Annotated in this window: 61 protein-coding genes, 1 tRNA gene and 1 riboswitch (2 of these 63 running past the window's edge); of the genes, 37 read left to right on the forward strand and 25 right to left on the reverse strand. The window is 53.2% G+C overall.

Annotation, left to right across the window (positions count from 1 at the left end; genetic code table 11):
• From phsA to E4Z61_RS02760, 7 genes are all read left to right on the forward strand, one after another.
• Nucleotides 1-1,589, forward strand: the 3' portion of a protein-coding gene (phsA, locus tag E4Z61_RS02730; RefSeq protein ID WP_135321427.1) for a thiosulfate reductase PhsA. It extends 685 nt beyond the left edge of the window; 1,589 of the gene's 2,274 nt are visible here — the last part of the coding sequence; its start codon lies beyond the left edge, outside the window; it ends in the stop codon at nt 1,587-1,589.
• Between the two features lie 14 nt (nt 1,590-1,603).
• On the forward strand, nt 1,604-2,182 hold the full coding sequence (gene phsB / locus E4Z61_RS02735) for a thiosulfate reductase electron transport protein PhsB (protein WP_135321428.1): 579 nt from the start codon (nt 1,604-1,606) through the stop codon (nt 2,180-2,182).
• Nucleotides 2,179-2,946: a thiosulfate reductase cytochrome B subunit gene (gene phsC, locus E4Z61_RS02740; RefSeq protein ID WP_135321429.1), complete on the forward strand. Its 768-nt coding sequence runs from the start codon at nt 2,179-2,181 to the stop codon at nt 2,944-2,946. The genes phsB and phsC overlap by 4 nt, the downstream gene beginning before the upstream one ends.
• Nucleotides 2,947-3,096: 150 nt before the next feature.
• On the forward strand, nt 3,097-4,269 hold the full coding sequence (gene dacD / locus E4Z61_RS02745; protein ID WP_135324858.1) for a serine-type D-Ala-D-Ala carboxypeptidase DacD: 1,173 nt from the start codon (nt 3,097-3,099) through the stop codon (nt 4,267-4,269).
• 124 nt (nt 4,270-4,393) lie between these two features.
• Complete coding sequence (gene sbmC, locus E4Z61_RS02750; protein ID WP_135321430.1) at nt 4,394-4,861, forward strand: DNA gyrase inhibitor SbmC; 468 nt, start codon at nt 4,394-4,396, stop codon at nt 4,859-4,861.
• A 107-nt stretch (nt 4,862-4,968) separates the two neighbouring features.
• A complete protein-coding gene (locus E4Z61_RS02755) occupies nt 4,969-6,027 on the forward strand; it encodes an FUSC family protein (RefSeq protein WP_135321431.1) in 1,059 nt (352 codons plus the stop codon).
• A gap of 238 nt (nt 6,028-6,265) precedes the next feature.
• Nucleotides 6,266-6,601, forward strand: coding sequence for a DUF496 family protein (locus E4Z61_RS02760; protein WP_003834176.1), 336 nt, complete (start codon nt 6,266-6,268; stop codon nt 6,599-6,601).
• Nucleotides 6,602-6,643: 42 nt separating this feature from the next.
• On the opposite strand, the gene E4Z61_RS02765 is transcribed toward E4Z61_RS02760, so the two are convergent.
• The 21 genes from E4Z61_RS02765 to pduA form a co-directional block, all read right to left on the reverse strand.
• Nucleotides 6,644-7,510: an L-threonine kinase gene (locus E4Z61_RS02765; RefSeq protein ID WP_135321432.1), complete on the reverse strand. Its 867-nt coding sequence runs from the start codon at nt 7,508-7,510 to the stop codon at nt 6,644-6,646.
• Nucleotides 7,511-7,602: 92 nt separating this feature from the next.
• A complete protein-coding gene (locus tag E4Z61_RS02770; RefSeq protein WP_135321433.1) occupies nt 7,603-8,817 on the reverse strand; it encodes an acetate/propionate family kinase in 1,215 nt (404 codons plus the stop codon).
• A complete protein-coding gene (gene pduV / locus E4Z61_RS02775) occupies nt 8,802-9,254 on the reverse strand; it encodes a propanediol utilization protein PduV (protein ID WP_135321434.1) in 453 nt (150 codons plus the stop codon). The genes E4Z61_RS02770 and pduV overlap by 16 nt, the downstream gene beginning before the upstream one ends.
• A 4-nt stretch (nt 9,255-9,258) precedes the next feature.
• Nucleotides 9,259-9,609, reverse strand: coding sequence for a propanediol utilization microcompartment protein PduU (gene pduU, locus E4Z61_RS02780; RefSeq protein ID WP_096756638.1), 351 nt, complete (start codon nt 9,607-9,609; stop codon nt 9,259-9,261).
• Complete coding sequence (pduT, locus tag E4Z61_RS02785; protein ID WP_003030201.1) at nt 9,609-10,163, reverse strand: propanediol utilization microcompartment protein PduT; 555 nt, start codon at nt 10,161-10,163, stop codon at nt 9,609-9,611. The genes pduU and pduT overlap by 1 nt, the downstream gene beginning before the upstream one ends.
• Nucleotides 10,164-10,165: 2 nt before the next feature.
• Nucleotides 10,166-11,521 carry a cobalamin reductase PduS gene (pduS, locus tag E4Z61_RS02790; protein ID WP_135321435.1) on the reverse strand — a complete coding sequence of 452 codons (1,356 nt, stop codon included), beginning with the start codon at nt 11,519-11,521 and terminating at the stop codon, nt 10,166-10,168.
• Nucleotides 11,518-12,630 (reverse strand): 1-propanol dehydrogenase PduQ, encoded by a 1,113-nt coding sequence (locus tag E4Z61_RS02795; protein ID WP_135321436.1) that lies wholly within the window; start codon nt 12,628-12,630, stop codon nt 11,518-11,520. The genes pduS and E4Z61_RS02795 overlap by 4 nt, the downstream gene beginning before the upstream one ends.
• A 10-nt stretch (nt 12,631-12,640) precedes the next feature.
• Nucleotides 12,641-14,026: a CoA-acylating propionaldehyde dehydrogenase PduP gene (gene pduP / locus E4Z61_RS02800; RefSeq protein ID WP_135321437.1), complete on the reverse strand. Its 1,386-nt coding sequence runs from the start codon at nt 14,024-14,026 to the stop codon at nt 12,641-12,643.
• Nucleotides 14,023-15,030 (reverse strand): two-domain cob(I)yrinic acid a,c-diamide adenosyltransferase PduO, encoded by a 1,008-nt coding sequence (gene pduO, locus E4Z61_RS02805; protein WP_135321438.1) that lies wholly within the window; start codon nt 15,028-15,030, stop codon nt 14,023-14,025. Before pduO ends, pduP begins: the two co-directional genes overlap by 4 nt.
• Before the next feature lie 8 nt (nt 15,031-15,038).
• Nucleotides 15,039-15,314, reverse strand: a complete 276-nt coding sequence (locus E4Z61_RS02810; protein WP_135321439.1) for a EutN/CcmL family microcompartment protein — start codon at nt 15,312-15,314, stop codon at nt 15,039-15,041.
• 3 nt (nt 15,315-15,317) lie between these two features.
• Nucleotides 15,318-15,809 carry a microcompartment protein PduM gene (gene pduM, locus E4Z61_RS02815; RefSeq protein WP_135321440.1) on the reverse strand — a complete coding sequence of 164 codons (492 nt, stop codon included), beginning with the start codon at nt 15,807-15,809 and terminating at the stop codon, nt 15,318-15,320.
• Entirely contained in the window at nt 15,806-16,438 is a 633-nt protein-coding gene (locus tag E4Z61_RS02820; protein ID WP_135321441.1) for a phosphate propanoyltransferase, read from the reverse strand. Before E4Z61_RS02820 ends, pduM begins: the two co-directional genes overlap by 4 nt.
• Nucleotides 16,438-16,902, reverse strand: coding sequence for a BMC domain-containing protein (locus E4Z61_RS02825; protein ID WP_135321442.1), 465 nt, complete (start codon nt 16,900-16,902; stop codon nt 16,438-16,440). The genes E4Z61_RS02820 and E4Z61_RS02825 overlap by 1 nt, the downstream gene beginning before the upstream one ends.
• 23 nt (nt 16,903-16,925) lie before the next feature.
• Nucleotides 16,926-17,201, reverse strand: coding sequence for a propanediol utilization microcompartment protein PduJ (pduJ, locus tag E4Z61_RS02830; RefSeq protein ID WP_089567887.1), 276 nt, complete (start codon nt 17,199-17,201; stop codon nt 16,926-16,928).
• A 19-nt stretch (nt 17,202-17,220) separates the two neighbouring features.
• Nucleotides 17,221-17,571, reverse strand: a complete 351-nt coding sequence (locus E4Z61_RS02835) for a glycerol dehydratase reactivase beta/small subunit family protein (RefSeq protein WP_135321443.1) — start codon at nt 17,569-17,571, stop codon at nt 17,221-17,223.
• Nucleotides 17,561-19,393 carry a diol dehydratase reactivase subunit alpha gene (locus E4Z61_RS02840; RefSeq protein ID WP_135321444.1) on the reverse strand — a complete coding sequence of 611 codons (1,833 nt, stop codon included), beginning with the start codon at nt 19,391-19,393 and terminating at the stop codon, nt 17,561-17,563. The genes E4Z61_RS02835 and E4Z61_RS02840 overlap by 11 nt, the downstream gene beginning before the upstream one ends.
• Nucleotides 19,394-19,408: 15 nt before the next feature.
• Complete coding sequence (gene pduE, locus E4Z61_RS02845) at nt 19,409-19,927, reverse strand: propanediol dehydratase small subunit PduE (RefSeq protein ID WP_135321445.1); 519 nt, start codon at nt 19,925-19,927, stop codon at nt 19,409-19,411.
• A 14-nt stretch (nt 19,928-19,941) separates the two neighbouring features.
• Nucleotides 19,942-20,616 carry a propanediol dehydratase medium subunit PduD gene (gene pduD / locus E4Z61_RS02850; protein WP_135321446.1) on the reverse strand — a complete coding sequence of 225 codons (675 nt, stop codon included), beginning with the start codon at nt 20,614-20,616 and terminating at the stop codon, nt 19,942-19,944.
• A 10-nt stretch (nt 20,617-20,626) separates the two neighbouring features.
• Complete coding sequence (gene pduC / locus E4Z61_RS02855; RefSeq protein WP_096756650.1) at nt 20,627-22,291, reverse strand: propanediol dehydratase large subunit PduC; 1,665 nt, start codon at nt 22,289-22,291, stop codon at nt 20,627-20,629.
• 18 nt (nt 22,292-22,309) lie between these two features.
• Nucleotides 22,310-23,122: a propanediol utilization microcompartment protein PduB gene (gene pduB / locus E4Z61_RS02860; protein ID WP_135321447.1), complete on the reverse strand. Its 813-nt coding sequence runs from the start codon at nt 23,120-23,122 to the stop codon at nt 22,310-22,312.
• Entirely contained in the window at nt 23,122-23,403 is a 282-nt protein-coding gene (gene pduA / locus E4Z61_RS02865; RefSeq protein WP_135321448.1) for a propanediol utilization microcompartment protein PduA, read from the reverse strand. The genes pduB and pduA overlap by 1 nt, the downstream gene beginning before the upstream one ends.
• Nucleotides 23,404-23,928: 525 nt before the next feature.
• Here pduA and pduF point away from each other — a divergent pair.
• From pduF to ldtA, 23 genes are all read left to right on the forward strand, one after another.
• Nucleotides 23,929-24,738, forward strand: coding sequence for a propanediol diffusion facilitator PduF (pduF, locus tag E4Z61_RS02870; RefSeq protein ID WP_135321449.1), 810 nt, complete (start codon nt 23,929-23,931; stop codon nt 24,736-24,738).
• 202 nt (nt 24,739-24,940) lie between these two features.
• On the forward strand, nt 24,941-25,852 hold the full coding sequence (pocR, locus tag E4Z61_RS02875; protein WP_135321450.1) for a transcriptional regulator PocR: 912 nt from the start codon (nt 24,941-24,943) through the stop codon (nt 25,850-25,852).
• A gap of 328 nt (nt 25,853-26,180) precedes the next feature.
• Nucleotides 26,181-26,355, forward strand: a riboswitch (cobalamin riboswitch).
• An 89-nt stretch (nt 26,356-26,444) separates the two neighbouring features.
• A complete protein-coding gene (locus E4Z61_RS02880; RefSeq protein ID WP_135321451.1) occupies nt 26,445-27,824 on the forward strand; it encodes a cobyrinic acid a,c-diamide synthase CobB in 1,380 nt (459 codons plus the stop codon).
• Nucleotides 27,821-28,780, forward strand: coding sequence for an adenosylcobinamide-phosphate synthase CbiB (gene cbiB / locus E4Z61_RS02885; RefSeq protein ID WP_135321452.1), 960 nt, complete (start codon nt 27,821-27,823; stop codon nt 28,778-28,780). Before E4Z61_RS02880 ends, cbiB begins: the two co-directional genes overlap by 4 nt.
• 10 nt (nt 28,781-28,790) lie before the next feature.
• Nucleotides 28,791-29,423, forward strand: coding sequence for a cobalt-precorrin-8 methylmutase (locus E4Z61_RS02890; protein WP_135321453.1), 633 nt, complete (start codon nt 28,791-28,793; stop codon nt 29,421-29,423).
• Nucleotides 29,420-30,568 carry a cobalt-precorrin-5B (C(1))-methyltransferase CbiD gene (gene cbiD / locus E4Z61_RS02895; protein ID WP_135321454.1) on the forward strand — a complete coding sequence of 383 codons (1,149 nt, stop codon included), beginning with the start codon at nt 29,420-29,422 and terminating at the stop codon, nt 30,566-30,568. Before E4Z61_RS02890 ends, cbiD begins: the two co-directional genes overlap by 4 nt.
• A complete protein-coding gene (locus E4Z61_RS02900; protein ID WP_135321455.1) occupies nt 30,553-31,158 on the forward strand; it encodes a cobalt-precorrin-7 (C(5))-methyltransferase in 606 nt (201 codons plus the stop codon). Before cbiD ends, E4Z61_RS02900 begins: the two co-directional genes overlap by 16 nt.
• Nucleotides 31,148-31,717, forward strand: a complete 570-nt coding sequence (locus E4Z61_RS02905; protein WP_135321456.1) for a decarboxylating cobalt-precorrin-6B (C(15))-methyltransferase — start codon at nt 31,148-31,150, stop codon at nt 31,715-31,717. Before E4Z61_RS02900 ends, E4Z61_RS02905 begins: the two co-directional genes overlap by 11 nt.
• A complete protein-coding gene (locus E4Z61_RS02910; protein WP_096756660.1) occupies nt 31,710-32,483 on the forward strand; it encodes a cobalt-precorrin-4 methyltransferase in 774 nt (257 codons plus the stop codon). The genes E4Z61_RS02905 and E4Z61_RS02910 overlap by 8 nt, the downstream gene beginning before the upstream one ends.
• Nucleotides 32,464-33,519 (forward strand): cobalt-precorrin 5A hydrolase, encoded by a 1,056-nt coding sequence (cbiG, locus tag E4Z61_RS02915; RefSeq protein ID WP_135321457.1) that lies wholly within the window; start codon nt 32,464-32,466, stop codon nt 33,517-33,519. Before E4Z61_RS02910 ends, cbiG begins: the two co-directional genes overlap by 20 nt.
• Complete coding sequence (locus E4Z61_RS02920; protein ID WP_135321458.1) at nt 33,519-34,244, forward strand: precorrin-3B C(17)-methyltransferase; 726 nt, start codon at nt 33,519-33,521, stop codon at nt 34,242-34,244. The genes cbiG and E4Z61_RS02920 overlap by 1 nt, the downstream gene beginning before the upstream one ends.
• On the forward strand, nt 34,241-35,026 hold the full coding sequence (locus E4Z61_RS02925; RefSeq protein ID WP_135321459.1) for a cobalt-precorrin-6A reductase: 786 nt from the start codon (nt 34,241-34,243) through the stop codon (nt 35,024-35,026). Before E4Z61_RS02920 ends, E4Z61_RS02925 begins: the two co-directional genes overlap by 4 nt.
• A gap of 10 nt (nt 35,027-35,036) precedes the next feature.
• Nucleotides 35,037-35,831 (forward strand): sirohydrochlorin cobaltochelatase, encoded by a 795-nt coding sequence (cbiK, locus tag E4Z61_RS02930; RefSeq protein ID WP_135321460.1) that lies wholly within the window; start codon nt 35,037-35,039, stop codon nt 35,829-35,831.
• Nucleotides 35,828-36,541, forward strand: a complete 714-nt coding sequence (locus E4Z61_RS02935; RefSeq protein WP_135321461.1) for a cobalt-factor II C(20)-methyltransferase — start codon at nt 35,828-35,830, stop codon at nt 36,539-36,541. Before cbiK ends, E4Z61_RS02935 begins: the two co-directional genes overlap by 4 nt.
• Complete coding sequence (cbiM, locus tag E4Z61_RS02940; RefSeq protein ID WP_135321462.1) at nt 36,538-37,275, forward strand: cobalt ECF transporter S component CbiM; 738 nt, start codon at nt 36,538-36,540, stop codon at nt 37,273-37,275. Before E4Z61_RS02935 ends, cbiM begins: the two co-directional genes overlap by 4 nt.
• A gap of 2 nt (nt 37,276-37,277) precedes the next feature.
• Nucleotides 37,278-37,559, forward strand: a complete 282-nt coding sequence (locus tag E4Z61_RS02945; RefSeq protein WP_135321463.1) for an energy-coupling factor ABC transporter substrate-binding protein — start codon at nt 37,278-37,280, stop codon at nt 37,557-37,559.
• A complete protein-coding gene (locus E4Z61_RS02950) occupies nt 37,546-38,223 on the forward strand; it encodes an energy-coupling factor ABC transporter transmembrane protein (RefSeq protein ID WP_135324859.1) in 678 nt (225 codons plus the stop codon). The genes E4Z61_RS02945 and E4Z61_RS02950 overlap by 14 nt, the downstream gene beginning before the upstream one ends.
• Before the next feature lie 8 nt (nt 38,224-38,231).
• Entirely contained in the window at nt 38,232-39,047 is an 816-nt protein-coding gene (locus tag E4Z61_RS02955) for an energy-coupling factor ABC transporter ATP-binding protein (RefSeq protein ID WP_135321464.1), read from the forward strand.
• Complete coding sequence (locus E4Z61_RS02960; protein WP_135321465.1) at nt 39,044-40,564, forward strand: cobyric acid synthase; 1,521 nt, start codon at nt 39,044-39,046, stop codon at nt 40,562-40,564. The genes E4Z61_RS02955 and E4Z61_RS02960 overlap by 4 nt, the downstream gene beginning before the upstream one ends.
• Nucleotides 40,561-41,106: a bifunctional adenosylcobinamide kinase/adenosylcobinamide-phosphate guanylyltransferase gene (gene cobU / locus E4Z61_RS02965; RefSeq protein ID WP_135321466.1), complete on the forward strand. Its 546-nt coding sequence runs from the start codon at nt 40,561-40,563 to the stop codon at nt 41,104-41,106. The genes E4Z61_RS02960 and cobU overlap by 4 nt, the downstream gene beginning before the upstream one ends.
• Nucleotides 41,103-41,846, forward strand: a complete 744-nt coding sequence (gene cobS, locus E4Z61_RS02970) for an adenosylcobinamide-GDP ribazoletransferase (RefSeq protein WP_135321467.1) — start codon at nt 41,103-41,105, stop codon at nt 41,844-41,846. Before cobU ends, cobS begins: the two co-directional genes overlap by 4 nt.
• 25 nt (nt 41,847-41,871) lie before the next feature.
• Nucleotides 41,872-42,936: a nicotinate-nucleotide--dimethylbenzimidazole phosphoribosyltransferase gene (cobT, locus tag E4Z61_RS02975; RefSeq protein WP_135321468.1), complete on the forward strand. Its 1,065-nt coding sequence runs from the start codon at nt 41,872-41,874 to the stop codon at nt 42,934-42,936.
• Between the two features lie 114 nt (nt 42,937-43,050).
• Nucleotides 43,051-43,980, forward strand: coding sequence for a L,D-transpeptidase (gene ldtA / locus E4Z61_RS02980; protein WP_205746878.1), 930 nt, complete (start codon nt 43,051-43,053; stop codon nt 43,978-43,980).
• 36 nt (nt 43,981-44,016) lie between these two features.
• On the opposite strand, the gene E4Z61_RS02985 is transcribed toward ldtA, so the two are convergent.
• From E4Z61_RS02985 to E4Z61_RS02995, 3 genes are read right to left on the reverse strand one after another with little or no spacing between them, the layout of a single operon-like run.
• On the reverse strand, nt 44,017-44,691 hold the full coding sequence (locus E4Z61_RS02985; RefSeq protein ID WP_135321469.1) for an ABC transporter ATP-binding protein: 675 nt from the start codon (nt 44,689-44,691) through the stop codon (nt 44,017-44,019).
• A 10-nt stretch (nt 44,692-44,701) separates the two neighbouring features.
• Nucleotides 44,702-46,390, reverse strand: a complete 1,689-nt coding sequence (locus E4Z61_RS02990; RefSeq protein ID WP_135321470.1) for an ABC transporter permease — start codon at nt 46,388-46,390, stop codon at nt 44,702-44,704.
• Nucleotides 46,374-47,411 (reverse strand): extracellular solute-binding protein, encoded by a 1,038-nt coding sequence (locus E4Z61_RS02995; protein ID WP_135321471.1) that lies wholly within the window; start codon nt 47,409-47,411, stop codon nt 46,374-46,376. Before E4Z61_RS02995 ends, E4Z61_RS02990 begins: the two co-directional genes overlap by 17 nt.
• Nucleotides 47,412-47,995: 584 nt before the next feature.
• Here E4Z61_RS02995 and E4Z61_RS03000 point away from each other — a divergent pair.
• From E4Z61_RS03000 to E4Z61_RS03020, 5 genes are all read left to right on the forward strand, one after another.
• On the forward strand, nt 47,996-49,117 hold the full coding sequence (locus E4Z61_RS03000; RefSeq protein ID WP_135321472.1) for a branched-chain amino acid ABC transporter substrate-binding protein: 1,122 nt from the start codon (nt 47,996-47,998) through the stop codon (nt 49,115-49,117).
• 65 nt (nt 49,118-49,182) lie between these two features.
• Nucleotides 49,183-50,097: an ABC transporter permease subunit gene (locus E4Z61_RS03005; protein ID WP_135324861.1), complete on the forward strand. Its 915-nt coding sequence runs from the start codon at nt 49,183-49,185 to the stop codon at nt 50,095-50,097.
• 9 nt (nt 50,098-50,106) lie between these two features.
• The gene (gene livM, locus E4Z61_RS03010) at nt 50,107-51,396 is read left to right on the forward strand and encodes a high-affinity branched-chain amino acid ABC transporter permease LivM (RefSeq protein ID WP_135321473.1); all 1,290 of its coding nucleotides are present in this window, start codon (nt 50,107-50,109) and stop codon (nt 51,394-51,396) included.
• The gene (locus tag E4Z61_RS03015; RefSeq protein WP_135321474.1) at nt 51,393-52,271 is read left to right on the forward strand and encodes an ATP-binding cassette domain-containing protein; all 879 of its coding nucleotides are present in this window, start codon (nt 51,393-51,395) and stop codon (nt 52,269-52,271) included. Before livM ends, E4Z61_RS03015 begins: the two co-directional genes overlap by 4 nt.
• A complete protein-coding gene (locus E4Z61_RS03020) occupies nt 52,268-52,984 on the forward strand; it encodes an ABC transporter ATP-binding protein (protein ID WP_135321475.1) in 717 nt (238 codons plus the stop codon). The genes E4Z61_RS03015 and E4Z61_RS03020 overlap by 4 nt, the downstream gene beginning before the upstream one ends.
• 173 nt (nt 52,985-53,157) lie before the next feature.
• Here E4Z61_RS03020 and E4Z61_RS03025 read toward each other — a convergent pair.
• A tRNA-Asn gene (locus E4Z61_RS03025) sits at nt 53,158-53,233 on the reverse strand.
• Nucleotides 53,234-53,558: 325 nt separating this feature from the next.
• On the opposite strand from E4Z61_RS03025, the gene nac reads away from it, so the two are divergent.
• Both nac and cbl read left to right on the forward strand, forming a co-directional pair.
• A complete protein-coding gene (gene nac, locus E4Z61_RS03030) occupies nt 53,559-54,476 on the forward strand; it encodes a nitrogen assimilation transcriptional regulator NAC (RefSeq protein WP_135321476.1) in 918 nt (305 codons plus the stop codon).
• A 101-nt stretch (nt 54,477-54,577) separates the two neighbouring features.
• Nucleotides 54,578-55,492: the 5' portion of an HTH-type transcriptional regulator Cbl gene (gene cbl, locus E4Z61_RS03035; RefSeq protein ID WP_135321477.1), read on the forward strand. The gene runs 39 nt beyond the window's last position; 915 of the gene's 954 nt are visible here — the first part of the coding sequence; its start codon is at nt 54,578-54,580; its stop codon lies beyond the right edge, outside the window.

Consider the following 55,492-nt stretch of genomic DNA (forward strand, 5'->3'; position numbering starts at 1 on the left):
TGGTTAGCTTCGACCCTCGCTTGTCCGTATTTTCCAGCAAAGCGGATGAATGGCATGCAATAAGGCCTGGCGGTGACTTGCCGGTACTGATGGCGATGTGTCACGTCATGATTAAAGAAAACCTGTATGACGCGCAGTTCGTTGAACGTTACACCACGGGATTTGAACAGCTGGCAGAGGCTGTGCAAGAGACAACACCTGAATGGGCGGAAAAGCTGGCTGACGTTCCTGCTGATGTTATTACCCGGGTAACCCGGGAAATGGCGGCCAGTGCACCTCGTGCCATCGTCAGTCCAGGTCACCGCGCGACGTTTTCTCAGGAAGAGATCGACATGCGGCGTATGATTTTTACCCTTAATGTGCTGCTGGGCAATATTGAACGTGAAGGCGGCATGTACCAGAAAAAAGCGGCGGCAACCTACAACAAACTGGCGGGAGAAAAGGTCGCTCCAGTGCTGGCAAAACCGGATGTAAAATTGCCGAAGCCAACCGCGCAGCGTATTGACCTGGTTGCACCGCAGTTTAAATACATCGCTGCGGGCGGCGGGGTCGTGCAGAGCATCATTGATGCCGTGTTAAAGCAGACACCTTACCCGGTAAAGGGCTGGATAATGTCCCGGCATAATCCTTTCCAGACTGTGACCTGCCGACCTGATTTGGTCAAAACCGTTGAACAACTGGATCTGGTGGTCAGCTGCGACGTCTATTTAAGCGAAAGCGCGGCCTATGCCGACTATCTGTTACCGGAATGCACCTACCTTGAGCGTGATGAAGAAGTTTCTGATATGTCAGGGCTAAATCCGGCTTATGCCTTGCGCCAACAGGTGGTGGAGCCGATTGGTGATGCGCGTCCGAGCTGGCAAATCTGGAAAGAGCTGGGAGAACAGTTGGGCCTCGGGCAATTTTACCCGTGGCAAGATATGCAGACGCGCCAGCTGTATCAGCTTAATGGCGATCATGCCTTATCCGCAGAACTGCGGCAGAAGGGGTATCGGGAGTGGGGCGTGCCGCTGTTATTGCGTGAACCTGAGGCCGTGCGCCAGTTTGTTGAGCGCTACCCTGGCGCGGTGGTGGCGGATAGCGACGGTACTTACGGCGAGCAACTGCGATTCAAATCCCCGTCAGGCAAAATTGAACTTTATTCCGCAGAGTTGGAATCCTTACTCCCCGGTTACGGTATTCCACGCGCCCGCAATTTTGCCCTGAAGGGTGACAATGAACTCTATTTCATCCAGGGCAAAGTGGCGGTTCACACCAACGGTGCGACGCAATATGTACCTTTACTCAGTGAACTGATGTGGGACAACGCGGTGTGGATCCACCCGACAACAGCGCGTGAAAAAGGGATAAAAAGCGGAGACGACATCTGGCTGGAAAACGCCACCGGTAAAGAAAAAGGCAAAGCGCTGGTCACGGCCGGTATCCGACCCGATACGCTGTTTGTCTATATGGGATTTGGCGCCAAGGCTGGAGCCAAAACGGCCGCGACAACGCACGGTATTCACTGCGGCAATTTACTCCCGCATGTGACCAGTCCGGTTTCCGGCACGGTGGTCCACACCGCTGGCGTTACGCTGAGTCGGGCATGAACAAGGAGAACATCATGAATCAATCCACAAACCCCTATGTCATGCTGCATGACGAAAAACGTTGTATTGGCTGTCAGGCGTGTACGGTTGCCTGCAAGGTACTGAACGATGTGCCTGAAGGATATAGCCGCCTGCAGGTGCAGATCCGCACACCGGACAGTGCATCTGACGCCTTGTCTCACTTTCAGTTTGTGCGTGTCTCCTGTCAACACTGTGAAGATGCGCCCTGTGTGAGCGTTTGCCCGACCGGTGCCTCCTTCCGTGACGAAAATGGCATTGTGCAGGTGGACAAATCGCGCTGTATTGGCTGTGACTATTGCGTTGCAGCCTGTCCTTTCCATGTCCGTTATCTGAATCCGCAAACGAGTATTGCTGACAAATGCAATTTTTGCGCGGATACCCGCCTCGATGTCGGTCAGTCACCCGCCTGTGTATCCGTATGTCCAACTGATGCGCTGAAGTTTGGTCGTCGTGATGACCCGGAAATTCAGCACTGGATAAGTCAAAAAGAGGTTTATCGCCAGCAGGATACGCGTAGCGGTGCGGTGAGTCTTTATCGGCGTAAAGAGATCCATCAGGAGGGGAAAGTATGAATTCTATCTGGGGAGCAGAGCTTAACTATGCGCCGGATTACTGGCCGCTGTGGCTCATTTACGCAGGAGTGGTCATCCTGCTGATGATTGTTGGTCTGGTGGCCCACGCGCTACTGCGCCGGATGCTGGCACCTAAAACGGCAACCGGTGAAGAACATCGTGACTATCTCTACTCGTTGGCGGTTCGTCGCTGGCACTGGGGAAATGCGCTGCTGTTTTTTCTACTGTTGTTGAGCGGCTTGTTTGGTCACTTTTCGATTGGACCGGTAGCGCTCATGGTGCAGGTACACACCTGGTGTGGTTTTGCATTGCTGGCCTTCTGGATTGGCTTTGTGCTGATAAACGCCACCAGTGGCAACGGCTGTCACTATCGGGTGAAATTTAGCGGGCTGATTTCGCGCTGCCTTCAACAGACACGCTTTTACCTGTATGGGATCATGAAAGGCGAAGCGCATCCTTTTGCCGCGACGGTGGAGAGTAAATTTAACCCTCTGCAACAGTTGGCCTATCTGGCCATCATGTACGCGCTGGTTCCACTGTTAATCATCACCGGATTATTATGTCTTTACCCGCAGGTAGTGGGGGCCGGGCCGGTAATACTGGTGCTGCATATGGCGTTGGCGATTGTCGGCATCCTGTTTATCTGTGCCCATATTTACCTGTGCACGCTGGGCGATACGCCGGGGCAAATCTTTCGCAGCATGATTGACGGCTATCACCGACATCGTAGCCATCACGCAGACGTATCGTCACGTAAAGGGTAATGTAGTGCGGATTTCTCACTACCCGTTTATCTGATACTTGCATTCCATTGCAAGAAAATGGTCCTTAAGTCACATTTTCTTGCAATTTATCCCTGTTTGTTCGTCAGAATTTCCGTAAAAAGAACGGCCATTTCTTCAATTTCTAAGGATATTCTGTTGAAACGCCGTTTGTTTATTGCCGCTTCATTATTCGCGATGAGCTTTTCGCCCGCCAGGGCGATTGATATCTCCAGCTTGGCTCCTCAGCCTCCCGCCATTAATGCTGGCGCATGGGTACTTATGGATTACACAACGGGCCAAATACTGACCGCCGGTAATGAACACCAGCAACGCAACCCGGCCAGCCTGACCAAGCTGATGACCGGCTATGTTGTGGATCGCGCAATCGACAGCCAGCGTATTAGCCCGACAGACATTGTCACCGTTGGTCGTGATGCGTGGGCGAAAGATAATCCGGTATTCGTCGGCTCATCGTTGATGTTCCTGAAAGAAGGCGATCGCGTTTCGGTGCGTGATTTAAGCCGTGGTTTAATTGTTGATTCCGGTAACGATGCCTGCGTTGCACTGGCTGATTACATCGCTGGCGGACAACCGCAGTTTGTTGCCATGATGAACAGCTACGTGCAAAAACTGCAGTTGCAGGACACTCATTTCGAAACGGTGCACGGGCTGGATGCCCCTGGCCAACACAGCTCGGCTTACGATCTGGCTGTGTTGTCCCGGGCTATCATTCACGGCGAACCTGATTTCTACCATATGTACAGCGAGAAAAGCCTTACATGGAACGGGATCACCCAGCAAAACCGTAACGGCTTGTTGTGGGATAAGACCCTGAACGTAGATGGATTGAAGACGGGCCACACTTCTGGTGCCGGATTTAACTTGATTGCGTCTGCCGTTGATGGGCATCGTCGATTAATTGCCGTTGTTATGGGGGCCGAGAGTGCGAAGGGGCGTGAAGATCAGGCGCGTATACTGCTGCAATGGGGGCAGAAAAACTTCGACACGGTACAGGTTCTGCGCAGCGGTAAGCAGGTCGGTGTGGAGCGGATTTGGTATGGCGATAAAGAAAAAATCAGTCTCGGTACTGAGCAAGATTTTTGGATGGCGCTGCCTAAAGCCGAAGTGCCGAACATCAAAGCAAAGTATGTGCTTGATAAGAAGGAACTGGTGGCACCTATTGCCGCGCATCAGCGCGTGGGTGAAATTGAACTCTATGACAGAGATAAGCTGGTGGCGCATTGGCCGCTGATGACGCTGGAGTCAGTCGGTGAAGGTGGTATGTTTTCGCGTCTGAGCGATTATTTTCACCATAAGGTGTAGATTTCTGTTTGTGCACCGGACTGGCAAGAGTGCGAATCTGCTCACATAATAATCACTGTTTCCTTGTGACCAAAATACGAAAAAATTACACTGTATATAAATACAGTGTAGTGACGGAGGTTATATGGAGTACGAAATAAAGCAGGTAGAAAAACGCAGGATTGCCGGTTTTCACATGGTTGGACCGTGGGAACACACGGTTAAGCAAGGGTTTGAGCAACTGGTGATGTGGGTCGATGGTAAACAGATTGTGCCGCTGGAATGGATAGCTGTCTATTATGACAATCCAGATGTGGTCCCAGCAGATAAATTACGCTGTGATACCGTCGTTTCCGTTCCGCAGAATTTTGTCATCCCGGAGAACAGTGAAGGGGTGATCCTGACTGAACTGGCGGGCGGCGAATATGCTGTGGCCGTTGCTCGCGTTGAAAATCATGATTTTGCGACGCCCTGGTATCAGTTTTTTAACCGCCTTTTGCAGGACTCGTCCTGGCAGCTATCTGCCAAACCTTGCTTTGAAATTTACAGGAACAATGGCATGGAGGATGGATACTGGGACATTGAAATGTACGTACCAGTGCAGGCGAAGTAACTATTTTTAGTGTCAATCAGGATAAAAGTCCCGTTGATAACAGTGATATTTTCACTGAAAAAGCAGGTACAATTCTGTTCTTTGCTATTCCCTGACGGAGTGCATGAGTGCGTGCAGATAAGTCACTGAGTCCTTTTGAAATTCGTTTATATCGTCATTATCGTGTGGTGCATGGTATTCGCATCGCGCTGGCGTTTCTTCTCACTTTTCTGCTGGTCCGCCTGCTGAACATCCCTGAAGGTACCTGGCCTCTGATCACGCTGGTGGTGATCATGGGGCCGATTTCTTTTTGGGGTAATGTAGTCCCCCGGGCTTTTGAGCGTATTGGCGGAACGATCCTGGGTTCGGTCCTTGGGCTGGTGGCGCTACGGCTTGAGCTCTTTTCACTGCCGCTGATGCTGATATGGTGTGCGGTGGCAATGTTTCTGTGTGGCTGGCTGGCATTAGGTAAAAAGCCGTATCAGGCACTGTTGATCGGTATCACACTTGCTGTCGTGGTCGGGGCACCCGCCGGCGATATGAACACAGCACTCTGGCGCGGCGGGGACGTTATTCTCGGCTCGTTACTGGCGATGCTGTTTACCTGGGTCTGGCCGCAACGTGCATTTATACACTGGCGTATACAGCTGGCGCACTGCATTACCGGCTATAACCGGGTGTATCAGGCTGCGCTATCACCCAACCTACTCGAACAACCACGGCTGGATAAGCACTTACAACAATTGCTGAGTGATGTCGTTAAAATGCGCGGATTAATTATTCCTGCCAGCAAAGAAACCCGCATTCAAAAGTCAGTTTTTGAGGCCATTCAAACGATTAATCGTAATCTGGTGTGCATGCTTGAACTGCAAATCAATGCGCTGTGGGCAACACGTACCAGCCATTTTGTTATGCTGAATGCGCATACGTTGCGTGAAACTCAGCTCAGAATGCAGCAGGCATTGCTGACGATAACGCATGCCCTGTATGAAGGTAACCCTCAGCCGGTGCTTGCCAACACCGAAAAACTCAATGACACGGTGACCGAACTTCGTCAACTAATTGATGAACATCAGGGCGAGCATATAGCTGAAACGCCCATCCATGGCTATGTTTGGCTGAATATGGAGATGGCGCGACAGTTGGAGCTACTCTCGCATTTAATCTGTCGTGCTTTGCGCAAATAAAGCGCAGATGAGGGGATTGGTTCTACTGCTGCTTCGATTCAGCAAAGATTAAGGGTATGATACTGAAAAAGGCTAAAACCATTGGTAACTGCAATGGCTTTACCCTCGATAACTCAGGTTTCAACCGTGCATTGTCGATGCAGATGCAACTTGAAGTATGGCGGGCATGAAAGTAATGTTGACCCACTTTAGCCGTTGTTTAAACGAATCCGAATCTCACATTATCAGGGGTGTAAAAATGGAAACTACCAAGCCTTCTTTCCAGGACGTGCTGGAATTTGTTCGTCTGTTCCGTCGTAAGAACAAACTGCAACGTGAAATCCAGGACGTTGAGAAAAAGATCCGTGACAACCAGAAACGTGTCCTGCTGCTGGACAACCTGAGCGACTACATCAAGCCTGGTATGAGCGTTGAAGCGATCCAGGGCATTATTGCCAGCATGAAAAGCGACTACGAAGATCGTGTTGATGATTACATCATCAAAAATGCCGAGATCTCTAAAGAGCGTCGCGACATTTCTAAAAAGCTCAAAGCCATGGGCGAAGTGAAAAACGGCGAAGCGAAAGCAGAGTAATGCTGCATAACGGTAAGGGTCGCGATTTGGCCCTTACCTCTCTTATTGTAATTCAACCCCACCCGAGACCATCCGTAGCAAATGCTGCTCCGGCCAGTGTTTAGTCAGCTGTTTCTGCGCCAACATCCATTTGATGTAGTCAACATCGTGACGTGTTCTGTCCAGCATCAGGCCAACCACGCTGCCGCTGTGTGCAACATTCACACCGTATAAATCACACTCTTCAACCAGCGACAATAACGAATCAAAATCCGGTTTTGGCAACAACATCTGGCTGGCAATGGCGCTTAGCGTGGCGGCTTCGCCCATCCGATAAGGGTTTTGACTAATACAGGCTTCCTGTACTTTTTCCCATGCTCGTTTGAGTGCAGGCGCTCCTGCCTGTAATCCGGCGTGGCGGGGAATACGGTGATAGTCTGCCGTGCGTAATGTTTCCGGGCTTTCGAGAACCAGTAGGTCGAGTTGAGGCTGTGCGACACAGGCAATCTGGGTGGATGCGTCGTTATGATCAAAAAGCGTTAGCTGGCGAAAAACGGTGCTGTCGGTAGGTTCGAGCGAAACGCAAAGCTGCGCTAGCGTGGCTTCATCTAACTGATGGCCCAGATGGTGTGCAGTCGCGATGGCAGTGGCGGCAATATCTGCGGTGCTGCTTGCCATCCCTTTGGCGATGGGGATTGTGGAGTGGATATCGATGCGAATATCCTGGCTGAAATGCGCCGGGTATTGCCAGTGCTGCAACAACATGTCAACCATCGCCCGAGAAAGAGGACGCTCATATTCCTGCGGTGAGCCGGAACTGACTTCAACGGTGCTGTACCATTCAACCGGGCAGGAGACCAATTTCTCGCTGCCCAGAATCCAGCCCTGGATAAGTTCTCCGCATGATGCGGGGCATTGCGCAACAGCCACGTCTTCACCTTTGTGATTAGCAATCCTCGGCGCATAGTGTCATGGCGATCGCGCTATTACCATGATTTGCCGCAATTTGCGGTGCGGCAATACTACGCGGAAATGTCCAATGTCACAGTTTCTGCTATCGCTATACGCATTACATCCTGTGCGATCATAAGTTCTTCATTGGTATTAATCACGGCCACCTTGACCATCGCATTTTCTGTCTGAATGAAGGTCGCATTACGCAGGTTTTTGTCCTCATCCACGGCCAGCCCTAAGAAATCCAGGTTGTGACAAATCGCCGCCCGGGCACGGGCCGAGTTTTCGCCGATGCCTCCGGTAAATACCAGTGCATCCAGACCGCCCATTTGCATAATATAACTGCCGATGGTGGCGCGAATACGTTCGGCAAATAGCGTCAGCGCCAGTGCCGCCTGATGATTTCCGCTATCTGCCGCCTGTTCCACGTCACGGTAGTCAGAAGAGATGCCAGAAACGCCAAGCAACCCCGACTCGTTGTTGAGTAACTGATTCAACTGCTGTGGGGTTTTACCTTCACGCTGGGCAATCCACGGCAAAATAGACGGATCGATGTCACCACTACGGGTGCCCATCATCACGCCAGACTGTGGGGTAAATCCCATTGAGGTGTTAACTGATTGTCCGCCCTTAATGGCGCAGATACTGCTGCCGTTACCCAGATGGCAACACACAACCCGCAGTGCACTGAGCGGAACCCCCAGTTTTTCAGCCAGCGCGTGGCTGACATATTTGTGGCTGGTACCATGGAAACCGTAGCGACGAATACCCAGCTCCGAATAATAACGCCAGGGCAGGGGATAGATAAAAGAGGGCTTGTCGAGCGTTTGATGAAAAGCCGTATCAAAAACCGCCACAGCAGGCGTTGCGGGTAACAGTTGGCGAAAAACAGCAATGCCCAGCGCATTTACCGGATTATGCAATGGCGCGAGTTCTGCCAGGCGTTCTATTTCTGCCAGCGATTCGTTGGTGACTAAGGCGGAATCTTTAAACGATTCGCCACCGTGTGCGACGCGATGCCCGACGCCATCGATATCTTGTAGGCTATTGATGATTTTGTGGCTGAGCAGTTTTTCCAGTAGCAGCGTTACCGCTTCGCGGTGGTCGGCAACCGGTACGGTTTCCTGCCATTTTTTCGCAAGGGTTTTTATCGTCACCTGCGCGTTGGGCATCCCGATACGCTCGATCAGCCCCTGACAGAGCATCTCACCTTGCGGCATTGCCAGTAACTGAAACTTCAGTGAAGAGCTGCCTGCGTTAATGGCCATTATTTTGTGAGACATGACGGTTCCTTTACGTGCAGAAAATTGAACATCTCATCAACGCCGGTATTGTTTACCGCGCTGGTAATGAAGACCTTTTGCGCCCCCGCCTGCACTAACCAGCTTTCGACGAGGCCAATGTGCTGCGCGTTAGCTAAATCGGACTTAGTCACCAGGCCGATAACAGGCCGATTCATGGGACCAGTAAATCCGGGCGAAAAAGGTGACCAGGGGGCGTCAGCATTAAGCACCAGCGCGATAACGTCTGCTTCACAGGCACTGACCAGCAGCGCACTGTACAGACAGCGATTCTCAAGATATTCACCGGGTGTGTCTATTGTCGCGGGAGACCAGACAATGGCTTGGGTTTTCTGATAATGAAGCGCTTCGCCGCGCATACATTGGGTGAGCGATGTTTTCCCGCACTGGCTGGGACCAATGAGCATTAGGCGTTTCATTACGTCACGTCCGCGTAATTGGGCAGGCGGTAAAACGCATCATTTCACCCAGCGTGCGGGTAACCTGTTTTAGCGCATACTCAACGGCTGAAACATCACCGGTTAATACGACGGCACCGGTAAAGCGGTCAAGAAAGCCAATCTCCACCGCGCCCGATTTAGTGGCGATATCACAGGCGATGATCGAGGCTTCGCTAGGCGTAATGGTTAGAATGCCAATCGCCGAGACTGAATCCTGCAAGCCCAGTTTCTTGAATAAATCTTTACCTGGATTCGCGATAAGATGGGCCAGAGTGACCTGCTTGCCGGGCACATATTCCTGAATCATACGGTCCGTCGTCGGTTGCATTTCCATTACCCCTCCACCATTTGTCGCCACATGCTTTCATGCGGGCGTGGGATCACCGAGCGATAGACCAGCAGACCTTTTTCACCCGCACTTTCGCTGGCGACCGTCACGGCGTTATTCACATCGGAAACATCGCCCGCGACAACCATGTAGCATTTACCACCAATACCAAATGCCATATGCACCCGTACCAGCGTGACATTAGAGGCTTTAACCGCGCGATCGGCGGCACAAATGCAGGCTGCTACGCTCCAGGTTTCGACAATCCCAACCGCCTGACGTTTATCTACGCTGTTAAGACCACTGATCGCCGGCAAAACGCTGGCATGAATGTTGGGCAATACCAGGCTGTCGACGAGCATATCCCCCGCAAGGGAAGTTCCTGTAGCAATCGCCTGCTGTACTGCGCCAACGTCGCCACCGAGCATGAGCAAAAATTTTCCTGGGCAGATGGTTTTACTGACCAGCAAATTCACATTGGCGCTTTTCAGCATCGCATCGCCAGCCTCCATCCCTTTGGCAATGCTGGTGAGTTCTAAAATCCCTATAGCCTGAGACATGGTTAACCTCTTATTACCGTGATGGACTGTTCCGTGATCTCGCTGACAATACCGTCAATACTGGCGTGAACCGGAGCACCTAATGCACCTGGCGGTACATCGGCAACACATTGACCGCGCACAACGCGTTCGTCTTTTTGTACACATGGGATAGCGCTGACACCGATATGCTGGCGCAACAACAGCGTTGTTTTTTCAGTGGGATAATCTGTCAGGTCTAACGGCGCATCGTGATACCAGTCACTGAGACCCAGTTTGGTTATTAATCGTTTAACTGGGATCAGTCGGTATTTCGCCATTTCATCTTCAGGGTTTAGCGGCCCTTCGTAGCGATGGTTGAGCGCACGCAGTTCGCGTTTAAGCATGCGGTTAATACGCATCGGAGAAATTCCCACCGGGCAGGCCACGCTTTCACAGACATTGCATTCAGAGCAGGTTAGGGCAGTAAGCAGCAATTGCGGTGTGGCGGCTTGCTGATAGTTAACTGCGCGAACCAGCAGATGTGGCGATAGCTCATGACCAATCAGATGCCTTGGACACAGATCCGTGCACAAGCGGCACTGCTCGCAGACTGTTTTTGCCACCGAAAGTACGGTACGTTCATCCTGCATCCGTCGCTGGATCAACGCATGAGATTTTGGTAGCACCAACAGGCCCCCGGTCGTTTTACTGACCGGCGTATCCAGCGAGGTAATCAGACCGCCCATCATCGGTCCGCCGTTAATAAATCCAGGATCGTCGACGGTAGCGCCGCCAGCCAGCGCCAGAACTTCGCGTAACGACATACCGACAGGTACGGTCAGGGTGACTGGCCGGGCAACTGCCCCGTTGACGGTCAACGTACGACGCGTAACGGGATACTGCTGTTCAACGGCTCGGGCAATGTTAAGCACGGTCTGAACATTATTGACCACCACACCTACGCTAACCGGGAGCGCGGCAGGGGGAACACGCCGTCCGGTTGCCATCCAGATGGTCAGCACCTCGTCGCCAGCCGGATAGACATCAGGCAAAATGTGTAACCTGATGTCGGCGGGCAGGAGAGGTGTTAATGCATTGATCGCGTTCTGATACTTTTCTTTAAGGGCAATAATGCCTGCGCTGGCCCCGGTGGCCTTCATGGCATACTGTACGCCTCGTATCAGACGGGCCGTCTGCGAGGCCATTAATTGCTGATCAACCTTCAGCATTGGTTCGCATTCTGCTGCATTGACCAGAAACGTATCGACCTGTGCCTGCAGTTTTACGTGTGCAGGAAAGCCAGCTCCACCGGCTCCCACCACACCTGCAACCCGCACGCGTTCGCGTATCGTTTGCGCATCATAAATAGATATTTCCGCCGTCATGGCTGTATTCATAGTAATTCCTCGAGCAGTTCCTGGATGGCACCGGCATCAGCAACGCGTGGGTTCGTTTGCAGCGTGGCATCTGCCAGCGCAGCCTGAACCATCGATGGGATACGCTGTGACCAGGTTTGCTTTCCGTTTTTGAGCGCGTCAGCGAAAGAGGGCAACGCACACTGTTTTTTGAGTTGCTCAATATGATGAATTAGCGCGTTGAGTGCCGCCGTATCGTTTGCGTTATCAGGGCATAAGTGGCAGGCCTTCGCGAAGCGGGTATACCGTTTTGCGGCCCTGGAATCGCGGGCATTAAAGTGGATGACAGACGTCAGGAGTAGCGCGTTGGCAAGACCGTGCGGCAGATGAAACTGACCGCCAAGTTGATGGGCTATTGCATGGTTAATCCCAAGGCCTGCCTGGCTAAATGCCATTCCCGCGAGCGTCGAGGCGTTGTGCATTTTTCCCCGGGTGACCAGACAATCGCCTTTGCTGACAGCGACGGGCAGATACTGGAAGACGATTTGTGCGGCTTTTTCAGCCAGTGCGTCAGTGAAGTCGCTGGCCTTTGTGGAAACGTATGCCTCCAAAGCATGTGTCAGCACGTCCATTCCGGTATTGGCGGTGATGGCGGGTGGTACGCTGACGACCAGCATTGGGTCAAGGATCGCCATATCCGGGTAGAGCGCGTTATTAAATAACGGATATTTAATGCCTTTATCCGGATCGCTGATTACGCAGGCGCTGGTCACTTCAGAACCTGTGCCGCTGGTGGTAGGGATTGCCACACAGGTTTCGATTTCGATGCCAAACTGACGGCTGAACCAGACAATAGCTTTCGCTGCATCTAGCGCCGATCCCCCACCAAAACCAATCACGACGTCCGGTTGTAGGGACTGCATTTGCGCAATCCCTTGTACTACTGTTTTGATGGTGGGATCGGGGGTGATATCACTGAATACGCTAATGCGATTATCCGCAGGCAGCGCGGCGCGCAGCGTTTCAATCAGCGGCGAACGTGCAAGAAAACCATCGCAAATAATCCAGATATGTTTATTTGTGAAGCGTTTGAGCACACTCAGGCTACCCTGGCCGCTGTACAATCGAGTTTGCAGTGAAAAGCTATTCATTACGGCCTCATTAGCGGATAGAAAAACCGTTGGTCAGCACGCAACGACGGGAACGTGCAAATGTTCGCGCAGACGTTGTCCCTTCGCCGGTTGGCGTGGCGATGGTAAAGGTGGTGAAACCTTCACCGCCGACGCCAATACCAGCGTAAGAGGGGCCATTTTTCACAAAAATCGACGTCTGAAGCGTGCGAGCGGCAAGATTCAAACGTGACACATTCTGCGAATGCATGATGGCTGTGTGGTGCAGTCCCTCTTCAACCTTCAGCGCTAACGTTAGCGCGCTGTCAAAATCGTTTACGGTCACAACGGGCAGCATAGGCATCAACTGTTCGCTGGTGACCCATGGATCGTCCGCGTTGACGATGCCAATCAACAGGCGAGGTGCTTTTGCCGGAACCGGTATCCCTGCGGCTTCTAATAGCGTTGCGGGGCTTTTCCCAACTAGCTTTTTATTGGCCGCGCCCTCAGGCAAACAGGCCGCGCGCAGTTTATCTACCTCTTCGCTATTGAGAAGCATCGCGCCAAAAGACTGCATTTGTTGAACCAGACGTTCGGCAACGGCATTGACAACAATTAAGCTCTTCTCAGCAATGCAGGGTAGGTTGTAATCAAATGATGCGCCGTTGATGATGTCTTCTGCGGCTTTAACCAGATCGGCAGTTTCATCAACAATACAGGGTGGGTTGCCTGCACCTGCGCCAATAACTTTTTTCCCGCTTTTCATACCCATAGCCACAATACCGGGGCCACCGGTAATTGCCAGAACTGCGATTTTAGGATGCGCCATCATCTGCTGGGTAGCTTCAAAAGTGGGTTCTGTGACCGTGACGACAAGATTCCGGATCCCGCAGCAGCGAAAGGCAATATCTTCAATCATGGCAATCAGCTTGAGTGAAACTGCTTTAGCACCCGGGTGCGGACTGAAGTAAACGCTATTTCCAGCGGCCAACATACTGATACTATTATTAATGATGGTTTCTGTTGGGTTGGTGCTAGGGGCAACGGAACCTATTACGCCAAACGGAGAATACTCGAATAACACCATGCCACCGTCACCGGTCAGCGCAGTTGTGGTCAGATCTTCGATACCGGGGGTGTTATCCAGAGCGGCTTTATTTTTGAGGAACTTATCCTCTTTGTTGCCCATACCCGTTTCGGCTGCGCTTTCTGCAGCCAATGAGGAAAGATGAGGCGTTAGTTCTTCCCGCATGGCGCTAATGATGGCACTACGCGTTTTCAGTGGACATTGCTGATAACGTAAAAAGGCCTGATGCGCCGCATCTACTGCCTCACCGACGGACGGAAAAATACCGTTACCTTTTATCTCTGCTTTTGCCGGTGCGAGTTGTTCAGTCAAAATGGTACGGATAAGGGTTTCAAGTTCTGACGTATTCATTGATGTGTTCTCACGTTAATCGCCGCAATGGCGGTTTCTGCAATGTCCATATCCTGCTCAACGCTTCCTCCGCTGATGCCAAGACCCCCAAGGAGTAAACCCTCTCGCCACAGTGCGTACCCGCCACCAAACGTGACGACTTTTCCCTGCATATGGCTTTCCAGACCGTAAAGTGCGGCGCCTGGTTGCACCGCAGAGCTCAGTTCATGCGTGGCGGTTTTCATCGCTACGGCGGTCCATGCTTTTTTCGGTGCAAGTTCGCTACTGACGAGCAAGGCGTCAGGCATGCGCCAGGTCACCGTTTCTGTACCGTTAGCATCCACGATGCAGATGACGACAGGGATCTGGAGTGCTTCCGCGCGCGCCACCGCAGTACGAGTGAGCTGATGGAGTTCCTGAAAAGACAATGACATAGCAGACTCCTGAATGGCTGATGTCCGGGTCGCTGCCACGTAACGTTCAGCCACTTTTTGGATGATAGTGCTTTGGTGGGCGTCATAATCTTCAGCGCGCGCCAGTGCATACAAGCAGTCGGACAAGCGGTTGATATAACGCATCAGTACATGTCGGATGGAGACATCTGCTGAGAGTTCGACAAGCCGTCTTTCGGCGCGGCGAGCAAGCGTACGGGCGAAGTGCAGACGGCTGGCGGCTTCACAGCGCCCGGGTAAAATAAAGCTGCGTAGGGGAGGAATTCGCCCCATAGCGGTATCGATGGCGGCCTCAAGTGCCGAAATTTCTTCCGAGCTGATGTAGCGCTGATCGGGCGTTGGCTGCTCGCTTTCACTGGCAAGTTCAGCACTGAACCAAAACAACTGTAACTGGATCTCTTCAATTAACATGCGGTGCTGCGGTTTTTTTACCGCACACACGCACAGGCTCAGTGCTGCGTTAAGTTCATCCAGCGTGCCGTAAGCCTCAACGCGTGGGTGCGTTTTACTGACACGCTGTCCGGTAAAGAGCGCTGTTGTACCGGCATCGCCCGTGCGGGTATAAATCGCCATAGGTCCTCCTAGCGAGAAAGCGTGTCGACAATGCCGACGATGGCCAGATCGATAGCCTCATTTGGGCCGGTAAAAACGTGCCTGGCGCTGGAGCCGCTGCTGAGTAAAACCAGTTCACCGGTACCGGCACCCACAGAGTCAACCGCGACTTCGTCACCCGTAATTGGCGGTTCTGGAAGTTCACCGTCGGCGCTTACTCGACGAACCAGTAACAGTTTTTTTCCAACCAGTGACGGTGATTTTTGCGTGGATACCACGACGCCTGTAACGCGTGCCAGATGCATGGTTTACTCCTGCTTAATTAATTGGATATTTCGCATACTGACGGCTTCTTTTGCCAGCGCGGTAACGACACATCGACGGCGTAGCACCAGAAATCCACCCTGTAACCGGGCTACATCGGCATAACTCAAAAGCGTTTCGGGATGCAGTACGATGATTTGCCCCCGTTCATCGCTGAACTCCAGCGGCAAGCGTGCGAGTTTACGTACGGGGATCGACGGCAGTAATTGATGCTGCAGCGATATCCTTACGTGAACGCCGCAGGCCAGGGCTTCGTGGATCGTGACCACTGACACATCGGATGTATCGTATTGTGCAATGTGCTCCAACAACGGCAGATTGGCCTGCAGGATGCATAGAGAGGAGTACTGACAAACGAGTGCCTGGGGATCGGCTTCCCGTAACTGCGCGACGCTCAGGGAGAGCGTACTTTCCGCGCGTTTTTTTAATCGGGATACGACCTCCCCGATGATGCGTTGCAGCAGTTCGTTGTTCATCGTGATGTCACCAGCGTGGCGAATGCCTGCGGATTATCTGCTCCCGCAGCATTGGCTTCATCAGTATCAATATGCATTTCAAGACGCATATCCGGTGAGACGCGCACAGCGACATTATCGAAAATCAACCGACGTTCATCGCCATTGATCGCGACGGAGACTTTATCGCCATGCGACACGCGCAGGATCAGCGCATCAAGCGGTGACATATGAATATGTCGCTGGGCGACAATCACTCCGGAAGTGATATCCAGTTCAGCAAAAGGGCTAACAAGGCGAATGCCTGGCGTACCCTGAATATTGCCCGACATACGTAGCGGTGCGTTAATACCCAACGTGCGGGCATCGGTGCGGGAAATTTCCACCTGACTGGTGTTACGCAGTGGGCCAAGTAAACGCACATTCTTTAACTGGCCTTTCGGCCCGACCAGCGTGACGGTCTGCTCTGCTGCATATTGTCCTGGCTGCAGCAGGCCTTTTTTCTCGCTGATGGGCTGATTTGGAAACAAACGGGCGTAATCTTTAGCACAAAGATGGATATGGCGATTAGAGATCCCTAGCGGAATAGGGCGTTCGCGCATTTCATCCAGTACTTTACTGACCGTTGTCTCCAGTTGTTGTTTATCCATTACGCGTCACCTCGTTTGCCAGAATGCAGGCAGAGTGAGCGAGGCTCTCCCTTCTGGCGCGTACAGGCAGGATCGAGACATAAATTGCAGCTAATCAAGTCCGCATCTTGTAGAGTTTCGGGTAATTCACTTTCCACAATCATCTCTTCTTCCACCAGGACAGGTGTCGGTTCAGGGATGGGTTCAGGTGTTGAAACAACGCTGTGCGAAAGGATGCCTTCCCCGGGCCTGGAAATGACTTTGTGTGCAACCAGACCATCCCGCTGATCTGCAAAGCTGGAACCGGTGGAAATGGCCGCCTGAACGGAGGCCACATCACCGATAATTTTGATCACCGTCCAGCCAGAGCCGTTGGTTTTTTCGAGGCCCACCAGCGTGATGGAGGCGGCTTTCGCCATGACATCCGCGCAACTGATGGCTAATGCCAGACCACTAACTTCGAGTAATCCCAGTGATTGCTTCACGCTGTGCTCCTTGTTGCGACGGTTTAAGCGGATTTAGGTAAAATTGCTTCGACGTCGCTGTGTGGACGCGGGATAACGTGGCAGGATTTCACCTCACCAACGGCGCTGGCGGCGGCGCTCCCTGCATCTACAGCGGCTTTAACCGCACCGACATCACCACGAACCATGACGGTGATAAGGCCCGAGCCAATTTTTTCGTAGCCAATTAACTGCACGTTAGCGGATTTCACCATGGCATCAGCGGCTTCAATAGCGCCGACAAGCCCTTTTGTTTCAACCAGTCCCAGTGCGTTATTCATACTGCTTTTCTCCTGTGGATTATGAGTGGCATTCCTTGAAGGGGATGCCTTTAACCAGCCGCGCAGCGTTATTACCAATGCTCCGACGAGCGTGGCTATCTTGTTGATACGTCAGCGTAAAAAGCGGCGCTGAAGTCGGTAAGTTTTTATAGTGCACAACCAGTTGTTCCTGGTTGCATCCGATGCCGACGAGCAGCGGTGACTGACATGCCGCCAGCCATGCGCTGTGGATAGTGTCGGTAGAGTGGCTTTCCCTGATCACAAAAGGGATCCCTTCTTCTTCAATACCCAGCAGGACGTCATTCCAGAGTGAAGTGCAGTCTCCCTGGGTGAAGATCACGATAGCCGGTGCGCTGAGGTTACTTTCCATGAGCGAACGCCTTGTACCAGGAGAGGATTAACCCGGTTGCGACAGCATTTCGTGGGCCTTCAGTGCCGCGAATATTGCCGCGGCCCGCAACCAGTCGGTAGTGTGCCAGCGCATCCGTGACCAGTTGCGGAACTTCGAAGTCCAGGGAAGAGCCGCCAACCAAAACCACAAACGGGATGTCGCGAATATTTCCGGTTGGACTAACCTGACGAAGTGCTCTCAGTGCGTTGGTGACAAAAACGCGTTCTTTGGCGCTGCGGCGAATGGCGCGAACTTTCTCCAGCGCCAGGTCTCCGGGTAATGGCACTAGTTCATCGGGTTTCACCACACAGACTCGGGCAAACACCGTTGGCGGCAGAGGGGAGGGGAAGAACTGAACGCTGCCATCTTCGTGGCGAAGGTGGAACAAGCTTTCAACTTTCGCCAGCGGGTATTTTTTGATTTCCTCGGCGAGATAGCGGTCGTCCAGCCCTAGTTCACGGGCAATGATCATCGTGACCATATCGCCAGCGCCCGCCAGGTGTGTGGCAATAATTTCGCCTTTCGGGTTTATGATGGAGGCGTCAGTGGAACCCGCGCCGAGATCCAAAATGGCCAGCGGACGCGTTGTGCCTGGTGTGGTTAGAGCGCCCAGAATTGCGGCTTCAGCTTCAGCGCCGCCTACCTGTACATCGATATTGAGTTTTTGCGTGATTTCTTGGGCAATCATCGCCATTTGCAGGCGATCTGATTTCACCATTGAGGCAATACCCACCGCCTGTTCCAGCGAGAATTCACCGGCAAGTCCCCCCGTCACGCTGACGGGAACCGAGGTATCAACCGCCAGTAAATCCTGAATGAAGATTTCATGGCTTGGCTTGTTGGTTAATTCCGCCATGGTCTGGCGTACGTGCTCCAGCATGCCGCCAATATTGGTTCCCGCTTCGCCAGTGACATTATCTAGCCGTGGGCAGTCACCTACCGCTTTCATAATGGCTTCTGCGCCCGCTGCAACGTCGACACGAACGGTACGCCCCTGCGACTGAAGCTCGAGGTTTCCAGCGGGAATGGCTCGCGCCTTCACATCACCCGACGGTGTTTTCACGACGACAGCAGATCGGTTGCCAATCAGGGCGCGCGCCATGGGGACAATATTTTTTGTCTCTTCCGCATTCAGGTTAAAAACGGTCGCAATTCCGTAAGGATTAGAGAGCGTTTCAATCACTTTTCCGGGGACAGCGACCTCAATGGCCGCCAGCATTCCTAACGGGATACGGTCGATATAGAGCACTTCATCGACGATGGGCAACGGCGTAGTAAGACGGTTGCTGACCAGTACGCCATCGTCCTGTTGTAAAATCACGCCCTTTAGCTGATATCCGGCGCGAACGGAAGCATTAATCATGGTGGCGACATCGGCAAAATCGAATGCTGATGACACCACCAGGATGTAAGGAATATCCGCCGGACGAGTTAACAATTCCTCCGGGGTGATCGTGACGCCAACACCTAACCCGACCCCACCCGGCGTTTTAGGGTTGTGACCGATCATGGTTGATTCGGTGATAATGGTTTCGGTGATCGTCTCCATCGCCACATCACCAATGACCGGGGTGGCTTCGTTAATTCGGATGAGCGAAATATCGCTGACATTGATGCCCGCATTTTTTGCAGCAAGCGTAAGCGCCTCCTGAATACCAAACACATTACGTAATGTGCCCTTAATTCCGGTGGTTTCTGCCAGTGCGCTGGCTTTAATGCTCAGCGTGCCAGCGTCATCCAGGGTCGCCAGTGCGACTTCTGTTGATGAGTTGCCTATGTCAATGCCAGCTATATATCGCATCATTTTTCCCTAAAATTAATCGTCACCTTTGAGTTTTTTACGCTCTACGTACAGCACTGCCGCTTCACGAACGAAAGCTGCGCAAATCTTTGCCTGATAACGATTTTCGAGATCGTCGGCGATGGCCATAAGCTCGTCTTTGGTTGAGCGATACGGGCGCAGCGCGTTATAGATTTCAAGGATGCGATCGTCAGGTACTGCGGTCAGTTCTGCGGCACGTTCAAAGTTCATCGCCAGCCTGTCACGTCCGGCATCTTTGGCGATTTCAGCCTGGAGGCGCAGCGTTTCAGGGGTGATGCGCATATCCTGCGCGGTGACCTTGTTGCTCAGCACATTTTCGAGCGTGAAGTCATCCAGCGTTTTGTTAGTAGCGGTTTTTACCCACTCAGGATGTTTATTTGCGAGCGGGTAATCCGTCACTTTTGCGGTATGTGTTGATGAAACAGTCGCGGATGGAGTGACGGTCTCTCCCTGCAGGCTGTTCATACGGCTCAACACATCCCGAACCATCGATTCAATTGCATCGGTATTCATGGAGTTATCCTCTATCAAAGCGCCACGCGCAGTTCCTGCGGGTTTTTGCCCGTCACGACGTATTTGGTTTCTTTAATGTGCAGAATGGCCGATTTCGCCTGGTACTTCGGACGCGCCATCTGATCATTCAACGTAGGAACTGGCTGCGGAGATTCACGCTTGGCGTAACGCGCGGCGTTCTTACCGATCTGACGGTAGGTTTCAAGCGTCAGAAGGGGAGCCTGAGGGAACAGCTCCAGATTAGAAAGCGGCGGTAACCCCTGCTGGTGGATAACCGTGGTGCCTTTGGACTGGATGCCGATTGAAATACCGGAACCACTCAGACGGTTACCTTCTACGGCAACAAACGCCACGTCGGAGGATTTAAAGCAGCGGATGACGCGCGCTTTAACACCTTCTTCTTCAATACCGGCGATCACTTCGCGCAAGATACTCTTGTGCGGAATACCGACGATATTGACTGTTTGTGACAGTCCAAACGCCGGACCTACTGCAATAATGACTTCGTCCTGCTGCTGGCCTTGTTTGGCTTCGCCAATCTCGGTCAGAAAGCTGTCGCCCTGTGCCGCTGCAGCCTGTGGTGCGCTTGCCGCTGTAGATGAGCGGAATGAGACGGGTTTGTCGCTGGTCTGCATTTCAGACAGTACGTCTTCAATTATCTGGCGCAGCAGCTTTTCATTGATTTCCATTTTTCACCCCTTAACCAAGCTCGTTGGGATCAAGTGCGCCAGGGATGTTTTTGATCTCTTCCCAGCGTTCGCCTTGCAGGCGATAACCTGTTGCCGGACCGGCATAATCGTTGACGTCATTGACTGCGGATAGAACCTGTCCGTCGCCAACGATAATGGCGGAGGTATGCAGATAATCCCCGGTTAACTTGGCTTTCTGGATGTTGAGCATGTCCTGAGCGACATCGGTAAACCCGCCCTGAGCAAGGGCTTTCACCACTTCCAGACCGTTACGGTTTTTGCTGATGATCTCTTGTGCAAACTTGATGTCTTCAACGATGTTACGCTCCGGCATATCTTTCGAACCGTGGGCGTAAGTCGCAGCTTCCACTTCTTCATCAGTGATTGGCGGTAACCCCATTCCGGCAAATACGGCCTGCAGTGCACGCGCAGCTTTGTTACGAATGGCGATGACGTCTTCTTCACGAACCGGGCGAAGACCACCGTCTACCTTCAGGTCACGCTGGAGAACGTTGTAGTCATCAAAGTCTTCGGCATCTTCGTTAGAACCCGCAAACATGTTGTCGTAGTTCGGTACGGCGGAATAACCAGAAGAGATGAAGTCAGTACCCGGCAGGAACTGCATCAGCAAACGCGCAGTACGACGCATATCAGAGTGGGTAAAGGTTTGGTCGTTACTGGAGGCGCATTCCAGATCCAGAGAAGAACAGATCAGGTTTTCAGCCAGCACCGCACGAATGCCAGACGGAACAGCGGAAGGTACGCCGATACAGCTTACTGAACCGTTTTGCAAACCCTGTACGCCAGCGGCTTTGGTGATGTAAATGCAGCGGGCTTCCAGATACAGCATGGATTTGCCTTCGGCGTATCCCATCTGAACCTCTGAGCCGGAGCCGGAGGTAAAGCGCATTTTCAGCCCGCGCGAGGCGTAAGAAGAGGCCAGGAAGCCTTTTGACCATGGAGTGTCGTCGCCATCGGTAAAGACTGGCTCAGTACCGTACACGGAGATAGTTTCCGCATAGCAGGTGTGGCCTAACATGCCGAGTTTCAGTTCGGTGGCTTCTTCCAGCGAACACTGGGTTAATACGCCAGGACGTCCAACCTGTGAACCGACCAGTAGAGCAATGGCGTTAAACGGAGCATAGCGTGCGACGGCAACGGTTGTTTCCTGCTCGTCAAATCCGCGCCATGCGCCTTCTGCCGCATCGGCTGCAATCTGCACCGGGTTATCTTTAACGTTGGTGACGTGCGCTTGTTGAGAAGGGGTTCGACGGGCACGCATTTTTTGCATCGACATCATCATCTCGACGACGTTCATATGCGAAACCACTTCGACAATTTTTGCCGGTGTCATCGCGGTGGTCAGCGGAACGATGTCTTTGCGCTTCACATTCGGATCGCAAAGCATATTGGCGAGTTTGACTGAGTCCATCGCCATTACTTCTTCTGCGCGCGCCAGATTAATACCGTAGCGGGCAATAAAATGGTCAATCAAATCAAATTCACTGGCGGCTTTGCCATCCAGTTCAGTGACCATACCGTTAACGATTTTTATGGACGGTTTTGGGTCGTTCGGGCTTTCCATCGCAATGAAGCCTTCTTCGATCCACTCCTTAACGAAGCCGTCCTGATTCACAGGGCGTTTCGCCAGTGCTTCAAATCTTTTCGATCTCATGAATCAGCCTCACGGGTATCAGATGTAGGACGGACGATCGTTTTTCGGTTCTGAGCCGAGGGTCGCGAGTACGGTTTTACCGATTTCGCGCGCGGAGATGACGGCCTGGCGTACGGCGCCAGAGTCACCGGAAATAACCAGAATGGCTTCGTTACTGAAGCTGGTGCCATGGGCCGGGGAGCTATAAGCCACAACTTCTACGTTGGCCGATTTCAGTGCGGTATCGGCCATCAGTACACCAACGGATGCCGGTGCACCGACGATCACGCCACAGGCACGGCCAATGGGTGCGCCAAAGGCTTTTTCCAGCGCATAGCTGGCACGTGCGGTGTATTGCATTTCGATGTGACCGGCTTCATTGGCGTAGACATCGCCGAATGTGCGATCCAGTTCTTTCAGTGCGACTTCAATCCCGCGTTTTACGTCGGAAACATCGTTGCCGCCCAGGATAATCAGCGAACCATGGCCCGCGCCGCCTTTGGTATCACGGGGAAGCTCAATACTCACCACTTCAGTATTGGTGGCTTTTACCGCTTCATCGGCGGCCATGATATGTGGGCCTGCGCCGGTACGGGCGCCAAGGATGCCAATGGAGCGATAGCGTTTTTCAAGTTTCATCGCGTCCAGTAAGGCGCTGTCGACGTTTGCGATTACCAGGCCGACGGTGTCGCCAATCGCGGTGCCGACAAATTCCGTTAAACTGCAGCTCTTCTCTGCCATAGCCGTCTCTCGTATTGGATGATTGTTTTCAGGGATAGCCTTGTGTTCCGGCGTTGCCACACGAGCAATCACCTGCGCCATGATCTGTTCAACCAGCTCATTGCTGCTCATCAGCTAATTCCCTTCGGTAAGATTTTCTCGACATCGGTATGAGGGCGTGGGATCACGTGTACGGCTTTCACTTCACCCACGTTACGTGCGGCAGCGGCACCTGCATCTGTTGCAGCCTTTACCGCGCCAACATCACCACGAACAATCACGGTGATCAGTCCTGAACCTATTTTTTCGTAGCCGACCAGCATCACATTGGCTGACTTCACCATTGCATCTGCGGCCTCTATGGCTGCAGTTAAGCCTTTGGTTTCTACCATTCCTAACGCTTCTTGTTGCATAAAGACCTCGCCTGGGTTGTCCCGATTTTCATGACTATAAAAAGAAGCGAGGAAAAAGAATGGCTGACTTGAAGATGAGAGTGAAAAAATAGTGAGTGAGTAGTGTTATAAAATTGCTGGAAAATTATCTATGATTTTGTTTTTTAATGTGTTTTTTGATTTTTTTAATGTGAATATTTAGCTATGTCAATACCAGATTTACATTTTTTGTAGTGACAAAATAAATATCATTTGCTATGTGGGAAAAATGAATTTGTGATGTTTGTTTGAAAACGAGAATCTGCTATTAGCAATATTTTATTATTTTTATAATGCGTTTTAAATAGGGTTAATGCCCGTTTTTGTTGACTGTTTTAATAAGGTTGATAGCAAAAATTTGCTATCACTACACGATTTTAAAAAGGCTGTGATACTCAGGTTGCCAACAATTTGCCGATTGCTCTTTTTATAGTAAGCCTTGAAGTACTCTACTGCCAGCAGGGAGTCCGCTGGTACAGACACGAACTCTGCTTAGAAGGTGTCACAATGAATGATTCACTAAAAGCACAATGCATTGCCGAGTTTTTAGGTACCGGGCTGTTTCTGTTTTTTGGCATTGGATGTCTGAGCGCCCTTAAGGTGGCCGGTGCGAGTTTAGGGCTTTGGGAGATATGCATCATTTGGGGGCTCGGGATCTCGCTGGCGGTCTACCTGACTGCCGGAATATCTGGAGCACACCTCAATCCAGCCATTACCATTGCACTATGGCTGTTTGCCTGTTTCCCTGGGCGCAAAGTTTTACCTTATACGGTCGCGCAAGTGGCGGGTGCCTTTGGCGGTGCGTTGCTGGCCTATCTGCTGTATGGCAGTTTATTTATTGAGTATGAGACGGCTAATCATATGGTACGGGGTAGCCTGGAGAGCCTGCAGCTTGCCAGTATTTTTAGTACCTATCCGGCGACAGCACTTAGCGTATGGCAAGCGGCGCTGGTAGAGGTAGTGATCACGTCCATTCTGATGGGCATGATTATGGCATTGACGGATGATGGCAATGGTGTTCCTAAAGGACCGCTCGCCCCATTGCTGATTGGTATCCTGGTTGCCGTCATCGGTGCATCTACGGGTCCGCTCACTGGATTTGCCATGAATCCGGCGCGTGATTTTGGTCCTAAGTTGTTCGCCTGGTTTGCCGGATGGGGAGATGTTGCGATGACAGGAGGACGAGATATTCCATACTTCATCGTCCCAATTGTTGCCCCCATCATTGGTGCTTGTGCAGGAGCAGCAATTTATCGTTATTTTATTGGCAAAAATTTACCGTGTAATACTTGTAAGCTGGAGGAAAACGAGAACTAGCTTCATGGAAAATGTGTATTTTTGAAATGTAAAAACTGATTTCGTGATCCGGTTTCCTGAACTACTTAAAAAGTCTCCCCACAATGGGAGACTTTTGTTATGGTCCATTACGCCTTTTATCATTGCTTTGGATTGCGAGATGAAAAGCGAATGTAAATAATATGTTTTGTTTATAACAATAAATTAACTGAGAGGTTTTATCATGATTTCTGCGAGTGCCCTGAACTCAGAACTCATTAATAAAATCGCACAGGATTTTGCGCAAGCCACCAGTTTGGCTGTTGTGGTGGTCAATATTCACGGTGATGAGATTTCTGAGCTCTTTAATTTTACCCCTTTTTGCCAGTTGATGCGCCAACACCCACAGCACAGTACTCGATGCCGTATGAGCGATCGTTGTGGAGGACTTGAGGCATCAAAATCAGACCAGCCATGCATTTATCGCTGTCATGCAGGCCTTACCGATTTTTCTATCCCTTTGGTGATTGCGGGGCATCTGGTTGGGTTTGTGTTATGTGGTCAGGTGCGCTTAAGCAATGATGTGGGTCTGGTTGATATTTTGAATGTTGATGACCGTTGGCAGGCCGATCCCGAACTGGTTAATGAATTTCGTAATGTTCCAGAGATGGACTACTCTCGGGTCATCGCCTCTGCAGATTTATTGAAGCTTATTGTGGAAAATTGTCTTAAAAAACAATTGAATTTTTTTGTTATTAAAGACAGTCCACAACAGTCGGAGTCGGTGCGTCCTGCCCGTAATCCGACCCCCCATGACAGTAAAATGAAAAAAGCGCTGCGCTACATTGACGCACATTTATCGGATGAGCTTCGCCTTGAAGATGTCGCTTCGCATGTTTATCTCAGCCCGTATTATTTCAGCAAACTGTTCAAAAAATATCAGGGGATTGGTTTTAATGCCTGGGTAAACCAACAGCGAATGGCAAGTGCTAAAGAATTGCTCTGTCACAGTGACTGGAGCATCGCCAGCATTGCGCGAAATTTAGGCTTTTCGCAAACCAGTTATTTTTGCAAAGTTTTCCGTCAGACGTATCAGGTGACGCCGCAGGCTTTTCGCCAACAAATTAATGTTGTTTCGTCCGAAGAATCAGCATAAATAGCAATAATTTGCTATTGCCGATTTTTGATATCGTTCTGTATGTCCGTCATTATAAAATGAAAAATAAGGATAGCAGACAATAAATTGTCATAGCGCAACAAAGTAATAGTATCGGAAGGATAAACTGCACCAGTTTTTATTTTTGTGATGAGATACAGTGTCTGTATGAATGACTTTCTTTATTATAAATTGAAACTTTCATTCGGAATGCAGACATGAGAATAAGCTTAATGACGCCATAACATTGGCTGAATGAGCGCATGAAAATATTAAAAATGAATTTTTATCATGAGGTGTGATAATTCATCTCATGACTGGAGCTAAATAGGCTCCTGAGCTGACAGGTTTGCCACGTTTGTGGCAGGGAAGGGGGTGAGAATCCCCCGCAGCCCCCGCTGCTGTGATGCTGACGACCCCGTATAGACCACTGATCGCAAGATTGGGAAGGACGGGCGAGAATGACGCTAAGCCAGAAGACCTGCCTGTCAGTGACTACCAACAACTTCGGTGGGAAGTGGGTTGCTCAGATGCACACAGTCGAAAAGACTGGGTATCTCTACACCCCTACCACCCTGAACAGGATCAGGGTATGGCGGCTAATTTTCGCGCGTTTGTTCTTGCAGGTACCGGAAGCGGCTGTGGCAAAACCACCGTGACGCTGGGCTTGTTGAGTGTGTTGAAAAAACGCGGGTTGCGCGTCCAGCCTTGCAAAGTAGGTCCTGATTATCTAGATACCGGCTGGCATACCGCAGTATGCGGCACGGCTTCCCGCAATCTTGATAGCTTCATGATTCCCGCCCCCACGTTGAACGCCATATTTTGTGAGCAGATGCAACAGGCGGATATCGCCGTCATTGAAGGCGTCATGGGGCTCTATGACGGCTATGGTACGGATCCCAACTATTGCAGTTCCGCCGCGATGGCTAAACAGCTGGGCTGTCCGGTCATTTTGCTGGTGGACGGTAAAGCGGTCTCAACGTCAATTGCTGCAACGGTAATGGGGTTCCAGCATTTTGATCCAACGCTCAACATTGCCGGTGTGATTGTTAACCGGGTAAACAGCGAAACGCATTACCAGTTACTCAAGGTCGCGATTGAACGTTACTGTTCGGTACCGGTATTGGGCTATGTTCCCCGTGTGGATGGCGTCACGCTGCCCGAACGTCATCTGGGATTAGTCACCGCGCGTGAGTCGATAGTAAACCAGCTGCCGTGGCAGGAATTTGCCGCGACGCTCGAGCAAACGCTGGATATCGACGCGCTGCTTGCGTTAAGCCAGTTAGACACCCTCCCCGTGGGCGAATGGCCCGCACTTCCCGCTGCTGATGCCGGAGTAGGGCTGACGCTTGCCATTGCCGATGACGAAGCATTCAACTTCTATTATCCGGATAACATTACGCTACTGGAACGCGCGGGTATCAACATTGTCCGTTTTAGCCCATTGCACGACAGCCGTTTACCGGACTGTCAGATGATCTGGCTAGGAGGTGGATACCCTGAGCTTCACGCCGCAAAACTTGCCCTAAATTCCGCCATGCTGGCGCAGTTGCGCGCGGCGCATCAGCGTGGCGTGGCTATTTATGCGGAGTGCGGTGGTCTGATGTACCTCGGTAGCTCTCTGGAAGATAGCGACGGCAATACCTGGCCGATGGCGGATATCATTCCCGGCCACAGCAAAATGGGCAAGCGCCTGACCCGATTTGGCTACTGTGAAGCGCAGGCCGAACAGCAAACCTTGCTGGCCGCACCCGGTGAAGTGCTGCGCGGGCATGAATTTCACTATTCCGATTTTACCGCTCAAACCCAGGCCGTGATGAATTGTCGTAAAGTTCGCGATGGCAAAACGTTACAGGCATGGTCCGGCGGCTGGCAGGTCGGTAATACATTCGCCAGCTATCTGCATGTTCATTTTGCTCAGCGCCCTGAGATGCTCAATCACTGGTTGGCTGCCGCGAGGAGCGTGCTATGACACTGCTCGCGTGGTGTGTCGCCTGGCTGCTTGATTTTATCATTGGCGATCCGCAGAACTGGCCGCATCCGGTACGCTGGATTGGCAATCTTATTTCCGCCGTGCAGCGCCTGGTACGCCGCTATTGTCATAGCGACAGTATGCTGCGTGTCGGTGGCGCAGTGATGTGGGTGGTGGTGGTCGGACTGACCTGGGCTGTGTCCTGGGGAGTACTTGCACTGGCGCAATCCATTCATCCCTGGCTTGGTTGGGGTGTCGAGGTGTGGATGATTTTTACCGTGCTGGCGGGACGCTGTCTGGCCAACGCTGCCTATGATGTCGAACGTCCGCTGCGCGCCAATGATCTCGCGGAAAGCCGGGAAAAACTCTCCTGGATTGTGGGACGAGATACCTCCCAATTACAGCCAAAACAGATCAATCGCGCCGTGGTGGAAACCGTCGCTGAAAACACCGTTGACGGCATCATTGCCCCGCTGTTCTTTTTGTTCCTTGGCGGCGCGCCTTTGGCAATGGCTTATAAGGCCGTGAACACGCTGGATTCCATGGTGGGCTACAAACATGAAAAGTACCGCGCTATCGGTATGGTTAGTGCTCGTCTGGACGATGTTGCGAACTTTATTCCTGCCCGGTTGAGCTGGCTGCTGCTGGGTGTGGCTGCATTTTTGTGCCGTAAAGACGGCTCGCGCGCTTTACAGATTGGCTGGCGCGATCGCTACAACCACAGCAGCCCTAACTGTGCGTGGTCGGAGGCATCTGTTGCCGGGGCATTAGGCATTCGACTGGGTGGTCCTAACGACTACTTTGGCGAGCGCGTTGAGAAGCCGTGGATAGGTGACGCACAACGTGACATTTCAGTAGACGACATTTCCCAAACGATACGATTGATGTGGGTAGCATCGACCTTGGCCCTGGCGCTGTTTATCGCGCTGCGGTGGCTGTTGGTCGGTGTCGCCTGAGGACAAAACGATGCAATACATTCAGCAACCCCAGGCGATTGAAGCCAAAAGTTTCGACATCATTGGCGAGATTATTTGTGAAACCCGCCCGGACTACCAGTTTGCCAGTCCGCTGCATGAGGCCATCATCAAGCGGGTTATTCACACCACCGCTGACTTCGACTGGCTGGACATTTTGTGGTTTTCCAGTGATGTGCTGGAGCAGTTTTGTGCAGCGTTAAGCCGCCCAAGCGTGATTTACACCGATACCACGATGGCCCTTTCTGGGATCAATAAAACGTTGTTGGCAAAATTTGGCGGTGAATGCCGCTGCTACATCAGCGACCCGCGTGTCGTGCGTTCGGCAAAAGAACAGGGGATCACCCGTTCGATGGCGGCAGTCGACATAGCCGTAACGGAAGAGGGCGAAAAGCTGTTTGTTTTCGGCAATGCGCCGACGGCGCTATTTCGTCTGCTGGAACATGATGTTGCCGTGAGCGGCGTGGTAGGTGTACCGGTAGGGTTTGTCGGCGCTGAGGAATCAAAGGATGCGCTGACTCAAAGCAATCTACCGGCCATTGCTGCGTTAGGGCGCAAAGGGGGAAGCAACGTCGCTGCCGCCATCGTCAACGCCATGCTCTATCACATGCAGGGGGCGCGATGAGCGACCAGCCCTTTGACGCACCGGTATGGCACAACGGTAAAGCGCTGCGCAAAGGGTACACCACCGGATCGTGTGCGACGGCGGCCGCCAAAGTGGCTGCACTGATGGTGTTGCGTCAGCATTTGATCCATCAGGTTTCTATTGTTACACCGTCCGGGGTCACGCTATGCCTGAACGTTGAGTCGCCGCACATTGAAGGACAGCAGGCGATTGCTGCCATTCGCAAAGACGGTGGCGATGATGTAGACGCCACCCATGGGATGCTTATTTTTGCCCGCGTGACGTTAGACGATAGCGGAGAGATCAGCTTACAGGGTGGTGAAGGCGTCGGCACGGTCACTCGCAAAGGAATTGGTCTGCCGGTGGGCAGTTCGGCGATTAATCGCACGCCGCGTCAGACCATAGAGTCAGCGGTTCGCGAGGCGATCGGCCCCAATCGCGGGGCTCAGATTGAAATTTTTGCGCCAGAAGGTGAAGTACGGGCGCAAAAAACCTACAACTCGCGGTTGGGTATTCTGGGCGGTATTTCCATTATTGGTACCACCGGTATCGTTACGCCAATGTCAGAGGAGAGTTGGAAGCGCTCACTGTCGTTGGAGTTAGAAATCAAACGCGCGGCGGGACTGGAGCGCGTGGTGTTGGTGCCGGGTAACCACGGCGAACGTTTCGTCCGCGAACAGATGGGGATCGATACACAGGTTGTGGTCACCATGAGCAACTTTGTCGGCTACATGATTGAAGAGGCGGTACGCCTTGGATTCAAACAAATCGTTCTCGTCGGGCATCCGGGTAAGCTCATCAAAATAGCAGCAGGTATTTTCCATACCCACAGCCATATTGCCGATGCGCGTATGGAAACCCTGGTTGCCCATCTGGCGCTGCTCGGTGCACCGCTGGAGTTACTAACGCTGGTGAGCGACTGCGATACCACCGAAGCGGCCATGGAACATATCGACGCCTACGGTTTTCAGCATATTTATGACCATCTGGCCAAACGTATTTGCATGCGCGTCCTGCAGACCTTGCGTTTCACGAAAAACCCACCGACCTGCGACGCCATTATGTTCTCTTTTGATAACCAGATCCTCGGCAGCAACCGCCCAGTCGCAGAGATTGCAAAGGAGATGACATGCTCACCGTTGTAGGGATGGGGCCCGCGGGTTTGCATTTGATGACCCCCGCAGCGCGCGACGCAATTGCCACAGCGGATGTGCTGGTCGGAGGTAAACGGCATCTGCAACAGTTCCCGGATTATACCGGTGAACGGTTTGCCCTCGGCGCCAATATCCCGGAGTTATTAGCCTGGATTAGTGAACATCAGGAGAAGCATGTGGTGGTACTGGCATCTGGCGATCCGTTGTTCTACGGCATTGGAACCCGGATGGTGGCCCACTTTGGCATTGAACATGTGCACATTATTCCTGGCATTAGTGCGGTGCAATATCTGTGCGCACAGTCCGGTATTGATATGAATGACATGTGGCTCACCAGCAGTCACGGTCGTAGCGTCTGTTTCGATGAACTGGCACGACATAACAAGGTGGCGATGGTCACGGACGCCCAGTGCGGCCCGCGTGAAATTGCACTTCAGCTTATTGCCCGGGGTAAGGGACACCGCTGGATGGTGATTGGTGAAAACCTGGCAATGGAAAACGAACGTATCCGCTGCCTGCCGCTCAGTGAAGTTAATGCCGACTATGACATGAATGCAGTGGTGATCCTCGATGAAAGATGAGCTTTTTCTGCGTGGAGAGAAGGTGCCGATGACCAAAGAAGCGGTACGCGCACTTGCCCTCTCAAAACTTGAATTACACCGTGCCACTCACCTGATTGATATTGGGGCAGGGACCGGCAGCGTATCGATAGAAGCGGCGTTGCAATATCCGTCGCTGCGCGTTACGGCGATTGAGCGTAACCCGGCGGCGCTAAGGCTGCTGGACGAAAATCGCCAGCATTTTGCTTGCGCCAACATCGATATTTATCCCGGTATTGCGCCGATGACCATCACGGAAAAAGCCGATGCCATCTTTATGGGCGGCAGCGGCGGTCACCTGACCGACCTGATTGACTGGTCGATGCGACAACTGCATCCCACCGGACGGCTGGTGATGACGTTCATTCTTCAGGAAAACCTGAATACCGCGCTGGCTCATCTGGAACACCTGGGCATTCAGGGTGTGGATTGCCTGCAAATGCAGGTTTCATCTCTGACCACGCTCGGCAGTGGTCACTATTTCAAACCGAATAATCCCGTTTTTGTTATCGCCTGTCAGAAGGAAGGAAACCATGTCTGAGATATTTGATCCCCGTAGTGTGTGGTTTGTTGGCGCTGGTCCTGGCGATCGCGAGCTGATTACCCTCAAAGGTTACCGGTTGTTGCAGCAGGCACAGGTGGTTATCTATGCCGGATCGCTGATTAACACCGAGCTGCTGGAGTATTGCCCGCCTGACGCTGAGTGTCACGACAGCGCCGAACTGCATCTGGAACAGATCCTCGACCTGATGGAGGCCGGCGTGAAAGCAGGTAAAACGGTCGTGCGTCTGCAAACCGGCGATGTGTCGTTGTACGGTTCGGTCCGCGAACAAGGTGAAGAGTTGACCAAGCGCGGTATTGAATGGCAGGTGGTGCCTGGCGTCAGCGCGTTTCTTGGCGCTGCGGCAGAACTCGGCGTTGAATATACCGTGCCTGAAGTTTCGCAGAGTCTGATCATTACCCGTCTGGAAGGTCGTACGCCAGTGCCGGAGCGCGAGCAGTTGGAGGCATTTGCCAGCCACCAGACGTCAATGGCGATTTATCTTTCTGTCCAGCGTATCCATCGGGTCGCAGAGCGTTTGATTGAGGGCGGCTATCCGGCGACCACGCCAGTGGCGGTTATCTATAAAGCGACCTGGCCTGAAAGCCAGACCGTGCGTGGCACCCTTGAGGATATTGGCGACAAAGTGCGCGATGCGGGGATCCGCAAAACGGCGCTTATTCTGGTCGGTAACTTCCTGGGCACGGAGTACCACTACTCCAAACTCTATGCGGCGGACTTTAGCCATGAATACCGTAAAGCCTGAATCTATCGCGTTGTTTTGCCTGACGCCCGGCGGTGTCGTGCTGGCTAAGCGTCTGGCGGCAATGCTACCGGTTACCTGTTTCACCAGCGAAAAATTGCTGGAGGAGGGGTTTATTCCCTTCGAAAACGGGTTTGCCAATACTGCCCGCGATGCGTTTGCGAACTATTCGGCGCTGATTTTTATCGGTGCGACCGGTATTGCGGTACGCGTACTGGCCCCGCTGGTTAACGACAAATTTTGTGACCCGGCGGTGGTGGTAATTGACGAGCGTGCGCAGCATGTCATCAGTCTGCTCTCCGGCCACGCGGGTGGCGCTAACACGTTGGCGCGTTATCTGGCGGGTATGTTGGGTGCCGATCCGGTCATCACCACGGCGACGGATGTGAATGATATGGCGGCACTCGATACGCTGGCGTTTCAGTTGAATGCGCGAATGACCGATTTCCGTGCGGTGGTAAAAATCGTCAATCAGATGCTGGTCAGTAACAAGCGGGTTGGCCTGTGGTGGGACGATGAACTGATGCAGGACGTCAGTCATTGCGACCGTCGTGGGTTCATCACGGTGACAGACTTGCACCAACTCCCTGAGCTGGATGCGCTGATTTGCATCACCTTGCGTACTGATTTGCCCGAACTGCCCCTTCCGCACTGGAAGCTGGTGCCACAACGGGTTGTCGCCGGGATTGGCTGTCGTCGCGATACGCCGTTTCCACTGTTAGCTGAACTGCTTTCCCGCCAGCTCGAAGCCCAACGGCTTGATCCGCTGGCGTTAAAAGCAATTGGTAGCATCACGCTGAAAAAAGATGAACAGGGGCTTATTCAGTTGGCCTCCTGCTGTCGCGTGCCTTTCGAAACTTTTACTGCTGACGCGCTGCGTGAGCATGAACACCGTTTTCCTGCTTCATCGTTTGTTCGTAAAACGGTCGGTACGGGAAGCGTCTCCGGTCCTGCAGCCTGGCTGCTGAGCCATGGTCAACTGTTAGGCGAGACCCTGCGTGAACAGGGCGTCACTATTACTTTGGGAGTTTCACACTGATGTTAACCGTAATTGGAATTGGCCCTGGCTCGCAGGCAATGATGACCATGGAAGCCGTTGAAGCATTGAAGGCGGCAGAGATTATCGTGGGTTACAAGACGTATACCCACCTGGTAAAAGCTTTCACCGGCGACAAGCAGGTGATCAAAACCGGGATGTGCAAAGAGATCGAACGCTGCCAGGCGGCGATCGAGCTGGCGCAGGCAGGCCATAACGTGGCGCTAATCAGCAGCGGTGACGCCGGCATTTACGGCATGGCCGGACTGGTGCTTGAGCTGGTCAGTAAGCAGAAACTGGATGTTGAGGTCAAGTTGATTCCGGGGATGACCGCCAGCATTGCCGCCGCCTCTTTGCTCGGCGCGCCGCTGATGCACGACTTCTGCCATATCAGCTTAAGCGACCTGTTAACACCGTGGCCGGTGATTGAAAAACGCATAATTGCCGCAGGTGAAGCAGACTTTGTTATCTGTTTCTACAACCCTCGCAGTCGCGGTCGCGAAGGACATCTGGCGCGCGCATTTGAGCTACTTTCTGCCAGCAAGAGCGCACAAACGCCGGTCGGTATCGTGAAATCAGCCGGACGTAAAAAACAGGAAAAATGGCTGACCACACTCGGCGAAATGGACTTTGAACCGGTGGATATGACCAGCCTGGTGATTGTCGGCAACAAAACGACCTACGTTCAGGATGGCCTGATGATCACCCCACGCGGTTACGTGCTGTGAATTACGGTGATGTGCTGGTCATGGGAGGCACCAGCGATGCGCGCATGCTGTGCCAGCAACTGGATGCAGCAAACGTGGCTTATACCCTGTCGGTCGCAACCCCGACGGGGAAACAGCTGGCGGGCGATATCAAAGGTCAGGTGCGCTGCGGGCGTCTGGAGCGGGATCACATGATCGCCTGGCTGCAGGAAAACCGTACGCGCTGGGTGATTGATGCCTCGCATCCGTATGCCGAAGTCGTGAGCCGTAACATCATGAGTGCCTGTGAAGCGGCGGGCGTACTGCTTAGCCGCTATCAGCGCCCCGAGCAACTGAGTGATCTGACGCACCCGCATCTATACACCGTACAGAGTATTCAGCAAGCCTGCGACGTGGCGCGCCGCTTCGGCGAACGCGTACTGCTGACAACGGGTAGCAAAGATTTGGCAACCTGGCGCGCGGGGCTACCGGAAAAAACGCTGTTGGCTCGCGTATTGCCGGTGCCTGACGTTATCCAGCAATGCGCAGATTTAGGATTTGGCGTCGGTGAGATCTTCGCCCTGTGTGGGCCGTTTAGCGCCGAGTTTAACGCTGTCTTTTACCGTCAGTGTCAGGCTGATGTGGTGATCACCAAAGCGTCAGGTGCGGAAGGCGGTTATCAGGAAAAAGTACAACCCTGTCTGGATGCCGGTATCCCCTGCATCGTGATTACACGTCCGGCACCGTTGGTGACGGGAGACGAATTACTGGAAAGTCAGGCCGCATTTGCGGCGCGTTTAACGCGCTGGCTGGCCGCGGCTTAAGGAGTTAGAGATGAAAAAGGCGCTTCTGGTGGTCAGCTTTGGCACCAGCTATCACGACACCTGTGAGAAAAATATTGTGGCATGCGAACGCGATCTCGCGGCGAGTTGCCCTGACCGTGACCTGTTCCGGGCGTTTACCTCCGGGATGATCATCCGCAAGCTCAAACAGCGTGACGGCATCGACATCGACACGCCGCTGCAGGCCCTGCAAAAGCTGGCAGAGCAGGGGTATCAGGATGTGGCCATTCAGTCGCTGCACATTATTAACGGTGATGAATACGAAAAAATTGTCCGCGAAGTACAAAGCATGCGCCCCCTGTTTGCGCGCCTGACGCTGGGTGTGCCGCTGCTGAGCTGCGTTGAAGATTACGCACAGCTGATGCAGGCGCTGCAACAGCAGATGCCGTCGCTTGGCGAGCATGAAAAAGTAGTGTTTATGGGCCACGGGGCCAGTCATCACGCTTTTGCCGCCTATGCCTGTCTCGATCACATGATGACGGCGCAGGGTTTCCCGGCGCGGGTGGGGGCGGTAGAGAGCTACCCGGAAGTAGATATCCTCATCGACAGTTTAGGCCGTGAAGGGATACAGGCGGTGCATCTTATGCCGTTAATGCTGGTTGCCGGCGACCATGCCATCAACGACATGGCCTCCGATGAAGACGACTCGTGGAAAACGTTATTTAACGCTGCCGGTATTCCGGCCACACCGTGGCTGAGTGGACTGGGTGAGAATCCGGCGGTACGCGCCATGTTCGTGGCACATTTACAGCAGGCGCTTAATGTGGCGCTGGAGGAAGCAGCATGAGTGGCAAACTTTACGCATTGAGCACTGGGCCAGGCGCCTCCGATCTGGTAACCGTGCGCGCGGCACGCACGCTGGGTTCGCTGGATATTCTCTATGCACCTGCCGGACGTAAAGGTGGCGACAGCCTGGCGTTATCTATCGTGCGTGAATATATCGGTGAGCAGACCGAAGTCCGCTGTTGTCACTTCCCCATGAGCGCCGATAGCGCCGAAAAAGAGGCTGTCTGGGACGATGTTGCCGCAGCACTTGTTGCGGAAGTGGAGGCCGGTAAGCAGGTGGGTTTCATCACCCTCGGTGACGCCATGCTGTTCAGTACCTGGGTATTTTTACTCCAACGCATCGGCTGTCCTGACTGGTTAGAAATCGTCCCCGGCGTGACCTCATTTGCCGCCATTGCTGCACGCTCTAAAACACCGCTCGCCATGGAGCAGCAGTCGCTGGCGGTGGTTTCGTGTACTGCGCCGGAGGCGGAGATCCAGCAGGCGTTAAAGCAGCATGACAGCCTGGTGTTGATGAAGGTGTACGGTCGCTTTGCGCGCATTAAGGCACTGCTGCAAGACGAGGGGATTCTGGACTGTGCGTTAATGATGTCCGAAGCCACGCTACCAGGTGAGCAGTGTTGGCGCCATCTCAGTGAAGTGAGTGACGATCAACCGCTGCCGTATTTCTCGACCATTCTGGTCAATAAACAGTGGGAGTATGAAAGATGAAGCTTGAAAACCAGCTAAAACAGCTGTCTTTCAGCGGGTTGGCTGCGGCGCTATTACTGATGATAGTGCCTGAGCAGGCCTTCGCCATGCACATTATGGAGGGCTTTTTACCGCCAATGTGGGCGCTGGCCTGGTGGCTACTGTTTTTACCTTGCCTGTGGTATGGGCTGGTACGCCTGCGCCAAATCGTGCAGGAAGATAACCACCAGAAAGTTTTGCTGGCCCTGTGCGGCGCGTTTATTTTTGTGCTGTCGGCGCTGAAAATTCCTTCCGTTACCGGGAGTTGTTCGCACCCGACCGGGGTAGGTCTGGCGGTTATTCTGTTCGGACCGGGCGTTGTTGCCATTCTCGGGGCGATCGTCTTGCTATTCCAGGCGCTACTGCTGGCACATGGCGGTTTGACCACGCTGGGTGCTAACGGCATGTCGATGGCGGTTATTGGGCCGGTTGTCGGCTATATGGTATGGAAGATGGCTTGTCGCGCGGGGTTCCGTCGTGATGTCTGCGTCTTCTTGTGCGCGATGCTGGCGGATCTCGTGACCTATTTCGTGACTTCGGTGCAACTAGGCGTTGCTTTCCCGGATCCTTCCGCCGGTGCAGTGGGGTCAATCGTCAAGTTCATGGGGATTTTCTGCCTGACGCAGATCCCAATCGCTATCGCAGAAGGTTTACTCACTGTGATGATTTACGACCAGCTCACTAAACGGCAACTCATCACCGCACAAGGACATTAACCATGAAAAAGACGCTAATTCTGTTAGGAATGGTTGTGGCGCTGGTGATCCTGCCGTTCTTTATCAACCACGGTGGAGAATACGGGGGATCGGACGGCGAAGCGGAAAGCCAGATTCAGGCTATCGCCCCGCATTATGAGCCGTGGTTCCAGCCGTTGTATGAGCCCGCCAGCGGTGAGATAGAAAGCCTGCTGTTCACGCTTCAGGGATCGCTGGGTGCGGCGGTGATTTTCTACATTCTGGGTTACACCAAGGGCAGACAACGCCGTGATGACCGGTCTTGACAGGCTGAGCTACCAGAGCCGATGGTTTCATGTCTCACCACAGCGCAAGTTCCTGCTGTGGTTGGTGATGATGATTCTGGCGTTTACCCTGCCTCCGTTGGGGCAGGGTATTGAGCTGTTACTCATTGCCGCACTGAGCTGCTGGCTACTGCGTATCTCTTTCTGGCGCTGGTGTCGCTGGATGGCGTTGCCCTTTGGTTTTCTGGTGGTCGGTGTGGTGACTATTTTGTTTAGCGTGAGTCGCGATCCGCATACTTTACTGGTCAGTCTGCCGGTGGGCAGTTACTGGTTGGGGATCACCGAATCGGGCGTACTGACCGCCAATGAAACATTCTGGCGAAGCCTGGCGGCGCTGGCGTCCACGTTCTGGTTGGTGCTTAATCTGCCATTCCCGCAGTTAATTATTTTGCTCAAGCGGGCACATGTCCCGCGCCTGTTGACTGAGCAGATCCTGCTGACCTGGCGATTTATTTTTATCCTGTTAGACGAAGCGCTTGCCATTCATCGCGCACAAACGCTGCGTTTTGGTTATCGTAGCTTGCCGATGGGCTATCGCTCGCTGGCAATGTTGGTGGGGTTGCTGTTTACGCGGGTGTTAATCCGCTACCAGCAAATGACCACCACACTGGATATCAAACTGTATCAGGGTGATTTTCACCTGTAAGGAAAAGTATGCTTGCCACCTCAGCGCTCTGGTTTCGCTATCAGGATGACCCAATCCTCAAAGGGCTAACGTTGGATTTTTCTGCGCATGCTGTCACCGGACTGGTGGGGGCAAATGGTTGTGGGAAATCCACGTTGTTTATGAACCTGAGTGGTTTACTGCGCCCACAGCAGGGGGCGGTGATGTGGCAGGGAAAACCGCTGGATTACAGCAAGCGTGGCCTGCTGGCGTTGCGTCAGCAGGTTGCAACCGTCTTTCAGGACCCCGATCAGCAAATCTTTTATACCGATATCGATAGCGACATTGCTTTTAGCCTGCGCAATATTGGCGTGGATGAACCTGAAATTGCCCGCCGGGTGGAAGATGCCCTGACGCTGGTGGATGCGCAACATTTCCGCCATCAGCCCATTCAATGCTTAAGTCACGGACAAAAGAAACGCGTGGCGATCGCCGGTGCACTGGTGCTGCAGGCTCAGTATCTGTTACTGGATGAACCGACCGCGGGGCTTGACCCCTCAGGTCGTACGCAGATGATTGAGATTATCAAACGCATTGTGGCGCAGGGAAACCATGTGGTTATTTCCAGCCATGATATCGATCTTATCTATGAAGTCAGCGACGCGGTTTACGTTTTACGCCGGGGAGAAGTGCTGACGCACGGCACGCCGGGCGAGGTATTTGCTCGCACGGATCTCATTGAACAAGCAGGATTAACTCAGCCCTGGTTGGTGAAGCTACATACAGAACTGGGCTTCCCACTGTGTAAAACAGAGGCTGAATTTTATCGTTGTATGCGAGAGAACGCACTGAAGGAGGCGTCATGACGCAGTCAATAATGTTGCAGGGAACGGCATCTGATGTGGGCAAAAGCGTATTAGTCGCTGGGCTGTGTCGTATTTTTTATCAGGATGGACTGCGTACCGCACCGTTCAAATCGCAGAATATGGCGCTGAACTCGGGTATTACGCCTGAGGGTAAAGAGATGGGGCGCGCGCAAATTTTTCAGGCCGAAGCGGCAGGCATCACGCCGGATGTGCGGATGAATCCGGTGTTGCTGAAACCGACCAGCGACCGTAAAGCACAGGTGGTGTTGATGGGCAAGGTGGCGACCGATATGGATGCGGTAAGCTATCACGAATACAAACCACGTCTGCGCGAACAGATTATTTCGGTCTATAACAGCCTGGCGCAGGAGTTTGACGTCATTGTGCTGGAAGGGGCGGGAAGCCCGGCTGAAATTAATCTGCGCGATCGCGATATCGTCAACATGGGAATGGCGGAGATGGCGCAGTGCCCGGTTGTGCTGGTAGCGGATATCGATCGCGGCGGGGTATTCGCCTCGATTTACGGCACGCTGGCTCTGCTGCATGACCATGAACGCGCGCGGGTAAAAGGCGTGATTATCAATAAGTTTCGTGGTGATGTGGCGCTGCTCTACTCTGGTATTGAGCAAATTGAAGCGCTGACCGGCGTTCCCGTGCTCGGCGTGATGCCGTGGCTGGATGTCGATCTCGAAGATGAAGACGGCGTAGCGCTGCAAAAAGGCAAGTATTTACGTACAGACAAACGGGATATCGAGATTGCCGTGGTGCAACTGCCGCATATTTCCAACTTTACGGATTTCAATGCGCTGGCCGCGCAACCGGACGTTCGGGTGCGCTATGTTCGTCACCCCGAGGAGTTGGCGGGCGTAGACCTAGTTATCCTACCCGGCAGTAAAAATACGCTGGGCGATTTGGTCTGGCTACGCGAAAGCGGCATCGCGCACGCCGTGTTGCAATTACACCGCCAGAACGTGCCGGTGATGGGCATTTGTGGCGGCTATCAGATGCTCGGTGAGACCATTATTGATGAAGTGGAGTCGGGGCTCGGTACGCTGCCGGGTCTTGGTCTGCTCGATACCGTGACTCATTTTGCGCAGCACAAAACCACTACTCAGGTTGAAGGGCTCATGTCGGCCACGCTGCCTGACTGGCTGTCAGATGCCTCGGGTTTAGCTGTTTGCGGCTATGAAATTCATATGGGCGAAACGGTGTTATCCGGGGAATGTCGGTCGGTGATGACGCTACAAAAAGACGGTGGCAATATTGCTGACGGCGCGGTGACCCACGACGGTCTGGTGTTTGGTACCTATCTTCATGGTCTCTTTGACAGCGATGAATTCACCCGCGCGTTGGTCAACGGCCTGCGTGTACGCAAAGGGTTAGCACCTCTGGATTCCACCTTCCATTACGCGCAATATAAATCGCAGCAGTTTGATCTGCTGGCGGATGCGATGCGGCAACACATCGATATTGAGAAAATTTATACCATCATGCAGCAACACCGGGAGCCAGTATGATGATTCTGGTTACCGGCGGTGCCCGTAGCGGCAAGAGTCGTCACGCTGAGGCACTGATCGCGGACTCCCCGAACGTGCTGTATATCGCGACGTCGCAGGTTTTTGATGAGGAGATGGCGGCGCGAATTCAGCATCATCGCGATGGGCGTCCCGCGCACTGGCGTACAGCCGAACGCTGGCAACATCTTGATGAACTGATAACGGCAGCGAACGATCCGCACGAAGCGATTTTACTGGAATGTATCACCACGATGGTGACCAACCTGCTGTTTGAGCTGGGCGGTGACAGCTGTCCTGATAGCTGGGATTATGCGGCGATGGAGAGATCCATTGATGATGAGATCCGTTTGCTAATTGACGCCTGCAAGCGTTGTCCGGCAAAAATTGTGCTGGTCACTAACGAAGTAGGGATGGGGATTGTTCCGGAAAATCGTCTGGCGCGGCATTTTCGCGATATCGCCGGACGGGTGAACCAGCGCCTGGCTGCTGCGGCAGATGACGTCTGGCTGGTGGTATCTGGAATTGGAGTCAAAATTAAATGAGTAAGTTGTTCTGGGCAATGCTCTCTTTTATCAGTCGCTTGCCTGTTCCGGCGCGCTGGTCGCAAGGACTGGATTTCGAACAGTATTCGCGCGGAATTGTCATGTTCCCACTGATAGGCGTGGTGCTGGGAGGGCTGACGGGCCTGGTCTTTATGGCGCTGCAAGCCTGGTGCGGTATCCCACTGGCGGCGCTCTTTAGCGTGCTGACGCTGGCGTTACTGACCGGCGGCTTTCATCTTGACGGTCTGGCGGATACCTGTGACGGCGTGTTTTCTGCACGTCGGCGCGAGCGGATGCTGGAAATTATGCGGGACAGCCGCCTGGGGACTCACGGCGGCCTGGCGCTTTTCTTTGTTTTGCTGGCTAAAGTGCTGGTAGTGAGCGAACTGGCTCTACGCGGAACGCCGATGCTGGCTGCACTGGCTGCAGCCTGCGTGGCGGGGCGCGGAACCGCGGTTCTGCTGATGTATCGGCATCGTTATGCCCGCGAAGAAGGGCTGGGAAATGTCTTTATTGGCAAAGTAACCGGACGACAAACCTGCGTCACGTTGGGGTTCGCGGCGATCCTTGCCGCCGTGCTGCTTCCCGGCATGCGTGGAGTGGCGGCTCTGGTCGTCACGATGGTGGCAATATTCATTCTTGGGCAATTATTAAAACGCACGTTGGGTGGTCAAACCGGCGATACGCTCGGGGCGGCCATTGAACTTGGCGAGTTGATCTTCTTACTGGCTCTGCTTTGAGCCAGTCAACACATTGAGAACCCTTATGCAGACTTTATCCGCTTTACTCCACGCGATCCCTTCACCCGATAGCGCTGCGATGCTGCGTGCACAGCAACATATTGATGGCCTGCTGAAGCCCCCGGGTAGCCTGGGACGACTTGAAACCCTTGCCGTGCAGTTGGCAGGTATGCCGGGCCTGAAAGGCGTACCGCGCGTGGGGGGGAAAGCGATGCTGGTGATGTGCGCCGATCACGGCGTCTGGGATGAAGGTGTGGCCGTTTCGCCTAAAGTTGTCACGGCGATTCAGGCAGCAAATATGACGCGTGGAACCACCGGCGTCTGCGTGCTGGCGACGCAGGTTGGCGCAAAAGTGCATGTAATTGATGTGGGGATTGATGCTGATCCCATTCCCGGCGTGGTGAATATGCGTGTTGCGCGCGGCTGCGGCAATATTGCTGAAGGACCGGCAATGAGCCGCTCTCAGGCCGAAGAGTTGCTGCTGGAAGTGATTCGCTATACTCGCGAGCTGGCGGAAGAGGGGGTCACGCTGTTTGGTGTTGGTGAACTGGGGATGGCAAATACTACGCCTGCGGCGGCAATCGTCAGCGTCCTGACCGGCAGCGATGCCGAAGATGTCGTGGGTATCGGCGCTAACTTGCCGCTCTCACGGGTGGGTAATAAGGTAGACGTTGTGCGTCGGGCAATTGCCATTAACCAGCCAAATCCCACCGATGGTATCGATGTGCTGGCCAAAGTCGGTGGTTTTGATCTTGTGGGTATGGCAGGTGTGATGCTGGGGGCTGCTTCCTGCGGTCTGCCGGTGCTGCTGGATGGTTTTCTCTCTTACTCCGCTGCGCTGGCGGCCTGTCAGATTGCACCTGAGATTAAGCCGTACCTGATCCCATCGCATTTCTCGGCTGAGAAAGGTGCCCGCACCGCGCTGGCGCATCTGGAACTGGACCCGTATCTCAATATGGGGATGCGTTTGGGTGAAGGCAGCGGGGCCGCGCTGGCGATGCCGATTGTTGAAGCCGCCTGCGCCATGTACAACAATATGGGGCATTTAGCCGCCAGCAATATTGTGCTTCCGGACGGTAAGGAAGCCTAGTCACTACTAACCCCGTTTTAACGCGGGGTTTTCATAAGCGTACTTACTGTAACTCCCTAAAACAGATAAAAAAGCTATACTTAACGGATATCTGCTGCGGCGAAGGAAAGGACAATGTTGCGTCGTGTAAAACTGTTGTGTTCACTTATTATGCTACTCGCCAGTCAGGGCGCACAGGCGGTGAGCTACCCACTGCCGCCAGAGGGAAGCCGTCTGGTCGGAAGCCCGCTGACGATTACGGTACCGCCTGCCAATACGCAACCGCTGGAGGCATTTGCTGCGCAGTACGGACAGGGGCTGAGCAATATGCTCGAAGCCAATCCGGGCGTGGATGTTTATTTGCCGAAATCAGGCTCTACGTTGGTGGTGCCACAGCAGGTCATTTTGCCTGATACCGTGCGTGAGGGCATCGTTATTAACGTGGCAGAAATGCGTCTTTACTATTACCCCAAAGACAGCAATACGGTTGAAATCTTACCGATTGGTATCGGTCAGGCGGGGAGAGAAACGCCGCGCAACTGGGTGACGTCGGTTGAACGTAAGCAGGAAGCGCCAAGCTGGACGCCTACGCCGAATACACGCCGGGAATATGCTGCACGTGGGGAAAGTTTGCCTGCGTTTGTTCCGGCCGGACCGGAAAACCCGATGGGGTTGTACGCCATTTATATTGGTAAGCTGTACGCTATTCATGGCACTAATGCCAATTTTGGTATTGGACTGCGGGTAAGTCAGGGCTGTATTCGCCTGCGCAATGACGATATTAAATATCTGTTTGATACCGTACCGGTGGGAACGCGGGTTCAACTCATTGACCGGCCCGTGAAATACAGCACCGAGCCAGACGGTAGCCGCTGGGTTGAAGTGCATGAACCGTTGTCACGAAACCGCAGCGAATATGAGTCGGATAAAAGGATCCCATTGCCGATAACTCCTGCGTTGCGCACCTTTGTTACCGGGGACGGCGTGGACATCAGTCGTGCCAATGCAACGCTGGAGCGCCGCTCTGGGATGCCGGTGAATATCAGCCGGGTACAGAAATTCTAATCATCTTGTGCGGCCTGCGCTTCACTGTCAGGTAAGTCAGGCCGCGTGTTTCGTTTGATACTGACCCATTTTCACAAAACCGATATGGTCCGCCATCAGCTGCGCTTCATGTTCACTGTGGGTGACCAACAGCGCCGTTTGCCCGGCAGCGCGTAAAATATCGCGCACCTCGCCACCCAGACGCTCACGGGTACGCTTATCCAGGCTGGAAAAGGGTTCATCTAACAGCAGGATTTCCGGGTGCGGCGCCAGAGCGCGGGCCAGGGCAATACGCTGCTGTTGCCCGCCTGAAAGCTCATGAGGATAACGACTGGCGTGGCTGTGCAATTCCACCATTTTTAACAGCTCGGCGACTCTGGCCTGTTGATCTTCTCGCGGCAGGCGTCGCAAACCAAATGCCACGTTTTGTTGGGCCGTCAGGTGCGGAAATAATGCATATTCCTGAAAAACCATGCCGACATGACGTTTTTCCGGTGGCAGATGCACGCCGGGGCCGGCGACGCGTCGCTGTGAAACATAAATTTCGCCACGCTGTAGTCGCTCAAACCCGGCAACTGCGCGCAGAACCGTGGTTTTACCACAGCCCGATGCACCCAGCAGACAGGCGATTTCTCCCTTGTGTACCGACATTGAAAAGCCTGTCAGCACCGATTGCTGGCTATTGCCATAGGCAACGTGTACATCCTGGAGTCGTAACGCGATTTCTGACATGGTAGTTCTCTTAACTACGGCGCGTCATTTGATGACGAACCAACAAAATAACCGGCAATGTACCTGCTAAAACGATCATCAACGCGGCAATTGCCCCTTCTTCATAGGTTCCTCGCGCCGCCTCAGCATACAGCAGTGTAGCCAGCGTTTCGAAGTTTACCGGGCGTAGCAGCAACGTGGTGGGCAACTCTTTCATTGCGTCAGCAAATACCAGTAATGCACTGCTTACCAGGGCTGGGCGCAGCAGCGGAAAATGCACGCGGGCAAACGTTCCGGCACCATTTTCTCCCAGTAAACGTGAGGCCTGCTCAAGGGAAGGCGGGATGCGGCCCAGCCCGGAATCCAGCGCGCCGATGGCAATGGCCTGAAAACGCATCGCGCAGCAAATAATCAGCAAGATACCGGCAGACATCAGCGGTAAGCCGCGTATGTCCAGCAGATCGGCCAGCCAGCGGTCAACCGCCATCGCTGGGGGAAGAAAACCAATCGCCAGAATAGTGCCGGGAACCGCATAACCTAACGAGGCCAGACGCATCACGCCGCGACGAAAGCCGGGCATTGTGTTGTCTGCGGCGCTGTGACGTGCGCTCCACGCCACCAGCATGCTGACGCAAATCACCACCAGCGTGGTGCCGGCTGCCAGCGATAGCGTATTTTGTAATGCAGAAAGTAACGATGCAGACAGCGGATTTTCTTCACCTAAACGTTTAGCGCTCTCCCACATTAAAAACAAAACCGGAGCCAGAAATCCCAGCACGACCGGGAGCGAAATCACGGTACCGAGCAACCAACCGCGCCAGCCCTGTACGCGTGTAGGTTGAATTTCTCGCAGGCTGCGACTGCTGAAGCCTTGCTTTCTGCGGCCATAAAATTCCAGCGTCAGAATGAAGAAGATAAACATCAGCATCATGCAGGCAATTTGCGCCGCAGCGGATAAATCAGATCGCGAGATCCACGTGGTATACACAGTGACGGTTAAGGTTTGTACCCCAAGGAATTCCGACGCGCCAATATCGTTAAGCGTTTCCAGCAGCGCCAGACTGATCCCGACCGCCAGCGCCGGACGCGCCATTGGCAGGGCCACGCGAAAGAAGGTTCCGGTAGCACTGCAACCCAGCGTACGAGCGGCTTCCAGCAAATGTGCTGGCTGGCTGATAAACATAGCGCGGGTGGTGAGGTAAACATAAGGGTACAGCACTAAACCGAGCAGCAGAATCGCGCCGGAAAGGGAGCGTAAATCCGGCAAGCGGAACTGTCGCGGGCTGTCGAAACCGAGTAAAAAACGGATAAAAGTTTGCAGTGGACCGATGGGATGTAGCAAATCGAGCCAGGCAAAGGCCACGATATAGGTTGGCATCGCCAGCGGCAACAGTAGCGCCCAGCTCAGTATTTTGCGACCGGGAAAGTCCCATGCCGTCACTGCCCATGCGCTGCCAACGCCAATTACGCCGACCATTACCGCGACTCCCGCCAGCAGCAGTACAGTATTTTTTAACGCTGAGGGCAACACCCAGGTGATGAGATTATCCCAATGGGACAAATCTGCCTGCGTGGCCTGCCAGATGAGCGCGACAATAGGGGTCAGGACGCCAAGCGCAATGCATAGCGCGCCAAGATGTAGCGGCGTTAATAATGACTGCGGCCCGGAAACCAGGCCGCGTAACGTCGGAACCAACAGCGGTTTATTGATCGAATCCAACTTTATCTACCAGCAGACTAGCTTGTTTACGGTACTTCACGATTTCGGTTAACGGGATCTTGTCGACGTCGATTTCACCGATGGTGGCGCTGATAACCGGATCGAGCGTCACACCTTTCAGTACCGGGTATTCAAAGTTCGCTTTCGCGTACTGCTGCTGGGCTGGTGCGGAAACCAGATATTCCATTAGCTTGACGGCGTCGGCTTTGTTGGGTGCGTAGCGGGCCACGGCAGCACCGCTGATATTGACGTGGGTGCCGCCTTTCTCAAAGGTCGGTTTAACCACTTTAATGGCATCGCCCCACTGGCGCGCATCGCTGCCTTCTTTGGCATTTTTCATATGACCGATGTAATAGGAGTTGGCCAGGCCAATATCACAAATACCGCCGAGGATATCGCGGGCAACGTCACGATCGCCGCCGGTTGCTTTACGCGCCAGGTTAGCTTTCACGCCGCGCAGCCATTCTTCTGTTTTGGCTTCACCGTGGTGGGCAATCATGGCAGCAATTAACGCGGTGTTATACGGATGCTGTCCAGAACGGATACAGACTTTGCCTTTGTACTCGGGGCTGGCGAGCTGCTCATAATGCCAGTTATCGATAGGCAATGATTTTTCGGCGTAGAGCACACGTGCGCGCATGGAAAGCGCAAACCACTGGTTATCTGCACCGCGTAGATTGGCCGGAATGGCGGCTTTGAGTGCTTCGGACTGTACCGGTTGCGTCACGCCCGCTTCGACTAAATCGATGAGATTACCGGCATCGACGGTCATTAACAGGTCGGCCGGGGAGTTTTTACCTTCCGCTTTCACACGCTCAAGCATGCCATCCTTGATATACACCGTGCTCACTTTTATACCGCTGGTTTTTGTCCAGCTATCGAGCAGGGGTTGGATCAAACCCGGTTCACGGGTGGTATAAAGCGTTAACGCATCTTGCGCGAAAGCCGGCAGGCTGACGGAAAGGATCATGGCAGATGCAAGCGTGATACGGCGCAGTCCGGTGCGAGGCAGAGCATTCATCGTTTATATCCCAGAGTAATTGGAACGTACAGTGACCCGAGCAGGCGCTCGTTCTTTTGGCTCGCGTACAATAAATGATAATCACTAGCACTTACAATAATGGCAAAGTTTAAACGATTTACATTTACACAACTTTAAGCAACGGTGTGATGTGACAAGGAACGGGGCGTTGTGACAGGCAGGGGGCTATAAGGAAGGCTTACCACTGTTGCCGCAAAACATCCGTTGGCGAAACCAAATTGCACCATCAGCTACCATAACCCGTACATTTTGCAGCAAAAATACGCAAAGCGTGACTATTGCATTATTTATGTACTTTATTGTTAACGAGATGTGATCCCCTCCGTAATTTCACGTCATTGCGCCGGAAGCCGTAAAACGGCGCTCTATACTCAAAATTGTCGAAATCTACGCAATGGCGCGCAAAGTTGGCAACCCTTTTGCTTAATGATTTGGCCTGAAAAGCGTAAGGAAACCTCGCCGTTATCAGCAGGATATTGTCAGGATGTCGTTTGTTTGGTGAACGTGCCAATAGTTCGGCTTCACACCGCTATGCATAAACCTCTTTGCTAAGGTAGATAATAATGTCGCTGAAATTAATGAAAAGTCCGCTTTCTCTTGTGTTGGCTGGTTGTCTGGTGGCGGCGCTTCCCGCACAGGCTGATATCGTGATTGGCGTAGCCGGGCCATTTACCGGGCCAAACGCTACCTACGGCGATCAGTACTGGCACGGCGCGACGCAGGCCGCGGAAGATATCAATGCTGCCGGTGGGATCAACGGCGAAAAAATCAAGCTGGTGCAGGGCGATGACGCCTGTGAACCGAAACAGGCTGTGTCGGTCGCAAACCGACTGGTCGATCAGGACAAAGTGAAGGCTGTTGTTGGCCACTTCTGTTCTTCTTCTACGATGCCAGCCTCAGAGGTTTACAGCGATGCGGGGATCATCGCTATTACCCCTGGTTCGACTAACCCGCTGATCACCGAGCGCGGCATGAATGACATGTTCCGTATGTGTGGCCGTGACGATCAACAAGGGGATGTCGCCAGTAATTTCATCATCGATAAACTGAAAGCCAAGCGAGTGGTGATTATTCACGATAAAGATACCTACGGCCAGGGGCTGGCGGATGCGACACGTGCTGCGCTGGCCAAGCGCGGAGTGAAAGATGTGATGTATGAAGGGCTGTCGCGCGGTGAAAAAGACTTTAACGCGCTGGTGACCAAAATTGGCGCTCAGAAGCCGGACGTGGTGTTCTTCGGCGGTTGCCACCCGGAAGCGGGCCCGCTGGTGCGCCAGATGCGTGAGCAGGGCGTACAAGCCAAATTCTTCTCCGGCGACTGTATCGTCAACGAAGAGATGGTGACTGCCGCCGGTGGCCCGCAGTACACCAACGGTATTTACATGACCTTCGGTAAAGATCCGCGTCTGATCGCAGACGGTAAAGCGGTCATCGAGAAATTCCGTAGTAACAAGTTTGAACCGGAAGGTTACACCCTCTACTCCTACGCCTCTATTCAGGCAATCGCCGCGGCATTTAAAGCCACTGGCGGCACCGACTCAGCTAAAGCCAGCGCCTGGCTGAAGGCGAATCCGGTGGAAACGGTGATGGGCAAAAAAGCCTGGGACAGCAAAGGCGACCTGAAGGTCTCGGACTATGTCGTTTATCAGTGGGATGACAAAGGCAAATATAAAGAAGTCGAGTAACGCTCAGCGCCGGTGTGGCGACGCACCGGCGCTCATAACATGGCCTATAACACGAGCGCGCAATGATGGAAACTTTCTTCCTGCAACAGTTAGTCAATGGCTTGACGCTGGGATCGGTTTACGGATTAATCGCCATTGGTTACACCATGGTATACGGCATTATTGGCATGATTAACTTCGCCCACGGCGAAGTGTATATGATTTCGGCATACCTCTGCGCCATCGGTCTGGCGCTGCTTTCCTTCTTTGGCCTGCACTCCTTTCCGCTGCTGATACTTGGTACGCTGGTGTTTACCATCGTGGTGACTGGTGTCTACGGCTGGGCGATTGAACGCATCGCCTACAAACCGCTGCGTAACTCAACGCGCTTAGCGCCGTTAATCTCTGCCATCGGCATGTCATTAATTTTGCAAAACTATGCGCAAATCAGCCAAGGGCCGCGCCAGCAGGGCGTGCCGACGATGCTTGATGGCGTGCTGCGTCTGCATCTGGGCGAAGGCTTTGTGCAGATAACCTATACCAAAATCTTTATCCTGCTGGCCTCTTTTGCCGGCATGTTGCTGCTGACCTGGATAATCGGTCATACCCGCTTAGGGCGGATGTGTCGTGCGGTCCAGCAGGATCGCAAAATGGCTTCCATTCTGGGTATCAACACTGACCGGGTGATCTCGCTGGTGTTTATGATCGGTGCCGCGATGGCTGGGCTGGCAGGGGTACTGATTACCATGAACTACGGTACTTTTGATTTCTACGCCGGATTTATTATTGGCATCAAGGCGTTCACCGCTGCGGTGCTTGGCGGTATTGGCTCATTACCGGGGGCGATGTTGGGTGGGCTGCTACTGGGGGTTGCCGAAGCGCAGTTTTCTGGCATGGTGAATTCCGACTACAAAGACGTATTCTCCTTCGGCCTGCTGGTGGTTATTTTGATTTTCCGTCCGCAGGGGCTGCTGGGCCGCCCGATTGTCGCCAAAGTGTAGGAGCTGAATATGACGACTACAACAGCTTCACATGACGGTTTCTCATTCAAACGCTGCATTTTGGACACTATTTTTTCCGGGATGGTGGCGTTAATTCTCTTTGGCCCGATAGTGGGTGTGGTGCTGGACGGCTACAGTTTCAATTTCGAGGGCCAGCGGCTGGTATGGATTATCGCTGCGGTGATGACCGGGCGTTTCATCCTCAGCGCTTTTCTGATGACCCAGACCGGACGTCGCTTTGCGGCTCGCTTTGAAAACGATAGCGCAGGGGTGTATGTCCGTCCGGCGGGCTATAAAACCAGGATGCGCTGGATTATTCCCTTGGTACTGGCGCTGGCTATCTGCTTCCCGTTTGTAGCGACTAAATATGTGCTGACCGTGGCGATCCTCGGTCTGATCTATGTGCTGCTGGGATTAGGGCTGAATATCGTGGTCGGTCTGGCCGGGCTGCTGGATCTGGGCTATGTGGCCTTCTATGCCATTGGCGCGTACGGTCTGGCGCTGGGCTATCACTATCTGGGACTGGGATTCTGGACGATGCTGCCGTTAGCGGCATTGATGGCCGCCGCCGCTGGCGCATTGCTCGGCTTTCCGGTCTTGCGGATGCACGGCGATTATCTGGCGATTGTGACGCTGGGGTTTGGCGAGATTATTCGGCTGATCCTCAATAACTGGCTGAGCTTTACCGGCGGACCGAACGGAATTTCCGCGCCGCCGCCGACCTTCTTCGGCCTTGAGTTTGGCCGCCGTGCCAAAGAAGGGGGCGTGCCGTTCCACGAGTTTTTCCAGCTGAGCTATAACCCGAATCTGAAGTTTATCTTTATCTATGCGGTGTTGGTGTTGGTGGTGGTGCTGGTGCTGTACATCAAGCATCGCCTGACGCGGATGCCAATTGGCCGCGCGTGGGAAGCTCTGCGTGAAGATGAGATTGCCTGTCGTTCGATGGGGTTGAATCACGTGCTGGTTAAGTTGTCTGCCTTTACGCTTGGGGCGTCGACGGCGGGCATTGCCGGGGTGTTCTTCGCCACCTATCAAGGGTTTGTGAACCCGACATCGTTTACCTTTTTCGAGTCGGCGCTGATCCTCGCTATCGTAGTGCTCGGCGGCATGGGATCCACCGTGGGCGTTGTGCTGGCGGCGTTTGTCCTCACCGTTACCCCTGAACTGCTGCGCAGTTTTGCTGAGTACCGCGTGCTACTGTTTGGCGTATTGATGGTGGTGATGATGATTTGGCGGCCGCGTGGCCTGATCCGCATTAACCGCAGCGGTTTTGCCGTGCGTAAAGGGGTAGCGCCATGAGTCGTGACGTGATTTTAAGCGTTGAGCATCTGATGATGCATTTTGGTGGTATTAAGGCACTGAACGACGTCAACCTGGAAGTGGAGCGCGGGTCGATTACCGCGCTCATTGGGCCGAACGGCGCGGGAAAAACTACGGTATTTAACTGTCTTACCGGCTTCTACAAGGCTTCCGGCGGCCATATTCTGTTTAATGCGCGAGGGAAAACCACCAATGTGATTCAGATCCTCGGCCAGAAGTTCCAGCCGGGGGACTGGGTTAATCCGGCGCAGTTGGCATCACGGGTGTTCTACAAAATGTTTGGCGGTACTCATTTGGTCAATCGGGCGGGGCTGGCGCGAACGTTTCAGAACATCCGCTTGTTCCGTGAGATGTCGGTGGTGGAAAACCTGCTGGTGGCACAGCACATGCAAGTGAACCGTAACCTGCTGGCCGGGGTGTTGAATACTCCCGCTTACCGCCGGGCGGAAAGTGACGCACTGGATCGCGCCTTCTACTGGCTGGAGGTGGTGGATCTGGTCGATTGCGCCAACCGGCTAGCGGGGGAAATGTCCTACGGACAGCAGCGACGGCTGGAGATTGCACGCGCCATGTGTACCGGGCCGGAGATCCTCTGCCTGGATGAACCAGCGGCCGGTCTGAACCCGGTAGAAACCAAGGCCTTAAGTAAAATCATCCGCTTTTTACGCGAGCACCATGCGATTACCATTTTACTGATTGAACACGATATGGGGATGGTAATGGATATTTCTGACAACATTATCGTGCTCGATCACGGTGACGTGATTGCCCTGGGCACCGCGGAGCAGATCCAACACGATGAAAAGGTGATTGCCGCCTATCTGGGTGCCAGCGAGGACGAGGTTCATCTATGAGCGAGCCGCTGCTGGAGTTTCGTGAGGTTGACGTGTTTTACGGCGTGATTCAGGCGCTTAAACAGGTTTCATTGCAGGTGAATAAAGGCGAAACCGTGTCGCTGATAGGTGCTAACGGCGCGGGCAAGTCGACGCTGCTGATGTCGATTTTCGGTCAGCCGAGGGTGCGAAGCGGGCAAATTTTATTTACGGGTGAGGATATCAGCCATCAGTCGACCCATTTTGTCGCCTCGGCGGGAATCGCTCAGGCACCGGAAGGGCGGCGAATCTTCCCCGATATGACCGTGGAGGAAAACCTATTGATGGGGACAATTCCAATCGGTAACAAATATGCAGCCGAAGACCTGCAAAGCATGTTCGACCTTTTCCCACGTTTAAAGGAGCGGCGCAAGCAGCGCGCGATGACCATGTCCGGTGGCGAGCAGCAAATGCTGGCGATTGCCAGGGCGTTGATGAGCCGACCCAAGCTCCTGTTGTTGGATGAACCCAGCCTGGGACTGGCACCGATTGTGGTGAAGCAGATCTTTCAAACTCTGCGCGAGCTGGCACGTAACGGGATGACCATCTTTCTGGTCGAACAGAATGCCCATCATGCGCTGAAGCTCTCGGATCGGGGTTACGTGATGGTGAATGGTCAAATTCGACTTAGCGGTAGCGGTGAAGAACTGCTGGGCAACGAGGATGTGCGGAAAGCGTATTTGGGCGGTATATGAGTGTGTCGGTTAAAGCCGTAGTAAGGGGCTCCATTTTCTCAACGAACCGTGAGGCCCACCAAAACAATGGAGATCAAAAAACCCGGCAATCCTTTGCAGGATAACCGGGTAAAGATAATTTCTTATTTTTTACAACGTTCCCGGACTCACTGGGATGTCCCGAAACTAAAATTTGGCTCCTCTGACTGGACTCGAACCAGTGACATACGGATTAACAGTCCGCCGTTCTACCGACTGAACTACAGAGGAATCGTTTGAACGAGGCGCATATTAGCGAGGGGGGCAGGGGTTGTCAAAGGGGGAAATGCATTTGTGAGTTTGTTTGCTGACAAAAACAACAAAGCGGCGATCTTTCCATCTTTTTAGGTTCTTGCCCTATTCTGGTGCGCCACTACCTGCGGTGGGGCAGGGAGAAAACGGATGACAGGGTAAAGAATATAGATTATTGACCTCCTGCCCTTATTTTACGGGCACTGAGTGTAGCGACTCGAATCAAATCGAAACTGGCAAGCATCTTGCAACCCTGATTCACATGACTGCCAGCATGGGTTCTGGTATTCCGACAGGAGGCAAGATGAACTTCAGACGACTGAAATACTTCGTAAAAATCGTCGATATTGGTAGCCTGACCCAGGCAGCGGAAGTGTTGCATATCGCGCAACCCGCGCTGAGTCAGCAGGTTGCCACGTTGGAAGGTGAGCTGGATCAACAGCTGCTGATTCGTACTAAGCGCGGCGTCACCCCTACAGAAGCTGGAAAGATGCTTTATACCCATGCCCGCATGATTTTGCGCCAGTGCGAACAGGCGCAACTTGCGGTCAGTAATATCGGGCAGACCTTAAGCGGGCAGGTGTCTATTGGCCTTGCGCCCGGGACAGCGGCGTCATCCATCACCATGCCGTTATTACAGGCTGTGCGCGCTGAACTTCCAGAGGTGTTGATCTACTTGCATGAGAACAGTGGGGCGGTGCTGAACGATAAGCTGCTCAGTGGACAGCTTGATATGGCCGTACTCTACGAACGTTCTCCGATCGCAGGCATTACCAGCCAACCGTTGTTAAAAGAGGATCTTTTCCTTGTCGGAACACGAGATTGCCCAGGGCAAAGTGTTGATTTAACTGCGGTAGCCCAGATGAATTTGTTTCTTCCGCGAGATTACAGTGCGGTGCGTTTGCGTGTAGACGAAGCCTTTTCATTGCGTCGCTTAACGGCCAAGGTGATTGGGGAAATTGAATCTATCTCTACCCTAACTGCTGCGATTGCCAGTGGCATGGGGGTGACCGTTTTGCCGGAGTCGGCGGCGCGTTCGTTATGCAATGCGGCAAATGGCTGGATGGCGCGAATTACCACGCCGTCGATGAGTCTGCCATTATCGTTGAATGTGTCGGCCAGAGGCAGTTTGTCGCCTCAGGCACAGGCGGTGAAAGAGATTCTGCTGTCGTTGGTCAGCTGTCCAGCACTGGAAAACCGTGAGCTGCAGTTGGTTAGCTAAACCTTATTCCGTGCAGGAATAAGATGCAGGTTTTTATTATTTGTTATGCCGGGCATCAGACTTTAACAATAGCGTAATGTCTGATGTATCCGGAGCCTAGAGTGAATTTCCAGCAACTTAAAATAATCCGTGAGGCGGCGCGTCAGGATTACAACCTGACGGAAGTCGCGAATATTCTTTATACCTCGCAATCGGGGGTAAGCCGCCATATTCGCGAGCTTGAAGACGAGCTTGGTATCGAGATTTTTATCCGCCGCGGTAAACGTCTGCTTGGCATGACTGAGCCTGGTAAAGCTTTGCTGGTTATCGCTGAGCGCATTCTTAATGAAGCCAGTAATGTTCGCCGACTTGCCGATTTGTTTACCAATGACACTTCCGGAGTGCTGACAATTGCCACCACCCATACCCAGGCTCGTTATAGTCTGCCTGCGGTGATTAAAGCATTTCGCGAACTCTTCCCAGAGGTTCGCCTGGAGTTAATTCAGGGAACGCCGCAGGAAATCGACGCACTATTGCAAAATGGTGGGGCAGATATTGGCATTGCCAGCGAGCGGTTAAGCAACGATCCTCTGCTGGTGGCTTTTCCCTGGTTTCGTTGGCATCACAGCCTGCTCGTGCCTAATGACCATCCATTAGTTCTGACGTCCCCGCTGACGCTGGAGGCTATTGCTCGCTGGCCGTTAATTACTTATCGTCAGGGCATTACCGGGCGTTCACGTATTGATGAGGCATTTACCCGTAAAGGGTTACTGCCGGATATTATCCTCAGTGCGCAGGACTCTGATGTTATCAAGACCTATGTTGTGCTGGGGCTGGGAATCGGTTTGGTGGCGGAGCAATCCAGCGGCGAGCAGGAGGAGGGGACGCTAATCCGTCTTGATACCCGACATTTATTTGACGCCAATACCGTCTGGCTTGGCCTGAAGCGCGGTCAATTGCAGCGCAATTACGTGTGGCGATTCATTGAATTATGCAATGCCGGATTATCCGTAGAGGAGATCAAGCGACAGGCAATG

The sequence above is a fragment of the Citrobacter tructae genome (assembly GCF_004684345.1).
Lineage (GTDB): Bacteria > Pseudomonadota > Gammaproteobacteria > Enterobacterales > Enterobacteriaceae > Citrobacter > Citrobacter tructae.

What these genes read in the sequence shown, in the direction of transcription:
- phsB (WP_135321428.1), top strand. Translation starts at nt 1,604, where the DNA reads ATGAATCAATCCACAAACCCCTATGTCATGCTGCATGACGAAAAACGT.
- phsC (WP_135321429.1), top strand. Translation starts at nt 2,179, where the DNA reads ATGAATTCTATCTGGGGAGCAGAGCTTAACTATGCGCCGGATTACTGG.
- sbmC (WP_135321430.1), top strand. Translation starts at nt 4,394, where the DNA reads ATGGAGTACGAAATAAAGCAGGTAGAAAAACGCAGGATTGCCGGTTTT.
- E4Z61_RS02760 (WP_003834176.1), top strand. Translation starts at nt 6,266, where the DNA reads ATGGAAACTACCAAGCCTTCTTTCCAGGACGTGCTGGAATTTGTTCGT.
- E4Z61_RS02770 (WP_135321433.1), bottom strand. Translation starts at nt 8,817, where the DNA reads ATGTCTCACAAAATAATGGCCATTAACGCAGGCAGCTCTTCACTGAAG.
- pduV (WP_135321434.1), bottom strand. Translation starts at nt 9,254, where the DNA reads ATGAAACGCCTAATGCTCATTGGTCCCAGCCAGTGCGGGAAAACATCG.
- pduU (WP_096756638.1), bottom strand. Translation starts at nt 9,609, where the DNA reads ATGGAAATGCAACCGACGACGGACCGTATGATTCAGGAATATGTGCCC.
- pduT (WP_003030201.1), bottom strand. Translation starts at nt 10,163, where the DNA reads ATGTCTCAGGCTATAGGGATTTTAGAACTCACCAGCATTGCCAAAGGG.
- pduS (WP_135321435.1), bottom strand. Translation starts at nt 11,521, where the DNA reads ATGAATACAGCCATGACGGCGGAAATATCTATTTATGATGCGCAAACG.
- E4Z61_RS02795 (WP_135321436.1), bottom strand. Translation starts at nt 12,630, where the DNA reads ATGAATAGCTTTTCACTGCAAACTCGATTGTACAGCGGCCAGGGTAGC.
- pduP (WP_135321437.1), bottom strand. Translation starts at nt 14,026, where the DNA reads ATGAATACGTCAGAACTTGAAACCCTTATCCGTACCATTTTGACTGAA.
- pduO (WP_135321438.1), bottom strand. Translation starts at nt 15,030, where the DNA reads ATGGCGATTTATACCCGCACGGGCGATGCCGGTACAACAGCGCTCTTT.
- E4Z61_RS02810 (WP_135321439.1), bottom strand. Translation starts at nt 15,314, where the DNA reads ATGCATCTGGCACGCGTTACAGGCGTCGTGGTATCCACGCAAAAATCA.
- pduM (WP_135321440.1), bottom strand. Translation starts at nt 15,809, where the DNA reads ATGAACAACGAACTGCTGCAACGCATCATCGGGGAGGTCGTATCCCGA.
- E4Z61_RS02820 (WP_135321441.1), bottom strand. Translation starts at nt 16,438, where the DNA reads ATGGATAAACAACAACTGGAGACAACGGTCAGTAAAGTACTGGATGAA.
- pduJ (WP_089567887.1), bottom strand. Translation starts at nt 17,201, where the DNA reads ATGAATAACGCACTGGGACTGGTTGAAACAAAAGGGCTTGTCGGCGCT.
- E4Z61_RS02835 (WP_135321443.1), bottom strand. Translation starts at nt 17,571, where the DNA reads ATGGAAAGTAACCTCAGCGCACCGGCTATCGTGATCTTCACCCAGGGA.
- E4Z61_RS02840 (WP_135321444.1), bottom strand. Translation starts at nt 19,393, where the DNA reads ATGCGATATATAGCTGGCATTGACATAGGCAACTCATCAACAGAAGTC.
- pduE (WP_135321445.1), bottom strand. Translation starts at nt 19,927, where the DNA reads ATGAATACCGATGCAATTGAATCGATGGTTCGGGATGTGTTGAGCCGT.
- pduD (WP_135321446.1), bottom strand. Translation starts at nt 20,616, where the DNA reads ATGGAAATCAATGAAAAGCTGCTGCGCCAGATAATTGAAGACGTACTG.
- pduC (WP_096756650.1), bottom strand. Translation starts at nt 22,291, where the DNA reads ATGAGATCGAAAAGATTTGAAGCACTGGCGAAACGCCCTGTGAATCAG.
- pduB (WP_135321447.1), bottom strand. Translation starts at nt 23,122, where the DNA reads ATGAGCAGCAATGAGCTGGTTGAACAGATCATGGCGCAGGTGATTGCT.
- pduA (WP_135321448.1), bottom strand. Translation starts at nt 23,403, where the DNA reads ATGCAACAAGAAGCGTTAGGAATGGTAGAAACCAAAGGCTTAACTGCA.
- pduF (WP_135321449.1), top strand. Translation starts at nt 23,929, where the DNA reads ATGAATGATTCACTAAAAGCACAATGCATTGCCGAGTTTTTAGGTACC.
- pocR (WP_135321450.1), top strand. Translation starts at nt 24,941, where the DNA reads ATGATTTCTGCGAGTGCCCTGAACTCAGAACTCATTAATAAAATCGCA.
- E4Z61_RS02880 (WP_135321451.1), top strand. Translation starts at nt 26,445, where the DNA reads ATGGCGGCTAATTTTCGCGCGTTTGTTCTTGCAGGTACCGGAAGCGGC.
- cbiB (WP_135321452.1), top strand. Translation starts at nt 27,821, where the DNA reads ATGACACTGCTCGCGTGGTGTGTCGCCTGGCTGCTTGATTTTATCATT.
- E4Z61_RS02890 (WP_135321453.1), top strand. Translation starts at nt 28,791, where the DNA reads ATGCAATACATTCAGCAACCCCAGGCGATTGAAGCCAAAAGTTTCGAC.
- cbiD (WP_135321454.1), top strand. Translation starts at nt 29,420, where the DNA reads ATGAGCGACCAGCCCTTTGACGCACCGGTATGGCACAACGGTAAAGCG.
- E4Z61_RS02900 (WP_135321455.1), top strand. Translation starts at nt 30,553, where the DNA reads ATGCTCACCGTTGTAGGGATGGGGCCCGCGGGTTTGCATTTGATGACC.
- E4Z61_RS02905 (WP_135321456.1), top strand. Translation starts at nt 31,148, where the DNA reads ATGAAAGATGAGCTTTTTCTGCGTGGAGAGAAGGTGCCGATGACCAAA.
- E4Z61_RS02910 (WP_096756660.1), top strand. Translation starts at nt 31,710, where the DNA reads ATGTCTGAGATATTTGATCCCCGTAGTGTGTGGTTTGTTGGCGCTGGT.
- cbiG (WP_135321457.1), top strand. Translation starts at nt 32,464, where the DNA reads ATGAATACCGTAAAGCCTGAATCTATCGCGTTGTTTTGCCTGACGCCC.
- E4Z61_RS02920 (WP_135321458.1), top strand. Translation starts at nt 33,519, where the DNA reads ATGTTAACCGTAATTGGAATTGGCCCTGGCTCGCAGGCAATGATGACC.
- cbiK (WP_135321460.1), top strand. Translation starts at nt 35,037, where the DNA reads ATGAAAAAGGCGCTTCTGGTGGTCAGCTTTGGCACCAGCTATCACGAC.
- E4Z61_RS02935 (WP_135321461.1), top strand. Translation starts at nt 35,828, where the DNA reads ATGAGTGGCAAACTTTACGCATTGAGCACTGGGCCAGGCGCCTCCGAT.
- cbiM (WP_135321462.1), top strand. Translation starts at nt 36,538, where the DNA reads ATGAAGCTTGAAAACCAGCTAAAACAGCTGTCTTTCAGCGGGTTGGCT.
- E4Z61_RS02945 (WP_135321463.1), top strand. Translation starts at nt 37,278, where the DNA reads ATGAAAAAGACGCTAATTCTGTTAGGAATGGTTGTGGCGCTGGTGATC.
- E4Z61_RS02950 (WP_135324859.1), top strand. Translation starts at nt 37,546, where the DNA reads ATGACCGGTCTTGACAGGCTGAGCTACCAGAGCCGATGGTTTCATGTC.
- E4Z61_RS02955 (WP_135321464.1), top strand. Translation starts at nt 38,232, where the DNA reads ATGCTTGCCACCTCAGCGCTCTGGTTTCGCTATCAGGATGACCCAATC.
- E4Z61_RS02960 (WP_135321465.1), top strand. Translation starts at nt 39,044, where the DNA reads ATGACGCAGTCAATAATGTTGCAGGGAACGGCATCTGATGTGGGCAAA.
- cobU (WP_135321466.1), top strand. Translation starts at nt 40,561, where the DNA reads ATGATGATTCTGGTTACCGGCGGTGCCCGTAGCGGCAAGAGTCGTCAC.
- cobS (WP_135321467.1), top strand. Translation starts at nt 41,103, where the DNA reads ATGAGTAAGTTGTTCTGGGCAATGCTCTCTTTTATCAGTCGCTTGCCT.
- cobT (WP_135321468.1), top strand. Translation starts at nt 41,872, where the DNA reads ATGCAGACTTTATCCGCTTTACTCCACGCGATCCCTTCACCCGATAGC.
- ldtA (WP_205746878.1), top strand. Translation starts at nt 43,051, where the DNA reads ATGTTGCGTCGTGTAAAACTGTTGTGTTCACTTATTATGCTACTCGCC.
- E4Z61_RS02985 (WP_135321469.1), bottom strand. Translation starts at nt 44,691, where the DNA reads ATGTCAGAAATCGCGTTACGACTCCAGGATGTACACGTTGCCTATGGC.
- E4Z61_RS02995 (WP_135321471.1), bottom strand. Translation starts at nt 47,411, where the DNA reads ATGAATGCTCTGCCTCGCACCGGACTGCGCCGTATCACGCTTGCATCT.
- E4Z61_RS03000 (WP_135321472.1), top strand. Translation starts at nt 47,996, where the DNA reads ATGTCGCTGAAATTAATGAAAAGTCCGCTTTCTCTTGTGTTGGCTGGT.
- E4Z61_RS03005 (WP_135324861.1), top strand. Translation starts at nt 49,183, where the DNA reads ATGGAAACTTTCTTCCTGCAACAGTTAGTCAATGGCTTGACGCTGGGA.
- livM (WP_135321473.1), top strand. Translation starts at nt 50,107, where the DNA reads ATGACGACTACAACAGCTTCACATGACGGTTTCTCATTCAAACGCTGC.
- E4Z61_RS03015 (WP_135321474.1), top strand. Translation starts at nt 51,393, where the DNA reads ATGAGTCGTGACGTGATTTTAAGCGTTGAGCATCTGATGATGCATTTT.
- E4Z61_RS03020 (WP_135321475.1), top strand. Translation starts at nt 52,268, where the DNA reads ATGAGCGAGCCGCTGCTGGAGTTTCGTGAGGTTGACGTGTTTTACGGC.
- nac (WP_135321476.1), top strand. Translation starts at nt 53,559, where the DNA reads ATGAACTTCAGACGACTGAAATACTTCGTAAAAATCGTCGATATTGGT.